This window comes from Buttiauxella sp. B2 (assembly GCF_006376615.1).
Classification (GTDB): Bacteria; Pseudomonadota; Gammaproteobacteria; order Enterobacterales; family Enterobacteriaceae; genus Buttiauxella.
On sequence record NZ_VEXQ01000022.1, the window covers coordinates 1 to 57671 of the forward strand.

Sequence of the window (57671 nt, forward strand, 5' to 3'; positions counted from 1 at the left end):
CTCCTTGTCGAAAATCGGGCTGATGCTGTCGTTGGCATGCTCTGTGTCGCGACTCAGGTCCGCCACATCCTGTTGCTGGTTTTCCTTGTTACGGATGGTGATAGCGCCATCAGCCACTGCTGCCTGCGTGGTGCCTTCCTCATGACCTTTATTTCCCCCACCGGCTACCAGAGCGTTAGTCATATTGCTGGCAAACTGCCCGCCGATATTCCCCCCACTGTTAAAGGAACCCCCGGCGTGTTCGGTCTTAAAGTCTGCTTCGTTATGCAGGTCGCCAAAGCCCAGCGTACCGGTATCCAGACTGTTTTTGTCCGCCGTTGCCGTTGAGGCAATGACCGCCCCGTCGAGCTGGGTGTGGTTGCCCACCGTGATGTCAAAACCGCCATTCCCGGCATACAGCCCGGTCTGTTCCGCCACCGAGTCGAAGCGGCTCTTCATCTTGTCCTGGTTCGCGCTGATGTAACCCGAACCGGTCATGGAGCCGAAGGTGAAGCTGCCACCCGCCGCCACGCTGGTCTGCTTGCTGTCGTAGTCGTTGTTATCCTGCTGGCTGTTCATCAGCAGGTCACGGCCCACGTTAGCAATAATCTTATTGCCGTTGACCTGCGCGCCATCCAGGACGGTGTCGCGCCCACTGTTGATGGTGACGGTGTTGCCGCTGTCAATGGTGGTCTCGGTCCAGTCGGTGCCGTTGCCTTTCTCTTTACCGTGGGCAGAGTTACCGTTGGCAAACACGCTGATGCCCCAGCCACCACTGCCGACACCAATCCCGACACCCACGCCGCCGCCGCTGCTGCTGTTCTTTCCGCTGATTTGCTGCGTATTGCCGGCACCGCTCAGCAGAATATCGTTCTGCGCGCTCAGCAGGGTGTCGCCCCCGGCTTTCAGCTGGCTTCCGGCGATGGCGATATCGCCGCTGTGCTCGCCTTTATTTTTGCCCGTCGCGATAACAGAGAGGTTGTTCCCGGCGTTCAGCGTGCTGCCCGTCACGGTATCGCTCTGTGCGTGCTGCTCAGATTTGGAATGTTGGGTGGTCAGAGACGCACTGATCCCGATGGTGTCGGTGCTGGGATTATCAGTGTTGCCACTATTGGCAGTATCTGTTGCATTTGCCTGCGCGGCCTGGATACCTGACAATGCCGATTTGGTTGCCTGCAGCGCTGAAAGACGATCGTCGCTCTCTTCGTGAGCATCCTGTGCGGAACTCACAGCGTTGTTGATAGCACTGCCCACCGTACCGGAGAGCGCCAGCGTCAGGCCGCTTTTTTTCTGCTCAAAAGTTTCATCACGGCTGCGCTTGTCATGGCCCGGGTCGATGAGGACGCTGTCGCCGATAACCGCCAGGTCTTTGCCTGCAATCAGGTCGGCACCGCCGATGTGCGCCTGGTTTCCGGCTGAAATCACCACGCTACCACCTGTCGAACCCACGGTACTGAAGCTCTGGCTCTGGGTGGTACCTGCTTCACGCAGGTTGTGTGTAGTTTTACTGCTGCCAACAGTGATACCGATACCGCCGGTACCCATCAGGCCGCTTTTCTTCTCTTCTTTAAAGCGCCAGCTGGAATCGGTGTCGGTTGCCGCAACAATATCCACATTGTTACCCGCACTCAGGTTCACCGCATCGTCCGCCACCACAGACGAGCCTTTCACCAGCAGATTATTTCCCGCCTGCACCTGCACATTATTACCGCTCAACAGCGTACCCGCTTCACGCGTCGCACTGTCTTCTTCGACAGTGTGGGTGGTCTTTTTGCTGAGGAAACCCTTTTTGGTTTTCGTCTCTTCCTTGTAGTGATAGTCACTTTCCGTCGCGGTGCTGAGGGTAATGTCGCGCCCTGCACCAACGCCGATATCGCCGCTTGCCGTCACCTGCGCGGCTTCGCTGTTTACATCGCGTCCGGCAACTATCCGGGTATTGCCGCCACTGGCGATTTCGGTGCTGCCCTGGCGGACCGATTCGTTGATTTCGACCTTTTTCTTCGCACGGTAGCTGCTGCCGTCAGTGGTTTCTTCGGCCAGCAGGTTGACATCGCGCCCCGCCTGCATCGCCACGTCACCTTCTGCCGCAATGCCCGCCGCCTGGCTGTTGATGTCCTGCCCGGCCACCAGTGCCAGGTTGCCGCCTGCGGTTATTGTGCTGCGTGCATTGTCGGTGCGGTGGGTTTCGCTTTTCCCTTTCGCCGAAGACTCGCGGGTTTGCACCGCGTTCAGATTCAGGTTATTGCCCGCAATCAGCTGCGCGTTTTCCCCGGCGTTCACCTGGCTTGCTTCGACGGTTAAATCGTTGCCCGCCTGCATACCAATGTTGCCGCCTGCAGATATCGTACTGCCGTTGTACGTCACCGAACTGCTGCTGGTCGCGTCTTTGCCCCGGAAGCCAGACTGGTTATAACTATTGGTGACCTTATTCGCAGTGACTGCAATATCGCCCCAGGCCTGCATGAGCAGGCTGCCACCAGCGGAAATATTCGCGCCAGTGATATTGATATCCTGCCCCGCGTTCAGGCTAAGTGAATCCAGCGAGGTGATGGATGCAACATTACCAGGCTGCGTGCCAGCAATATCCACACGGCCACGTTTGCCTCCCGGGTTCAGGCTCCAGTTATCGACAAGCGTAATGTTGTTGATGCTGCCGTAAAGGCTTTCAAGCGCCACCGTTTTGCCCGAAATCGTCGAGCCGACATTGTTGATATTGCCCAGCGCACTCAGCTGCAGGTCACCGCCCGCCTGCATCAACCCGGCGTTCAGGTTGCTGATGCTGTTAGCACTATCGATATGAAGAACATTTTGTGCCGTGATGGTGCTGCCGCTGTTAGTGATGCTGCCACCCGCAAGCTGCACGTTTTTGCCGGAGATAACGCTGCCGCTATTTACCGTCACGTCTTTTGGCGACAGGTAAACTTTCGGGATCATCACCGTCTGGCCGTTCACTGTGGCGGCTTCCCACCACAGAATGCTTTGATCAAGCGCGGCGATCTGACCTGCGGTGAGTGCAATACCGAACGCTAATCCTAGCGACTGCTGTTGGGTTGCCGCGTTATCCATCAGGTACCGCATCTGTTCCAGATCTGACCCAATGCCGTTGATATAACGATTACCGGTCTGGTTGAGCACGTAATTACTGACATAGCGCGTATCAAACGCTGCATCACCCAGGAAGCGATAGTCATATTCCGGGTGCAGGTTCAACCTGTCCAGGAAGTACGACGAGCCAAGGAATGTATTCTGGTCGGTGTACGTGACGTTGGTTTCACGCGGGGCGCTACCGGGCCTGATACCCGTTAGAGTGTAGAGATCGCCGAACAGGCTTTGATCGAGCTCGCCCAGCCCGTTGAGTTTTGGGTTTGTAGTGATGAGGTACGGGCTGTTCGGGTCGGTGGATGTAACGAAATAGCCGTTCTGCCCGGTTGGTAGCGGGTATGCGCTGGTATCGACACCGTTCGGCTGATACTGATTGAGGCTGCTGCCCTGTGCGGTGGTGTTATTCAGTGCTGTGGCATTGCCAAGGCTGGCGTTACCCTGGCCGTTGCCGCCGTAGGTATTCAGGCCGGAGGTTGGCGAGCCAGAAGTATCCAACCCGCTGCCGCCGTTAATTTGCTGCAACGCGTTCTGGAGCTGGTCGTTCCACTGCGGGGAGTTAATGGCGACAATGTCGTTGCCCGCAAGGTTCTGTTTTTGCAGCGCATCGCCGATGGTCTGATTGCTCAGGGTGTTGAGGGTTGGGGCGTTGATCGTCGGGCTGGTGCCGCCGGTATATGCCGTGGTAGTGGTGTTGCTGATATCACTGGTGAAGGTGGCTGTGACGTTGCCGCCAGCCTGAATAACGGCGCGGTAGGCTTCGCCGTTTACCGTATCAGTAATAGACCCAGCCAGTTTGAAGTGAAGCGTATTATCCGTGCTGCTGACATAGGAATAAATAAGATAATCTGTTGCCGCAGACTGTATCCATGACTGGTTTGACAGCTCGCCACCTGTCAGCGTCATGTTGCCGTTAGATAAGATATGACTAGCATTATTGGTTATTGAACCCGCACTAGCATTCAGATCCTTGCCCGCACTAATCCGTGCAGCATCACCCGATGCAGTCACAGCCACAGAAGACTGGTTGTACGCAAATTTTTGTTCCGTATTCCCTGCAGTGGGTTCATACCAGCTACGGGCAGGGATGGTCCTACAATGCGTGTTGACACCTCCTGTACAAATCGTATCTTCAGGAATCTCATACCTGATATAAGAGCCTGCCGGAAAAACATTCACGTGCACATCTATTGTCGCATTCCCCAGACCTAGTATTGTCGATGCTTTAGCATCTGAGGCTGTGGAAACTTCCAACCCGTCCCGCTCATTCAATAAATGCCCGGTCTTAATCGTCATATCGCCGCGCTGTGTCTCGATGCTGCCAGACGTATTCACGACTTCGGCGTTGGCATTTCCTGCTGTATCACGCTGCATCCACAGATTATTGCCCGCCAGGATATCACCACGGTTGTTTCTGATGCTGTTGGCTAACAAGGCCATATTATTCCCGGCGTACAGCAAGGCCGTGTTGATAATGCTCCCGACCGCATTTAGCGTCAGGCTGCCCACCGTACCGGTAAAGCCATCTACGGTGATATCGCTGCGGCTATTGAGCGCAACGTCACCGCCCGCCTGCAAGTTGCCTGCGGTATTCATGGCGATACGGCTGCCGGAAAGCGTGCTGCTGCCGTTACCGGTGGTGATTTGTGCGTTGTTGATCAACTCACCACCCGCCGTCAGGTTTACCGCTTGGCCCTGCATCACACTCTGGTTGGTGATAGCGCCGCCACTGATAACATTCAGAGTGTTTCCCGCTGCCAGCACGTTTTTGCCGGCGAAGGCGTTGGTCAGGTTCAGGGTCAAATCACCCAGCGCCACCACCTGGCCGAGTTGATCGAAACCGCTGCTGGTGAGCAGTAAATTGCCACCGCTGAACAACTTTCCAGCGATCTTGAGATTGACCTGGTCGGCGGTGACATTCAGGTTGGAGGTGCCCAGCACCGTGCCTTCGTTGGTCAATTGCTGGTAGTTCACCGCAAGGCTTGTGCCCTGCGCGGTGCCGTTGTTAGTCAGGTTGTTACCGGTGAACGTGCCCTGCAGTTCTGCCAGTAACGTACCGTTGTTCACGGCCGTTGCCGCATTAAGCGTAACCCCGTTGGCCTGTAACCAGCCGTTGTTGATGAGCAATGCGGTGTTAAATGTTAGATAGCCTCCGGCAACGGTTTTGCCCTCATTGCGGGCGGATGTTGCTGCATCGATGCGCGCCGTGGTGCCACCCTGAATAAGCCCATAGTTGAACAGATCTGGCGTGGTGATGTTCAGGGTTTGCTGGCTGAGGATACTGCCCGTTGTGTTATTGGTAAGCTGCCCCGTCAGGTTCAGTGCCAGCGCGGTCGCGCCCTGTAAGCGCCCACTGTTGCCCAGCTGGCCGGTATTAACCACCAAATCACCTGCCTGAATACGCCCCAGGTTTGCTACCGAGGCTGCGTCGAGCGTGAGTCTCCCGGCGGTAAGCAGGGTTTTATCCTGCTGCTGGGTAAAGGCACCGGTCAAAGAGACAGTTAGCTCGTCCACGCCGCTTACGTCACCGTTGTTGTTCAGCGTTCCGCCTTTCAACGTGAGGTCTTTTGCCAGCCACTGCCCGCTGTTGGCAAGGCTCAGCGCCTGGAGTGTGGCGTTGCCATTAGCCGTGATTTTGCTGTTGCTATCAGAGTTCAGTGTGTCGGAAAGCGCCAGCGTCAGTGCATCCGCACTTTGGATCGCACCGTTGTTTTGTAGTTGCTGTGCGTTCAGCAAGATGCCTTGCCCCTGCCAGGTGCCAGTGTTGGTGATGCGCCCACCGTTGACGGTCAGCGTTCCACCGGTCAGCATCTGCCCACCGTTCACCAGTTCCAGCAAAGGTGCCGCCATCAGCAGGCGACTTTCCAGCATCAGAGAATCCAGCCCGACAACCGTACCGGTATTGGTGATTTTATCCCCGTTCAGCACCAGGTTTTTGCCCTGAAGCGCGCTACGATTATCAAGCGTTGTGCCCGCAAGCGCCATGTTGCCTGCACTTAGCAACGCACCGCTATTGGTTAGCGTCTGCGCATGAATTTGCGTCAGTCCCTGGCTTAACAGATCACCCGTGTTGGTCAACTGGCCGGAAACAGACGCATTCACGCTGTCAGCACCCAGTAGTGTGCCGCTGTTTAGCCAGCTATCCGTCGTGACGTTCACCTGCCCGCCCTGCACCGCACCCGCCGTAGTCAGTTGCCCGGCATTCAGTCTTAGCGAACCACCGCTCAGCGCGCGACCGGTGGCGGAGATGTTCAGTACATCGCCCGTCGCACTCAGGTTGCTCATGCCCTGCCACAGCCCGCTGTTATCGAATGTATTCGCCTCAAGCGCCAGGGTATCGGCCATGATTTTGCCGCTGTTGCTGAGATTATCAGCACTGAGGTAAATCGCGCTCTGGCTAGACAGTTGGCCGCCGTTAACTAACTCACCACTTACTCGGCCAGTTAGCCCGTCGATACCATTGATCGTGCCGTTGTTCAGAAGACTCGCTTGCGCAAAATCAACCGTTTTCCCCTGCCATATTCCGGTATTACTGGCATTGGTGCTGTGGATAGCCAACTCGCCGCCGCTCAGGAACAGGCCATCAGCCTGGTTATCTACTACCTGGCTCTCAAGGTTTAACGCGTGATTGCCCTGCGCCGTGCCGCTGTTGGTGATAGTGCTGCTGTTTAGCGTCAGCAAATCTGCCGCCAGTACACCGTTGTTGAGAAGCGTTCCGCTGGTAAAATTGGCTTTCTGGCGCGCCAGTAACTGGCCTTCCTGTTCGTTTTTCAATGCGCCATTTAGCTGGAACAGCAGGTTGTTCGCCAGAATCGTTCCCCGGTTAGAGAACTGCTCGCCGGTCAACGTGAAATCGTCATTTATCTGCAACAACCCCGCGTTATCCAGGCTGCCTGGGGAGAGATTTAGCGCCCCGCCGCTGACGATTTGCCCGTGGCTGAGGTTAGAGATGTTGCGGGAATCCAGCGTCAGCGTAGTGTTGCCCTGTAACCGTCCATCGTTGCTTAACGAGGCCGTTACCAGGCTTAACGCCTGTGCCGCCAGGCTGCCGGAGTTGGTGATATCCGCCGCGTTCAGGGCCAGTTGGTTCTGGCTTAATAGCGCGCCGCTGTTGGTGAACGAGCCGATGATGTGGGCGGTCAGTTCGTCCAGCGCTTGTGTTGTGCCGCTGTTGGACCATTCCCCAGCATTCAGCAGCACGGAATTACCCTGCATTGCACCAAGGTTCCCCAGCGTCTGGCTCGCCAGCACCATCGCCCCACTGGTAAGCAGTTGGCCGTCTTTCTGATTATTCAGGCTGTTGCCAGCAAGCGCCAGGCTCTCGTTGCCCTGAATCAGACCGCTGTTGATTAAATCACCCTTAAAAGTGACGGCTGTCGCCGCCAGCCAGCCACGGTTATCCAGCGTGTCCACCGTCAGCGTCACACCTTGCTGGCCAAGGATTTTTCCCTGATTGGCGAGCTTGCCGTTCACGCGCAGCGTGGCGTTTTGTTCGCTCAGCACATTGCCAGTGTTAATCCATTCGCCGCTGGCAAGGTTGAGCGTTTTGCCCTGCATCAGCCCGCCAGTGTTCAGGTTATCAGCATTCAGCGTCAGCTCTGCGCCACTGAGCATTTGCCCCTGGCTTGCGAAGTTTTTTGCCGTCACCACAAGCGCGCGGTTGCCCTGCATCGTACCGCTGTTGGTGAGGGTGTCGTTGTTGATCGTCAGTTGGTTTGCCGCCAGTTGCCCGGCATTATTCAGCACTTGTCCGTCTATCGTCATCTGCCCGTCGGCCAGCAATAAACCACCACGTTGGTTGATGAGCGTCGTGGTACGACTCTTCAGGCTGGCAGCATTGATTTCGCCGCTGTTGGTCAGGAGATCCCCGCCAAGAAATAGCTCACGGTCGCTGGAAATTAACCCTGCATTGATGAGCGTTGGCAGAGTCAGCGCCAGGTTCCCTTCGCTGTAAAGCGTGCCACCCAAGCGGTTATCGAGCATATCAGCGCTGAGATTTAGTGCCTGGTTCCCCTGAAGCAACCCACTATTGGTGAGCCGGGCGCTGTTAATGGCAAATATTGGGGCAACCAGTATGCCGGAGTTGGTGATATCACTGCCTGTCAGCGTGATAGACGCTGCGTTGCTTTTACCGCTGTGGGTCAGTGAATCGGCTGAAACACTGAGCGCGCCTTTTGCCGCCTGAGTCCCTTCCAGCACGGCCAGCCTCGCCCTGATGGCAAGCTGGTTATCTGTCTGCAACTGTGACTCTGCAGTGGTGGTCAGGCTGTTCGCTTCCAGGCTGAGATTGCCTGACGCATTCATTTCACCGCTCAGGTTGGCCTGCTCCACCTTCAGCGCCATGGCACCGTTGGTGGTGGTCAGCGAAGATGCACCGGTAGTCAATTTATCGCTTTCCAGCGTCAGGTTTTGCTTACCGGACAACGTACCGTTCTGGAGAAGTTCCCCGGCATTCACCGCCAGGGAGCCCTCGCTTAACAAACTGCCGCTGTTGCGCAAAGCCTGGCTGGCTGTGACCTGCGCGTTACCTTTCGCCGCAAGCTGGCCGTCCTGGTTGAACGTCTGCGCATCGACTGTAAGCGCATCGCCGCTCAGCAAACTACCGCCGTTGTTCAGCGAGCGCCCCGTCAGTGTCAGGTTCTTCTGGCTCTGCACCGTGCCGTTGTTTGTCAGGGCATCGATGGATATCTGAGCATCACCGTTCGCTGCAAGCTGGCCGCTATTCGTCAATGTGTTGCCCGTCAACGTCAGATTCTGTCCGGCGGTCAACTGACCTTGCGTATTGCCAGTACCGCTTAGCGTGGCGGTGATATTTTGTGCCGCGTCCCCACGGCTGCTTTGATCCACGGCCAGATCGAGTGTGGCAAGCGTGAGATTTTTAGCGGCAGTAATACTGCTGTTCACCACATTGAGCTTGCCCTGGCTGTTCAGGGTAATATCGCTATCGCTGGCAAGCTGAGCTGCGTTTAAGGAGATATCGCTCTGGCTGGCGACGGACAACGCGCCACCTGCTTTATGCTCGCCATTGAGGGTGATATTTTCCCCTTTAGCCGTGAAACTTCCGCTGGAAAGACTATTTTTAACCGTCAGTTTGCCATTTGCATCAAGCGTAATATCACCCTGCCGCGCGTTCAGGTTACCCAGGTTTACACCCACACCTTTGTCACTGGAAACCAGGTGAATGCGATTGGCGTACATACCGCCAAGTGCGCCTGTATCAACAGCAATAATCGGTGCTGCACCTTCTCCAGCAAGTGGGGTAACGCTACCGTCAGCGCCCACACGATTGGCACCAGCAATCACTTTTAAGTCTTTTGCATGAATACTCGCGTTGATTTCTGTGGCACGGGAAATAATCGACAGTGCGTCCGTTTGGCTGCCATCCAACCCCTGGCCTTCAATGGTGATACTGCCTTTGGTGACGTTGAGCTGTTGCAGATTACCGTTAGCATCAAACACCGGTTTACCGGTGGTCAGCGTTGCATTCGGAGTATTAATAAAACCGCAGCCGTTACAAGTGATGCCGTACGGGTTGGCGACCATCACATTTGCCGCCTTACCCGCCACTTCGGTGTATCCCTGCAACTGTGAGCGATTGGCCCCCGTCACTTCATTGATGATGCCGTGCGCTTCCTGGCCTGCCTTCAGATGTGGGTTGTTCTGAATCAGCCCACCAAGCTGTGTCGGGTTGAGTTGCCCGGTGGCGTTGTTGAGGATAATCCCCTCTTTGCCAACGTTGTAATCCTGGAACTGGTTATGGGAAATCCCCGCCCCGTTTGGCGTGGCGATGTTCACCACGGGCACACCGTTAGCGGCCCGGTCCATCTGCGTGGCATTGTTCGCCGGAGTTGGCGCAGCAAACACCGGGAATACAGGCTGCCCTGCGAGCAAAACACAGATCAGGTAGCTCAGCAGACGTTGAGCAAAATGAACCGGTAGCTGTTGATTTTCCATAATCGTTATCCCTTAAATCACAAATGCAATACGGTAATAAATGCTGACGTGATCAGGTGCCAGCCAGTCTGGATATTTCACGGGTATTCCAACGGTAAACTGGCTGGAGTAATAGCGATTTGCGCTGGATAACCCCACAGCTGCACCCCACAAGGTGCCGGATGCCCAGGGATCTTTGCCATCTTTTTGCAGCCAGCCGCCATCCAGTGCGGCAACACTGCTGACCTGGCCGATAAACGGTAGAGTGAATAGCGTGTAATTGAGTTCGTTGCGCCAGTAACCGCCGTTGTCACCAGACAGGTACCGTTCTTTAAAGCCACGTACTGAGCTGTCACCGCCGATAGTCAGCCTTTCGCTGCCGTAAAGTCTGTCTGGCGACCACTGCCCATAAACGCTGCTTAGCCACCACAAGTCGTTAAGCACCGGGAGCTGGAAGCTGCCGTTGACATTCCATTTTTTGAATTCGGCTTTCGGCATATCTCCGTGCTTGTCGTTGTCATCTTCTGCGCCAAGCCAGGGCACACCATGGCTAAACGTTGGGTTAAGTGTGGCGACACCGCCGAGAATCTTTTGCGTGTGATTCAGGCCAAACAGCAGGCTGGTGAGCTTGCGGCTACTGCTATCGAGCTTTACATCGTTGAGGTAGTTGTTGCTGATTTGGTGAGTAAGGCCGACCGACACCCCGGTTTTAATGTCCCCGTTACGGAATAAGACGCGGGAGGCACTTAAACGATGGGTCACGCTGTCACCCGTTGAGGCCCAGTTAAAACCTGTGTTATTGATAGTACTGAGGTAATCGCTCCAGCTATAGCTGTAGTCAAACAGGTTATAGCCGTAAGGAATGCTCAGCCCTGCCTGAAAATTTTGTGCGTCATGTGAAGATGAAAAATCGCTGCTGCGTCCGCCGCTGACCAGCCATTTATCTGCCAGGCCCAGCAAGTTGTTGCCGGTGAGTGAACCGCTGAGCTGCCCGGTCCCGGTGCTTTTTTGGCCACTGTTATCAAAATTCAGCGAAACGCTGAGTGGGAATTCCGGCGTAGCGGTAAGGTTAACAATCGAGTATCCGGGTTTTTCGCTGGGCAGAATTTCAATCTGCACCGGTTGGCTGCGCACCCGGTTGATTTGCTCCATGCCCTGTTCGATGTCGCGCAGGTTTAGAATGCCGCCTTCAAGCCCTGGAAACGCCATTTTAAGCTGGCGTGGCGATGCACCTTCAAGATGAATTTTTTCCAGCCGACCTTCAAGCACCGAAATATGCAATTCACCGAGAGACAAATCCTGTTCGGTAATAAATGCCCGACTTGTTATATAACCACGCTGAATATACCAATCCGAAATCTCATTGATTAAATGATTGATTCCATCCATGCCAATGCATTGATTTACGTAACTTAGTTCAACTTGTTTTTTCTTTTTTTCAGAAATAAGTGTCGCGCCATTAATATCAATATGGTGAATATCAAAACAAGGACCAGCAGTGTTGGTGGATGCTGATTGCGTGGGTACAACAGGTGCCAGAGTGCGCTGCAGCTCATCGCGTTGCTGTTGATTTTTAAGTAATAAACCCTGCTGCTCTTGGTTAATAATATTGCGATCGGCTGGACTTAAAGGGGCAGCTAAAACCGGAAAGATGGATGCTGAAAGAATAAACACTAGCCCTGAGATATAGGGTGACTTGATAATAGGCATAGAATCCATTCCATAAATGAATATGTCGGCAGTTTGTTATTTACATGCCGACATGTTTTATAATAAAAATTCATACTATGATAAATATCATCATATCCATTGATAATATTCAAGGCGGACATTGTTACTTTAAGAAGTCTGCCTGTTAATTAATGTTTTAGCTGTGATCAATAAACACTTCATCGACCATCGCACTTCCCAGACGCATAGCGGAACAAATACGCGGCATTCCGAGGGAAACCCCCTGGTGTGTCTGAGTGGTAGCAAAGCTCACCGGCTGATGCTCGCTGTCGCAATCGTCGCCAAGCCACGCCAGCGCTTCTTTGCTCTCCAGCATGCCTGGTGTCGAAGGAAAAATTAGCCATTCATAGTAATAATGGCGCGTGCGGGCAGAGGCATTCACATCGTGTGCTAAATGGCTTATCGCAAGCGCTCGAACTTGCTCAACTAACAGTGTTGCCTGGTGCGGCGTTCCGAAGCGCAAGGCATCACCAAACGCGCCCCAGTACAGCTCCTGCAAAGCGACATAGCAACGCCCAGCGGGAGAAAAACTAAAGTAATTCCCGGCCTGCCAGCGGGCAAAAACCTGCTCGCAATGTACGATGCCCAGATGAGCAAGATCGGTACCGCATAATTGTGCTTCCAGTTTTTCGACACGCTGTGCCAGTTGCTGTTGCACCTGGACTAACTGCTGGCGAGTCTCAACTGAGCCATTCATCACCCGCGCAGAAGCCGCCACCATTGCCGATACATTTTCATAAACTCTCGCCATTGCGCGATGTTTTTTCGCCACTCTCTGGCAAAGCTGCCCGAGCATGGCGAGCGACATTTCAGGTGTTTCGAGAAGCACCTCCTCTATCACCCATTTTTGCACCTGGCTGTGGCCGATAAACTCGCCGGTTAGCCGTTGGTAATACGCTTTGCTTTGTTGGCTTCGCCATGACTGACGCGTGACGCCGCTATTTTTTGCAAAATCGACGACAAACTTCTCTGCAACACATTCCAAAGCGCGTGTTTGAGTACCTGGCATTACACTGCTCATTGCTGTTCTACCGTAAAAAGCGTCTGAATATCATCCCGCAGCAGACGGGTGTCCTCATGGATATAGCGCGTCGTTCTTACGCACTGCTGGAGCTGTTGCTGCAAAGCCATTACTGCATCTTCATTTTGCTGGCGTGCCACCAGGCTTTGCTGCAAATTCAGGCGTATCGCTTCCAGCGACCGGGAAAAATCGGCAAAAAAGGCCGTCATTCCCTCGGAGACAGAAATTTCGATTTGGGTGGCCATGTCCTGTGTAAGCTGCAACAGGAAATTAGCAACGTGCTGGCACAGCTTTTGTTGCACGTCGGCCAAGGAAATCACATAGCGGCTTTGCATCACCGTATACCCTTCCCAACCCCATTCATCGCTGTTGAGCCAGCGGGCGACCGTGCCACGCATTCCCGCTGGACGCCGTAGCCGCGAAACGGGAATATCCTGCTCTTCAATAAGCTCATTAAAGGCTTGATTGGCATTGAAATTTAACAAACCAACATGGAACACCGGCAGGCTGATATTGGTGCGGAAACCCGCTTGCGTTAATCCTTGTGCGACGCGGGCCTCAATCGGTTTTAAGGTATTACGCAGCGTATCTGCCAGTTCGACTTCCAGATAACTGAAAAGATGCGTTATCTCTTCTGTCATCTTTTCCTGCGCGGCGGTCAGGATGATTTCGCACGAAGCACGGATCCTGTGCAGCGCAATTTGCGCCGACTGTTCATCGTCAAAATGGAGCATTTCATATCGCGCATCAAAGTCATTGCCACGCTGAGTGCCAAACAACAAAGCCCGGCGAGTGAGTTTTTCAGGCACCGTGCCTTGCTGGAAATAATCCTCAATGTTGGCATGAATCTGCTGTTCGTAGCGGTGGATAAAATCGCTCATCGCATCGACAGCTTGTTTTACATTACTGCGTACCACAGTATTTGCCGTCTGTTGGCTGGAAGCGGTCAGACTCATGTCATCTTCAAGGGCGATGATATTTTGCTGTAATTGATCACTGGCAATACGCAGGCCCTGGCAACGAAAACTCAGGTAATTTTCTGCACCCTGCGTGTAGTTGAGTAACTTCTGGCAGGCAGAACGCAGCGCGTACATCGAGGCATTCGCGTGGGCGGCATGAAGCACGGTTTTGATAGGTGCTTCAAACTGAGAATCTTTCCACAGCAATTCCGCAGCCTGGCGCAACGCCCCGCCATCGGCTAAATCTTCATTTTGCCAACGGCGACCCAGTGCAGCATCTGCAAAATCCTGTACCCAACGTTGTTCACTCGGATCTGGCAACTTACCATGCAATGTCAGTTCATGACGGGCACGATTTGCCAGATATCCCCACATTGATGACACTGGGAAAACGTGGCTCGGGTCGAGCGTTCCTTTCATTAACGTGCCGGAGATCAATGCCTTAATTTGTTCTTCATCGTCACCATTGCGGTCTTTTTGATCGAACTTGTTCACCAGCGCATAGAGCGGAACAGATGCGCCCGTCCCCAATATTGCTTTACGCACGTCTTCATCAGAAACGGACTTCAACTGAGTATAATCCAGCACCGCCAGCACAGCAGAAGCCTGCGCCAGTTGTTCCGTGAGCATTTTTTGCAGATGCGGTTGCCCGGCTTCGTTTGGCCCTGGAGTATCCAATAAAGTTAACTGACCGTGGCCTTCATCTATTCCCGCCAGATGAACAAATTCCACTTCTATCACCGGAACATGTTCAATCGCGGCGTAAGCTTTGAAAGGAAAAGCGACATCCAGTGCTTTTGATAAACGCACCAAATCATTAAGGCTTTTCAGGCAATGAAAAATGGGCTGTGCACCAAGATAATGTTTAGTGAAAGATGTACCGTCGCTAATACGGGTTAATAACGCCGACATATCCCTGTCTATTTCCAGATACTGTGTCAGCGTTTCTCTGTCGGTTTGCTGCAAACGAATTTGCAGCGTATTCATCAGCTTTTCAATCGGTTGAACAAAAGGAAAATGCAATACGGGTTCATGCTGACCTGGCGTGTGGCGAATTAATGTGGGTAATGCCGTCATCGGGCGATTGCGATTGGGCAAGACTTCAGTGCCAATAATGGCGTTGATAGTGGTAGATTTCCCCGCTTTCACTGTGCCCACAATTGCCAGCACCATTTCATGCTGAGTTATTTTGCGTAACTCATTCTGTAGCATCGCCTGCTGTGCCTGAATACCACGCGGGCAAAACTTAGAAGGGAGCTCCGCCCCAGCTTGCGGTTGCCCCAAATAATTAACGTCATGTTGTGTAGTAAAAGAAGTCGTTTTTATTGTGTTCAGATTTTGCAACGCGAGCTGTAACAATCGCTCTGCTTCCTGACTTAACTCAAATATTGCTTGTGTGTGCATAAAAAATCCTTACTTAAATCAAATTATCCGGATTTTTAAAGTCATTATATTTTTATGGTAAAGCAGTACCGGTAATTATAATTACGCGCGGAAATCATTCATTCAAAAATATTATATATGTCGTTTATTTTTTCATAAAAAATCATCTAACCAGATGAGACCAACAATAACGCATTTCAATAAACTAATGCTGAATTTTAATCCCGATTTTGAAAATTGATTTACGATTTAAAATAATACTTTTTTCATATCGCACCTCAGCAACCACAAGGTGTTATGGCAATAATCCCCGCAAAAGTAGGGTTTTAATGTATAATTGCGCCACTTTTGGCTGAAAGCCTTTATTTTTTAGGAGATTATTTATGGCGCTCCCTCATTGCCCGAAATGCAATTCCGAGTACACCTACGAAGACAACAGTATGTTCATCTGCCCGGAATGTGCACATGAATGGAATGATGCCGAACCTGCACAAGACAACGACCAACTGATTGTTAAAGATGCTAACGGTAATCTGCTGGCTGACGGCGATAACGTCACCGTAGTTAAAGACCTGAAGGTTAAAGGCAGCTCTTCAATGCTGAAGATTGGTACTAAAGTCAAAGGTATCCGTTTGGTTGAAGGCGACCATAACATTGATTGTAAAATTGAGGGTTTTGGTCCAATGAAATTGAAGTCTGAGTTTGTGAAAAAGAACTGATCATGTCAGATGTCGCTGTCGCTAATCCGACCTACGAAAGGCCGTTGTTGGAGCATCCACATACATTGCCGTTGTAGGGTGAGTTAGCGACAGCGACACCCACCAGCTTTTCATCCCCCACCGCCTGGCTTGCCCTCTCCTGCACGACTAAACTTCTTCTGTCTGGATCAAACCTGTCATTTGAGAGGAACAACTCATGTCTGTAAGCCCTTACATCTTTTTTGACGGCACCTGTGAAGAAGCTATCGCGTTTTACAAACAAGCCATCGGTGCTGAACTGTTGTTTAAAATGACTTTTGGCGAAATGCCAAAGCAGGAGAACAACTCTACGGAAGGCTGCGCCAGTGGATTTGACTGGCCTGATGATAAAATCATGCACGCCAACGTGCGCATTGGTGATAGCGACGTGATGATGAGCGACGGCAATATGTGCGGCGACAAATTCAAACACGCTGGCTATGCATTGAGTATTACCAGCAAAGACGTTGCCGAAGGCAAACGTTGGTTCGATAACCTCGCCGCAGGTGGCAATATCACCATGCCGTGGAGCGAAACATTCTGGGCCAAAGGCTTTGGAATGCTGAGTGATAAATATGGCATCCCGTGGATGGTTAACGTCGAAAAACCAATGTAATCAAGTTTTAGACCACTACCGTCTGCAATAACAGACGGTAGTGTTCCCACCCCTCAACGCGCAATTGCCCAATTAATGGGGATTGCCCCTTGCCCACGCAAAAAATCTTGTAGCGGATGGGGCGTGTAAGGTCCTGCCTGCCACTCCCCGTTGATGGCCGACTGCTGAAGCAGTGTTGCGCCGCCGCTGAGTCGTTCGATAACCGAATGGTGAACCATCATTGATGACGAAATAGGTGGCGGCAGTTGCCGGGGCATAATTCGCAAATATCGGGTTGGTGGATACCAGTCGCAATGCAGCGGCCCAAGCGGGTCAGCCATAACTTCGCTGGATGCAAGATGAATCCCTAAATCGTCAAGCGCATCGTGCATCCACAAATACGCGCCATTGGATAAACTGCGGTCATCATCAGCACTGTTATATCCCCCGCCCACATCATGATGAATACCTGGGAACATCACCTGCAAAATACGATCACGGCTGTCCCAAAGCACCGGCGCTAAATCGAGACGCTGCTCATCAATTGCCATTGCCTGTAGGCCGTACTTCACCCGTGAATGCAGTTCCGTATTATTGAAGCGGAAAATACTGTGTCTTTTGTCATTGAAATATTTAGGAATACCCATCATCCCAACCGTTTCCCACACCGCCACCGCTTCTATTGAAACCTGTCGGGTAATGCAGGTTGGATCGACGCTGTCGCAGAAAAAACCGGGCAGATCGCGAAGTACATTCCCTAAAGTCGTGGCACTCATATCGGGTGAATGCGCCAGATATTGTGCCCATACAGACGAGGCAAAACGCCACGCTTCTTCTTTATTACGCGAGGTTAAACGCAGCTTTTCACGGCTCAATAATCCCCGGTCGATGATCATCGCCGCCAGTACGCGCGCGGTATAAGCCCCGTGACTAAACCCCACCAGATAGATGCGATCACCCGGTTGCCAGTGGCGGCTAATAAAGGTGTAGCCACGAATTATAGGGACTATTAGCCCTGCACCAAACGTGCCGCCTAGCCGCTTCACCAGACCATTATGCGGATCACCCATTCCATGGATGTATTTGGCAACTTGCACCACGGTACCGCTGCTGTCGGTGAGGATCTTTTCTTGCTCATTGGCTAACAACAAGCTCTGTTGGTCAACAATACCTTTTAAATCAACAAATAACTGATACACATTGCTTGCGGTTGTTTCATCATCCGCTTGTTGTTCTACACCGGGAGCGGTCCATGTGCCATCGGCACAAAAAATAATATTTTTGCTCATCGCTGCCTTCCCAATACCAGAGGGTACCTGTAAGAAAAGGCAAAAACGAAGCGCGGCGCAATACGACAAACAGTTGATTAGTCTGATGACTTCCAGGCTTTTTCTCACTCTTCATCATACCGAAACTTATCTTTAACAAAATCGTCACATTCCATCGGCACCATGAGGCAACTTTTTAAGGAGCCGTGTGATGCAAACAATTATTCGCGTCAACAAACTGAGCAAAACCTTCAACCAGCATCAGGCATTAAATGCTGTTGATTTGGAAGTGAATGAAGGTGAGATGGTCGCTCTGCTGGGGCCGTCTGGTTCAGGCAAATCCACCCTCTTACGCCACCTCAGCGGTTTAATTACCTCAGATAAATCAGCAGATTGTCACGTTGAATTGCTTGGCCGCACCGTTCAAAAAGCAGGTCGTCTGGCAAGTGATATTCGCAAAAGCCGCGCACACACGGGCTACATCTTCCAGCAGTTCAACCTGGTCAATCGTCTGACAGTACTGGAAAACGTACTGATTGGCGCACTGGGTTCCACACCGTTCTGGCGCACCTGTTTTAACTGGTTTACCCACGAACAAAAACAGCGCGCTTTGCAGGCGCTGACTCGCGTCGGCATGACGCAGTTTGCTTATCAGCGTGTTTCCACCCTGTCCGGTGGACAACAGCAACGCGTGGCGATTGCCCGTGCGCTGATGCAGCAAGCCAAAGTGATTTTGGCCGATGAGCCGATTGCCTCACTCGACCCCGAATCCGCCCGCATCGTGATGGAAACGCTGCACGACATTAACCGTCTGGACGGTATCACCGTGGTGGTGACGCTGCATCAGGTGGATTACGCCCTGCGCTATTGCGAACGCATTGTCGCACTGCGCCAGGGTCATGTGTTTTACGACGGAAGCAGCTCAGCGTTCGACAACGAACGCCTGGGGAATCTTTACCGCAGCATTAGTCGCGTTGATGCGGTTGCTGCCTGACACATTTTTCATCTACCTCAAGGAACTGTCATGAGCTACAAAACGGTTGCCGCCCTCGCCTTTACCAGCCTATTAAGCGTAAGCACCCTGTTCAGCCCAGCCTTTGCGGATGAACAAGAAAAGTCGCTCAACTTCGGCATTATCTCTACCGAATCGCAGCAAAACCTGAAACCGCAGTGGGAACCGTTCCTGAAGGATATGGAGAAGAAGCTGGGCGTGAAAGTAAATGCTTTCTTCGCACCGGACTACGCAGGGATTATTCAGGGGATGCGCTTTAACAAAGTCGATATCGCCTGGTACGGCAACCTTTCAGCCATGGAAGCGGTGGATCGCGCTAACGGACAGGTGTTTGCACAAACCGTCGCAGCAGATGGATCCCCAGGTTACTGGAGCGTGCTGATCGTTAACAAAGACAGCCCAATCAACAACCTGAATGACATGCTGGCAAAACGTAAAGATCTGACTTTTGGCAACGGTGACCCGAACTCAACCTCTGGCTACCTCGTCCCGGGATATTACGTTTTCGCCAAGAACAACGCTGCACCAAGCGACTTTAAACGTTCTGTGAATGCCAACCACGAAACCAACGCGCTGGCAGTCGCTAACAAGCAAGTGGATGTGGCGACCAACAACACTGAAAACCTCGACCGCCTGAAGTTAACCGCACCTGAGAAATTCAAAAATCTGAAAGTCATCTGGAAATCCCCGTTGATCCCAGGTGATCCGATCGTGTGGCGTAAAAACCTCTCCGAAGCCACCAAAGACAAAATCTATGACTTCTTCATGACTTACGGCAAAACGCCGGAAGAAGCTCAGGTGTTGAAAGGCCTGACATGGGCCCCGTTCCGTCCATCCAGCGACCTGCAACTGGTGCCGATTCGCCAGCTCGCCCTGTTTAAACAAATGCAAGGCGTGAAAGACAACAAAGGTCTGGCGGAACCTGAGAAAGCCACCAAAGTTACCGCGCTGCAAAACCAGCTTAGTGACCTGGATCGTTTGACTGCCGCGCTTTCTGCGATGAGCAGCGTGAATAAAGCAGTTCAGTGATTTGATTCCCCTCACCTTCGCCCTTTCAGGGACAGGGTGAGGGGGAAAAAACATTAACGGAGCATCACATGCAACAAACGATACACGTCGCCGCACCAAAACGTAGCTGGTTCTCACTATTGAGCTGGGCGATTTTGATAGCGGTTCTCGTTGCCTCCTGGCAAGGCGCGGAAATGGCCCCGCTCACCTTGATTAAAGATTCTGGCAACATGGTCACCTTCGCCGCCGACTTCTTCCCACCTGATTTCAGCCAGTGGCAGCAATATCTGGGCGAAATGGGCGTCACACTGCAAATCGCCGTCTGGGGCACCGCTCTTTCCATCGTTCTTTCCATTCCGTGTGGCCTGATGTGCGCCGACAACCTGGTGCCATGGTGGGTTTACCAACCCATGCGCCGCCTGATGGACGCCTGCCGCGCCATCAACGAAATGGTGTTTGCGATGTTATTCGTAGTCGCCGTCGGCCTTGGCCCATTTGCAGGTGTGCTGGCACTGTTTATTCACACCACCGGCGTGCTCTCCAAACTGCTGTCAGAAGCGGTAGAAGCCATCGAACCTGGCCCGGTAGAAGGTGTTCGTGCCACCGGCGCTAACAAACTTGAAGAAATTATCTACGGCGTGCTGCCACAAGTTATGCCGCTACTTATCTCGTACTCGCTCTATCGCTTTGAGTCTAACGTCCGTTCAGCAACGGTGGTTGGCATGGTGGGGGCAGGCGGGATTGGCGTAACGCTTTGGGAAGCCATTCGTGGATTCCAGTTCCAGCAAACCTGTGCACTGATGATTGTCATCATCATCACCGTCAGCCTGCTGGATTTCATGTCACAACGACTGCGTAAGCACTTTATCTAACGAGGCTTTGTTGACGATGCACTTATCCAGACATCCGACCAGCTACCCAACACGTTATCAGGAAATCGCCGCCCTGCTCGAACTGGAGCTGCGCAAAAACTATCGCAGCGGTGATTATCTGCCAGCCGAAAGCCAGCTGGCGGCGCGTTACGAAGTAAACCGTCACACACTGCGCCGCGCCATCGACCAGTTAGTTGAAAAAGGTTGGGTACAGCGTCGCCAGGGAATCGGTGTTTTGGTGCTGATGCGCCCGTTCGACTATCCGCTGAATGCCCAGGCACGTTTTAGCCAGAACCTGCTCGACCAGGGCAGCCACCCTACCAGCGAGCGCTTACTCGCAGTGCTGCGCCCAGCCTCAAGCGATGTCGCTGATGCACTCGGTGTCAGTGAGGGCGATAACATTATTCATCTGCGCACACTGCGCCGCGTCAACGGGATCGCGGTGTGCATTATCAACCACTACTTTGCCGACCTTTCCTGGTGGCCCGCGCTGCAACAGTTTACTAGCGGCTCACTACACGACGTCATTCAGGCACAGCTCGGCATCAGCCTTAAACGCACCCAAACACGCATCAGCGCACGCCGCGCTCAGGCCAAAGAAAGCCGCCTGCTGGAAATTCCAAACATGGCTCCGCTGCTTTGCGTGCGCACTCTCAACCACCGTGAAGGCCACGCGTCACCTGCGGAATACTCCGTCAGCCTGACACGCGCCGACATGATTGAATTCACCATGGAGCACTAAATGGACGCACCGCAAATTGACATCGCACAGCGCCAGCAGTGGATGGCCGTGCTCGCCCACAGCCTGCCACAAGAACTGGCAGCACTTTGGATAGAACAAAAACTGCACCCTGAATATCAGGTTATCCGCCCGGCAGAAACCGGCCTGGTACAGATTCAGGCGCGGATGGGCGCAACCGGACAACGTTTTTTTGCCGGTGACACCACGCTGACCCGCTCGGTCGTGCAACTCGCCAACGGCACTTACGGCTACAGCTACATACAAGGGCGCGACAAAGCCCACGCCGAGCGCTGTGCCGTGATCGATGCACTGATGCAGGAACATATTCAATTCCAGACGCTGCAAGAAACTGTCATTGCGCCACTGGCCGCCAACCGGGAACAGCGTCTTGCTGCCCGCCGCACACAAATTAACAGCAGCCGAGTCGACTTCTTTACTCTGGTTCGCGGAGATAACGCATGACCCTGATGACCGCTTTTAACCTGCCCGTGCAAGATGCCCAACAAAGCTTCCGTCGCCTGCTCAAAGCGATGAGCGAGCCGGGCGTGATTGTCGCATTGCATTCGCTGCAACATGGCTGGAAACCGCTAAATGTTGCTTCTACCAGCGTACTGCTGACGCTTGCCGATAACGACACACCAGTCTGGATTAGCGATGCATTGAGTAACGATGTGACACTGCAAAACGTCCGTTTTCATACCAATGCTCCTGTTTCCCTGACACCTGAACAAGCGCAGTTTGCCGTAGCCGACAGCGCGATTTCGGCCGAACAACTCAACGCACTGGCGCAGGGAACCGATGTGGCACCAGATACCAGCGCCACGCTGATTTTGCAGGTCAGCAGCCTGAGCGGTGGCCGCATGCTGCGTTTAACCGGCGCAGGGATTCGTGAAGAACGCATGATTGCCCCGCAACTCCCTGACTGCGTCATTCACGAACTGACCGAACGTCCGCACCCGTTCCCACTGGGCATCGATTTAATCCTCACCTGTGGCGAACGCATGCTGGCAATTCCTCGCACCACTCATGTGGAGGTGTGCTGATGTACGTAGCCGTCAAAGGGGGCGAGAAGGCGATTGCCGCCGCCCACGCACTTCAGGAACATAGCCGCCGTGGTGACCAAAATTTATCGGAACTGAGTGTCGCTCAAATCGAGCAGCAGCTCGGGCTAGCGGTAGACCGCGTGATGACCGAAGGTGGTATTGCTGACCGTGAACTGGCAGCTCTTGCCATCAAACAAGCCAGCGGTGACATGGTTGAAGCCATCTTTCTGCTGCGCGCTTACCGCACCACGCTGCCACGTCTGGCGGTGAGCGAGCCGCTGAACACCGCCGATATGCGCATAGAACGTCGCATTTCAGCGGTTTATAAAGATGTGCCTGGCGGCCAACTGCTTGGCCCGACTTACGACTACACCCACCGTCTGCTGGATTTCACTTTGCTGGCAAACGGCGAAGCACCTGCCCTTAAAAACGCAGACGATAACGCCGAAGCCTCGCCGCATGTTTTCAGCCTGCTGGCACAACAAGGGTTGGCGAAAACCGAAGAAGATAACGGTGAGAAACCCGATGACATTACGCGCCAGCCACCGGTTTACCCATGCTCCCGTTCGTCACGCCTGCAACAACTGGTGCGCGGTGACGAAGGCTATTTGCTGGCGCTCGCCTACTCCACTCAGCGCGGTTATGGGCGCAATCACCCGTTCGCCGGTGAGATTCGCAGCGGCTATGTAGATCTGGAAATCACCCCTGAAGAGTTGGGATTTCCAGTGAATATCGGCGAACTACTGATAACCGAGTGTGAAATGGTCAACGGTTTTGTCGCGCCAATTGATGAAGAGCCGCACTTTACCCGTGGCTACGGGTTGGTGTTCGGCATGAGTGAGCGCAAAGCGATGGCCATGGCGCTGGTTGACCGCGCCCTGCAAGCCCCTGACTACGATGAAACCGTGGCAGGCCCGGCGCAGGACGAAGAATTCGTGCTGGCACACGCCGATAACGTCGAAGCCGCCGGATTTGTCTCACACCTGAAACTGCCGCACTACGTCGATTTCCAGGCCGAACTGGAATTGCTCAAACGTCTGCAAAAGGAACGTCATCGTGACTAAGGCACTCTCCGGCTATAACTTTGCTTATCTGGATGAACAAACCAAACGCACACTACGCCGCGCTATCCTCAAAGCGGTCGCCATTCCGGGTTATCAGGTGCCGTTTGGCGGACGTGAAATGCCGATGCCTTATGGCTGGGGAACCGGCGGTATTCAAATTACCGCCAGCGTTATTGGTGAACACGACGTGCTGAAGGTGATTGACCAGGGTGCCGATGACACGACAAACGCCGTGTCGATTCGCAACTTCTTCAAGCGCGTCACCAACGTCGCCACCACCGAATCAACTGCCGACGCGACACTGATTCAAACACGCCACCGCATTCCGGAAACACCGCTGGTTGAAGATCAAATTCTGATTTATCAGGTGCCCATCCCTGAGCCGCTGCGCTTTATCGAACCACGTGAAACCGAAACCCGCACCATGCACGCGCTTGAAGAATATGGCGTGATGCAGGTAAAACTGTACGAAGACATCGCCCGTTTCGGCCATATCGCCACCACTTACGCCTATCCGGTGAAGGTGAACGAGCGCTACGTGATGGACCCGTCGCCCATCCCGAAATTTGATAACCCGAAAATGGACATGATGCCCGCACTGCAACTGTTCGGTGCCGGACGCGAAAAACGCATCTACGCGGTGCCGCCGTTTACTCGCGTGGAAAGCCTCGATTTTGACGACCATCCGTTCACCGTTCAGGAATGGGATGAGCCATGCGCGATTTGTGGATCTCACCACAGTTACCTGGATGAAGTGGTGCTCGACGATGCGGGCAGCCGCATGTTCGTCTGCTCCGATACCGATTTTTGCCGCCAGAACAGCGAGGCTGCGCACTCATGACCCGACCGTTACTTTCCGTCAATAACCTGACGCACCTTTATGCACCCGGAAAAGGTTTCAGCGATGTCTCTTTCGAACTGTACCCAGGGGAAGTGCTGGGCATTGTTGGCGAATCTGGCTCTGGCAAAACTACGCTACTGAAATCTATTTCCGCACGCCTCGCCCCGCAAAACGGCGAAGTGGTTTACCTGGATTCGTCACTGTATGGCATGAGCGAAGGCGAACGCCGCCGCCTGCTGCGCACCGAATGGGGCGTGGTTCATCAACATGCGATGGACGGCCTGCGCCGCCACGTTTCCGCAGGTGGCAACATCGGCGAACGTTTAATGGCAACAGGTGAACGCCATTACGGCGATATTCGTGCCACCGCAGAACGTTGGTTAGAAGAAGTGGAAATTCCGGCTTCGCGCATCGACGACTTGCCGACGACCTTTTCTGGCGGGATGCAGCAGCGCCTGCAAATCGCCCGCAACCTGGTGACGCACCCGAAACTGGTGTTTATGGATGAGCCAACCGGCGGTCTGGATGTTTCAGTGCAGGCGCGTTTACTTGATTTACTGCGCGGCCTTGTGCGCGAACTGAACCTCGCGGTGGTGATTGTCACTCACGATTTGGGTGTGGCGCGTTTGCTGGCAGACCGTCTGCTGGTGATGAAACAAGGGCAAGTGGTGGAAAGCGGCCTTACGGACCGCGTGCTGGATGACCCACATCATCCGTATACCCAACTACTTGTTTCCTCCGTCCTTCAGAATTAGGTGCACACGATGACCAGATTACGGGTTGAAAACCTGAGCAAAACCTTTGTGTTACACCATCAGCATGGCATCCGTTTACCGGTACTGGCGAACGCATCTCTTGAGGTGAATGGCGGAGAATGTGTGGTGCTGCACGGCCATTCCGGCAGCGGAAAATCCACTTTGTTACGCTCGCTGTACGCCAACTATTTGCCTGACGAAGGGCATATCTGGGTTAAGCACAACGACCAGTGGCTCGACATTGTGCAGGCACCAGCGCGAGACGTGCTGGCGGTGCGCCGTCAGACCATCGGCTGGGTCAGCCAGTTTTTGCGTGTTATCCCGCGAATTTCTGCCCTTGAAGTGGTGATGCAGCCGCTGCTGGATTTAGGTGTATCGCGTTTCGAGTGCGAAGCCAAAGCAGCAAGATTATTAACCCGCCTCAATGTGCCGGAACGCCTGTGGAACCTGGCGCCGTCAACGTTTTCTGGTGGTGAGCAACAACGCGTAAACATTGCCCGCGGTTTTATCGTTGATTACCCAATTTTGCTGCTTGATGAACCCACGGCGTCACTGGATGCGAAAAACAGCGCCGCCGTAGTGGCATTGATTCAGGAAGCAAAAGCGCGAGGCGCGGCAGTGGTCGGTATTTTCCATGACGAAAGTGTGCGCAATCAGGTAGCAGACAGACTGCACAATATGGCAACCCCTATGGCGACCATGGAGGCCAAAAATGATCATTAATAACGTCAAGCTGGTGCTGGAAAATGAAGTGGTGAGTGGCTCACTGGAAGTGGCCGATGGCGTGATCCGTAATTTTGCCGGCAGCCTTAGCCAGTTACCCCAGGCACAAGATGGCGCAGGCGGTTGGCTGCTGCCAGGGCTTATCGAATTGCATACCGATAACCTGGATAAGTTCTTCACCCCGCGCCCGAAAGTTGACTGGCCTGCACATTCTGCGATGAGCAGCCACGACGCAATGATGGTCGCCAGCGGCATCACCACGGTACTTGATGCAGTAGCGCTGGGCGATGTGCGCGACGGCGGTGACCGGCTGGAAAACCTTGAGAAGATGATCAACGCCGTGATGCACAGCCAGGCACGTGGCGTAAATCGCGCCGAGCACCGCCTGCATCTGCGCTGCGAGCTGCCGCACCACAGCACGCTACCACTATTTCAGCAGCTGATTGAACGCGAGGGTGTGTCATTGGTGTCGCTGATGGACCACTCACCAGGCCAGCGTCAGTTCTCAAATCTGGTCAAATACCGTGAGTATTATCAGGGCAAATATCAGCTTAACGACGCTGACATGGACAGCTACGAAACCGAGCAACTGGCGCTGGCAGAGCGCTGGTCACAGCCGAACCGTCTGGCGATTGCAGCCATCTGCCGCGCACGCAATATCGCACTTGCCAGCCATGACGACGCGACGAAAGCACACGTTGCACAATCCCATGAACTGGGCAGCGTTATCGCCGAATTCCCAACTACGCTTGAAGCAGCACACGCCTCACGCCAGCTCGGAATGAGCGTATTAATGGGCGCACCAAATATCGTGCGAGGCGGCTCGCACTCCGGCAACGTTGCGGCGCATCAACTCGCACAAGTCGGCCTGCTGGATATTCTCTCTTCCGATTATTATCCAGCAAGTATGCTTGATGCCGCGTTCCGCGTAGCACAAGACGAAACCAACAGTTTCACGTTGCCGCAAGCCGTCGCACTGGTAACGCGCAACCCAGCAAAAGCACTGAATCTGGACGATCGTGGCGTGCTGGCAGAAGGTAAACGCGCTGACATGGTACTGGTTCATCAGCATGGTGATCATGTGGGTGTCGGAAATGTCTGGCGCCAGGGGATACGGGTGTTCTGATGAGCAAACTAGTCTGGTTGATGGGGCCATCTGGCTCAGGAAAAGACAGCCTACTGACAGCACTCCGTCAGCAGGAAAATAATCAACTGCTGGTGGCCCATCGTTACATCACCCGCGCCGCTGATGCCGGGTGTGAAAACCATATCGCGCTGAGTGAAAAGGAGTTCACTCAACGCCAGAAGCAAGGGCTGTTTGCGCTATGTTGGCAAGCGCATCACCAAAGTTATGGCGTGGGAATCGAGCTGGATATCTGGCTTGATTCCGGATTCGATGTAGTAGTCAATGGCTCGCGCCAGCATCTTTCGCAGGCGCGGGCGCGTTATGGTGACGCACTGGTGCCTATTTGCCTGCACGTTTCAACGGACGTATTGCGCAAGCGGCTGGAACAACGCGGGCGAGAAACTGCGCCACAAATAGAACAACGCCTGCAACGCGCGGCGCTCTACGCCCCCAATTTGGATAACTGCCTGGTGCTCAATAACGATGGCAGTCTGGCTGAGTCTATCGAAGCGTTTATGCGTTTAGTCGGTATATCAACGCCAGTAGCGTTTCAGCTTTAATGTCGGATGTCGCTACGCTAATCCGACCTACGAAATGCCGTTGTAGTTGTATTTGTATTTGTAGGGTGGATTAGCGCAGCGACATCCACCAGTTAACAAGGAACCACACTATGTCTGTCTCTCTCGAATTTCGCCCCGCCACTCTTGCCGACAGCGATGCCGTTTACGCTTTGATTTGCGAATTAAAGCAGGCTGAGTTTAATCGCCAGGCATTTAACGTGGGATTTACGGCAAACCTCGCAGAACGCAATTTGCATTACCAACTGGCAGTGCTAAGCGGCGAAGTGGTAGGCATGATTGGTTTGCATATGCAGTTCCATCTGCACCATGTGAACTGGGTGGGTGAAATTCAGGAGCTGGTGGTGATGCCACAAGCACGTGGTCACGGGGTGGGCAGCAAGTTACTGGCGTGGGCCGAGGAACAAGCGCGGTTGGCAGGAGCTGAACTCACAGAACTTTCAACCAGTGCCAAACGCCTTGATGCTCACCGTTTTTACCAGCGCGAAGGGTATCAACACACCCATTTTCGCTTTACCAAAGCCGTGGAGATACCCCATGAGCCTGACACTAACGCTTAGCGGTACGGGTGGTGCACAACTGGTGCCCGCTTTTGGTTGTCATTGTGCCGCGTGTGAGCGTGCTAGCAATAATTCGCAATTTCGCCGCAAACCCTGTAGCGCAGTGGTGAAGTTTAATCAGGCCGTGACGCTCCTGGATGCAGGCATTCCGGATTTGATGGACCACTGGCAGCCTGGTGAATTTCAGCAGTTTTTGCTGACCCATTACCATATGGACCACGTTCAGGGTTTGTTCTCGCTACGTTGGGGAGTGGGGGAAAAAATTCCGGTTTACGGCCCTGCAGACGAACAAGGCTGCGACGATCTGTTTAAACACCCTGGTATTCTGGATTTTAGCCACACGCTGGAAGCGTTTGTCGGGTTTACGTTACAAGCGCTGCGCATAACCCCTCTACCGCTCAACCATTCGAAACTGACTCTCGGTTATTTGTTTGAAACACCGCACAGCCGCGTGGCATGGCTCAGTGATACCGCTGGCCTGCCGGAAAAAACGCTGAAGTTTCTGGCGAATAATAAACCGCAGGTGATTGTGATTGATTGCAGCCACGAACCGCGAGCACAAACGCCGAAAAACCATTGTGACTTAAACACAGTTATCGCTCTGAATGAGTACATTGGAAGCCCACGGGTAATACTCACCCATATTGGTCATCAGTTTGATTGCTGGCTGATGGAAAACCCGTTACCGAAGGGCTTTGAAGCAGGATTTGATGGGATGGTTATTCAGGTGGATTAGCGGTTTTACGCCGGATGTCGAATGTCGCTTCGCTAATACGACCTACGCAGATACGTAGGGGGGATTAGCGAAGCGACATCCACCGTTAACATACCACACCAAAAACAACCGCTTCGTAGCCTGCTCAAAAACAGGAATACCGCACGCAATTCTTATCGAAAATCATCATCCAGACGGCGTTCGTCTTCTTCGAGCTGACGGCGCTGGTCGTCTAACTGGCGCTGTTGGTTATCAAGCTGGCGGCGTCTGTCTTCAAGCTGCCGATGCTGGTCTTCGTATTGACGACGCTGGTCATCATTGTTGCGCTGGCTTTCATCATCCCAACGGCTGTCATCGCTGTCGTTGCGGCTATCACTCGGCTTGTAGGCATCGTTAATCGCCTGAGAAATAGAGCCAACAATGGCGTTATCAAACAATCCATCCATCACATCGGCATGAGCCACTGTGGTCATGGTCAGAGTACCGAGCAGCAGCACTATCGAATATCGGTTCATAGGACCGTCTCATCAAAGTTGATAGCGGCACAATAGGAAAAACGCACGTCGCCCAATAGCGGAGAAATCCCAAATGTCCTCTATAGACTCCGCGCTGAACCGCAACTTCAGTAACTTTTCGCGCAGCTTCTACGCAATAGTTGTGCGTAAAGATAAATGCTGTTCGCTGGTTTTATAGCGTCTCATTGATGTTGATTCAGCAGACCGGAATGGGGAAAGACGGGTAAAGTTAGCCCCTCTTTGCAGAGGGGCTAAGTCCTTGCTACAGGATGTTCAATGAGGTGCATATCAATAGATGAGGCGGCTAAGTTGCATTCCTAAACCCACCCACTTCCTCCTGGGATACTGGAAGGGGTCTTTCTATTAATGTCTGCTTCTGCACTCTGAGTCAATTGTTTGCAGATGACCTTTTCAATGATTTTCAAACCTGATTACAAATGCCGGGCATAGCGTAAAGCCTGGGCTAATTTTTGCTGATTAAACGGTTTACGCAACAGCTCGACTTGCGGTAATTGCTGCCCGCTGCGACGCAAATCCTGGCCACTTATCAACAAGCAAGTGAGGTGTGGATAATGCTCTTGTGCATGCTGCACGACATCCGCGCCATTCATCGTACCTGGCAGCATTAAGTCACTGATTAAAATTTGAATATCGGGGACATCTTTCAGTAATTGTAACGCTTGCTGGCTGTCACTGGTTTCCAGCGTCAAATAGCCAAGCTGATGTAATTGTTCGCACAATGTCTGACGGACATCGTGTTCATCTTCCAGCACCAGAACCAGTTGATCTTCATCGCGATTTACCGCCAGCGGTTCCGGTAATGTTTCACTCGCGGCCTGTGCGGGCGCACGCGGCAGCTGCAAACGCACCAATGTTCCCTGCCCTGGCGCACTTTCAATTTGTACCCGGCCACCAGACTGGCGCACAAAACCATAAACCATCGACAACCCAAGTCCACTACCGCTTCCAGTCTGCTTAGTGGTAAAGAACGGTTCAAACACCTGCGCTTTAATTTCTTCTGACATCCCATGACCACTGTCGATAACCTCCAGTGCCACCATATCCTGCTTGCGCCCACCAGAGCGCACCACACGCTGATTCCAGGTACGGATTTTGATGGTGCCGCTTTGCCCTTCCATCGCATCGCGGGCATTCATAACCAAATTGATAATCGCATTCTCAAGTTGATTCACATCTATCCACGCGGGCCACGCCGGATGCTGCGCTTCTATCTCAAGCGTTAACGCCGCGGGCAGTGAGTGGCGAATCAGCGGGTCGAGGTTTTCTAACAGGTTTTCCATCGAAACGGCGTGGGGATGCAGTGACTGTTTACGTGAAAATGCCAGTAATCGCTGGGTGAGTTGTGCGCCACGTTCGGCGGCTTTTAACGCGCGTTGAATGCGCGTGGCATCCGTCGAATCCACCGAGGTGAGTTCAAGGCTGCCGATAATCACCGCCAGCAGGTTATTAAAATCATGCGCCAAGCCACCGGTTAACTGCCCGACGGCTTTCATTTTTTGGCTATGGACCAGCGCTTCTTCAAGCGCTTTGCGCTCGCTACGGTCCAGCACCACGTTGACCATTCCGCGCCCCGGCACCGGGCTGAAACGCAGCTCAATAGTGCGATTATCTGACAGCCGTAGTTCCTGTGGTTTTGGTAACGGGCGCGAGAGATTTTCGAGGATATGTTCCTGAAGCGGCGTTACTTGTTTGAGCAAGCTCATGTAATGCTGGCCACGCTGAAGATGCTCCGCAGCCAACCCCAGTAGTAGCGGATATTGTGGGTTCCACACCACCAAAACACCGTCGTTATCAAACAGTGCAAAACCATCACGCATAGCGTGGAAGGTTGTTTCTAATTGGGTACTTTTTTCTTTAAGTAATTTCGACGTGTGTTCCAGCGATGCTGTATTGCGGGCAAAAACGTTAAATGCCCGCGCCAGTTCGCCCAGTTCATCGCGCCGCTGCAATGCAGGCACGCTGACATCGCGCTCGCCACGCGCCAGGCGTGTCATGGCATGAGAAATCGCCGTCAAATTCGAGCCCAGATTGCGGTAAATATACCAACCGGCAAAACCGGTGATCACCAACGCCAGCGCAGCAAACAACCCAATAAAGGCAATCATTGATTGCAGCTCTTTATGGCGTTGTTCGGTGCGATTTAACGACTCCTGCGTCACTTTTTGCACGTACTGGTTGATGTCTTCGTTCAAAAACGCCACCAGTGCTTTGATGTGATACATATACCAGGAAATCCCTAAATCGCTATTTTCCAACGCCTGCGAAAGTGGCAGCAATTGCTGCAAATGAGTGGTTAACTCCTGCAATATCCCCTCTACCAATGGTGTATCGGCGTGAGCGGGAAGTTGCGTCATAACGTCGGTAAGCTGGACTACCGTGGCTTTCGGTGACGGCGTTTGAATGGCAATCAGGATTAGCCGGTCCATCTCGGTTAACAGCCGGGGTTCTGGAATAGCCAACCCGTCGCGAGCATTAATATCCTGAATATGATGCAGATAACTTTGGTTTTGATACAACGCACTGAGCAGCGCGTTACGTTCCAGATGGCGACGATGACCGAGCTCCAGCATACGTGTGACGCTACTTTCCAGTTCGTTGCTGCGGTCGGTAATTCGCTTTACAAGCTGCACTTCGTGGCTGGCAAGCGGCGCAGTGGCCAGATGATTCAGCGAACGTTGTAATGCCTGTTGTGTTTGCTGCAAACGTTGCGCTTCACTCTGGTATTCCAGCGCACCAACTACCTGCGTCAGACGCACTGCCGCCGTTGCCACATTCGCGGTATCTCGCGCAAGCTCCATGCTGCCGGACATATCACTAAACGTTTGCCCCTGAACCTGCTCCTGCAAGCGGCTGGCGTGATTGAACCCCCACACCGCTACACCACAGACCAACAACGTCACCGCCACCACCAGCAGATTAAAGGACAGCAGGCGCCCACGGGCGCTGAAGAAGAAAGGTGTACGGGGTTGCGGCATGTTTTGGATCCGGTGAGCGTGACTTAATCCAGTTAAGCAGCCAATACGCCCGCCCGTATCAATCCGTCACGGTAATGTGATCAGAGTTAACTATTCATCAATATGACAAATATGAACGGCTTCTGACATTTTGCATTTACCTACGCGTGTTTGACTGGCAGCAATCGTCCCTTTGTTCATAAAAAGTTATCCGCAGGAGTCGCGCCATGAGTAGCGTTCCCATTCTGGAGATGCGCAATATTGCCAAGTCATTCGGCAAGTTTTATGCGTTGAAAGGTGTCGACTTGACGGTGTTTCCCGGCGAAATTCACGCATTAATGGGGGAAAACGGCGCGGGTAAAAGCACGCTGATGAAGATTCTGGCTGGTGCCTATACCGCCACCAGCGGCGAAATCCTGATTGAAGGCAAGCCCTACAGTATCAAAGGACCAAAAGATGCACTCAGCGCTGGCATCACACTGATTTACCAGGAGATGCAGCTTGCACCGAACCTGACGGTCGCCGAAAACATTTTTCTGGGCAGCGAACTTTCCCGCGGCGGTTTGGTTAAGCGCAAAGAGATGGTGATGCAGGCGCAGACGGTTATCGACCGTCTGGGTGCACAGTTTAAAGCCAGCGATTTGGTGTCACGTCTGACGATTGCCGAGCAGCAGCAAGTAGAAATCGCCCGCGCACTGCATCGCAACAGCCGCATTTTAGTAATGGATGAACCTACCGCCGCGCTCTCGTCCCGCGAAACTCACCGCTTGTTTGAGCTGATTATGCGGCTGCGCGATGAAGGAATGGCAATTATTTATATCAGTCACCGCATGGCGGAAGTGTATGAATTATCAGACCGCGTTAGCGTGCTGCGCGATGGGCAATACGTCGGCAGCCTGACGCGTGAAAAACTCAACGCCAATGAACTGGTTCGCATGATGGTGGGCCGCCCTTTGAGTGATTTGTTCAATAAAGAACGCGATATTCCACAAGGAACGGTGCGGCTGAACGTCCATCACCTGACAGACGGAGCCAAAGTTCAGCCCGTGAGTTTGCAGGTGAAATCCGGGGAAATCGTCGGGCTTGCTGGGCTAGTCGGGGCTGGTCGTTCCGAATTAGCACAACTTATTTTCGGGGTGCGCAAATCCACCGGGGGCAGCATCGAAATTGACGGCAAAGCCGTCAAAATTCATTCACCGCGTGAAGCGATTAGCCATGGTATTGGTTTTCTGACCGAAAACCGCAAAGAGCAAGGTTTGTTCCTCGAATTAGCCGCGCAAGACAATATCACCATGGCGACGCTGGAGCGCGATGCGCACTACGGCTGGCTTGACCGTAAAAAAGCTCAGACCATTTCTGATGATGCCATCAGCCTGTTGAATATCCGCGTGCCACATGCACAAGTGCGTGCGGGTGGGTTATCAGGAGGCAATCAGCAAAAACTACTGATCTCACGCTGGGTGGCGATCGGCCCGCGAATATTGATCCTTGATGAGCCAACGCGCGGCGTGGACGTCGGCGCGAAAAGTGAGATCTACCGGATCATGAGCCAGATGGCGAAACAGGGCGTGGCGATCCTGATGATCTCAAGCGAATTACCGGAAGTGGTCGGTATGAGCGACCGGGTTTATGTGATGCGCGAAGGCAGTATTGCCGGGGAATTACACGCCGCTGATATCACACAAGAAAATATTATGACACTGGCTACCGGCGTCGAAGAGGCTCACAAAAAGGCGGTTCATCATGGCAATTGATCAACGTAAAGAAACGCCTCTGGCGCCAGGTACACCGCAACAGGTCGCAAAGTCTGCCTCACTGAAAAAAGCGCTGTTTGGCGATTTGATGCAAACCGTCGGGATTTTGCCCATTTTGATCCTGATCGTCGCCGTTTTTGGCTTTATCACGCCAAACTTCTTTACCGAATCTAACCTGCTGAATATCGCCCGTCAGTCGTCGATCAATATCGTGCTCGCCGCAGGCATGACCTTCATTATTTTAACTGGCGGCATCGACCTTTCCGTCGGCTCAATGCTGGGTACCACGGCGGTGACGGCGATGGTCGTTTCGCTGATGCCGGGCTGGGAATCCTTATCGATTCCTGCCGCGTTGATGATGGGCACCGGGCTTGGGTTATTTAACGGCATGCTGGTGGCTTGGGCGGGTCTACCACCGTTTATCGTCACGCTCGGCACGTATACCGCACTGCGCGGTGCGGCGTATTTGCTGGCCGATGGCACCACGGTGATTAACTCCAATATCAATTTTGAATGGATTGGTAACTCGTATCTCGGCCCGATCCCATGGCTGGTGGTGATTGCGCTGGCGGTGATTGTTGTCTGTTGGTTCATTTTGCGGCGCACCACGCTTGGCGTTCATATTTATGCGGTCGGCGGCAATATGCAGGCGGCACGCCTGACAGGCATCAAAGTGTGGATGGTTCTGCTGTTCGTTTACGGCATGAGCGGTTTACTTTCCGGGCTTGGCGGTGTGATGAGCGCTTCGCGTCTTTACAGCGCCAACGGCAACCTTGGAACGGGTTATGAGCTGGATGCCATCGCGGCGGTGATTCTCGGTGGCACCAGCTTTGTCGGCGGCATCGGCACGATTACTGGCACGCTGGTCGGCGCATTGATTATCGCCACCTTAAACAATGGCATGACGCTGATGGGCGTTTCGTATTTCTGGCAATTGGTGATCAAGGGTGCGGTGATCATCATTGCGGTTCTGATCGACAAATACCGTACTCGTCATCATCAAAGTGCATAGCTGTATCCATAACAACAAAACTCTACCCTACGTGAGGAAAACAACATGCGTTTAAAGCTAATCGCCGCTGCACTCCTGATTGCGAGCGCGCCATTTGTTCAGGCAAAAGAACTGAAATCCATCGGTGTGACGGTGGGTGACCTCGCCAACCCCTTCTTCGTACAGATAACCAAAGGTGCCGAACTTGAAGCCCGAAAACTGGCGGGTGATAACGTGAAAGTGACACTGGTTTCCAGCGGTTACGATCTTGGCCAACAAGTGTCGCAAATTGATAACTTTATTGCTGCCAAAGTGGACATGATAATCCTGAACGCGGCGGATTCGAAAGGGATCGGGCCGGCGGTGAAACGGGCGAAAGAAGCCGGGATCGTGGTGGTGGCAGTAGACGTGGCGGCAGAAGGTGCCGATGCGACGATCACCTCGAACAACACCCAGGCGGGTGAAATGGCCTGTAAGTACATTTCGGATCGTCTGAAAGAAAAAGGCAATGTCGTTATCATTAACGGGCCGCCGGTTTCCGCCGTGCAGAACCGTGTTGAAGGCTGCATGACCGAGTTTAAAAAGCACCCGGATATCAAGATCCTTTCTTCTAACCAGAACGCAAAAGGCAGCCGTGAAGGTGGCCTTGAAGTGATGACCTCCCTCCTGGCAGCAAATCCGAAGATCGACGGCGTGTTTGCGATCAACGATCCGACAGCGATCGGTGCCGATCTGGCAGCAAAACAAGCACAACGTAACGAGTTCTTTATTGTCGGCGTGGATGGAAGCCCGGATGCGGAAGAAGCATTGAAACGCGGCGGCAATACGCTGTTTGTGGCGACACCTGCGCAAGACCCGCAAGTGATGGCGGCGAAAGCGGTGGAGATTGGTTATGACATTCTGCAAGGCAAGCCTGCGCCCAAAGAACCCGTGCTGATTCCAGTGACCATGATCGATAAGAACAATATCGGCACGTATAAAGGCTGGACGGTGAAATAACGCGACCGCCAGCAATTGACACAAATGGTGGATGTCGCTGGCGCTAATCCCCCCTACAAAACCCGAGTCTGTAGGTCTGATTAGCGCTAGCGACATCCGACACAAAAACCGTTCAGGTCATAAATATGAAACGTTCCGAAGTGAATCAGATCCTGTCCCAGACTCGCCATTTCTTTATGCAGCACGATATCCACCTGCCCCATTTCGCCTCGTTCGACGTGGCAAAATGGCAGCAGATTGATAAACAAGTTTGGCAGGAAGTGTTCGATCTTAAGCTCGGCTGGGATGTGACGGCGTTTGGTGGTAATGACTTTCTTGCCCAAGGTCTGACGCTTTTCACTCTGCGTAACGGTTCACCCGATGGTTCGCCGTATGCCAAATGTTATGCCGAAAAAATCATGCATGTCCGCGAAGGGCAACTTACCCCGATGCATTTTCACTGGCGCAAACGCGAGGACATTATCAATCGCGGCGGCGGTAATTTGATTGTGGAACTGTGGAATTCCGATCAGTACGAGCAGACAGAAGAAAGTGACGTCACAGTCGTTATTGATGGTTGCCGCCAGACACACGCGGCGGGCAGCCAATTGCGCCTCTCACCAGGGGAAAGCATTTGTCTGGTACCCGGCATTTACCACAGTTTCTGGGGCGAGTCTGGTTACGGCGACGTGCTCGTTGGGGAAGTGTCGATGGTCAACGATGACGACCGTGATAACCGCTTCCTCAAACCACTGGAGCGTTTTAACTCCATCATTGAAGACGAGCCTGCACGGCAGTTGCTGTGCAACGAGTATCGCCAACATTTTTAAGCTATTACCAACACCAGAGGGCTCATTATGGCTTTGATATCGCTCGCAGACGGGCTGGCTCACGCGCGTAAAAATGGCTACGCATTAGGGGCGTTTAACGTGCTCGACAGCCATTTTCTGCGTGCCCTTTTCGCTGCCGCAAAGCAGGAAAAATCGCCGTTTATCATCAATATCGCCGAAGTGCATTTTAAATATGTTTCACTGGACTCATTGGTTGAAGCCGTCAAATTCGAAGCGGCGCGCCACGATATTCCAGTGGTACTTAATCTCGACCACGGGTTGCATTTTGATGCGGTGGTTCGCGCTTTACGTCTGGGTTTTAGCTCAGTCATGTTCGATGGTTCTACACTTGAATATGAAGAGAACATCCGCCAGACCCGCGAGGTGGTGAAGATGTGCCACGCAGTGGGTGTATCAGTTGAAGCCGAACTGGGTGCTGTGGGCGGTGACGAAGGCGGTGCGCTATATGGCGAAGCCGACAGCAACAAGTTTACTGACCCGGCAGTCGCGCGCGATTTTGTCGACAGAACCGGTATCGACACGCTGGCAGTCGCCATTGGTAACGCGCATGGCAAATACAAAGGCGAGCCGAAGCTCGATTTCGACAGGCTTGCCGCCATCGCTAAGCAAACGGGCTTGCCGCTGGTACTGCATGGGGGTTCCGGTATCAGTGACGCAGATTTCAGAAAGGCGATAAGCCTTGGTATCCACAAAATTAATTTCTATACCGGAATGTCGCAGGCCGCACTCGGTGCAATCGAGCAGAGAATGAATCAACGTCATGCCATTTATGACGAGTTCGCCGAGTTGCTGCTGGGTATTGAAGAAGCCATTGCTGATGTCGTCGCCCAGCAAATGCGCATTTTTGGTAGTTCAGGCAAGGCTTAAGGAGAGATTATGACAGAGCGCAGCGGGATTATTGCCGCCGGTAATATGCTGGTCGACCATGTGCACCAAATTGTGCAATGGCCGCAGCGTGGGTGGCTTGCGGAAATCGTCCACAGTGAACGCTCAACAGGTGGAGCACCCCTTAACGTGCTACTGACGCTGGCTAAAATGCATGTCGGCCTGCCTCTTCAGGCGGTGGGTTTAGTGGGGGACGACCACGATGGCGACTATATTATGGCGATGCTCGATCAGTATCATGTAAATCGCCAGCACGTGCACCGCACCACCTTCGCACCAACATCGATGTCGCAGGTAATGACCGACCCCAGTGGGCAGCGTACTTTTTTCCACTCGCCGGGGGCTAATCGTCTGCTCGATTTACCGGCCTTCGACCGCCTTGAATCTTCATTCAAAATCTTCCATCTCGGCTACTTGCTGCTACTCGACAGTCTGGATATGGAAGACGCGGAATACGGCACGCGCAGCGCCAGATTGCTGGCACAGATGTCGCAACAAGGCTACGAAACTTCGCTTGATTTAGTCTCGCGTCAGGGTGACCCGCGCTATCGCCCGATGGTGCTCCCTGCTCTGTGCTGGCTGGATTATCTGGTGATTAATGAATTGGAAGCCGGTGAATTTAGCGGCCTGGAAATCCGTCATTCTGACGGTTCGCCCCACATTGAACATATCGCCATCGCGGCAAACCAATTGCTGGAAGCGGGTGTGCGGCAAAGAGTCGTTATACATTGCCCGGAAGGTGCATGGGGTGTAGAACCAGGAAGCGAAGGCGTGTGGGTGTCGTCGTTTATGCTCACTCAGGAAGAAATTATTGGCAGTGTAGGAGCAGGTGACGCTTTCTGCGCCGGAATATTATATGGCTGCCATGAAAAATGGTCGCTTATCGACAGCCTGAAGTTAGCCCATGCCTGTGCTCGCGCCAATCTTTTATGCGCCAATGCTATCGATGGCGCGAAGACACTGACGGAATTACAGAGTTTTATTAATGAGCAACCACCCGTTATGAATAGATAGCGTAATCGCCCAATCTATTTCTAGATGATTTAAGCAGCATTATTTTCAGCATGATTAACATCAGCGGAAAAAACATAGCCTACGCCACGAATCGTACGGATTAATGCCGGTTGATGGGGGTTTAATTCTATTTTGCGGCGCAGGCGCATAATCAGCACATCTATAGTTCTATCGAATACTTCGAGGCTTTCGCTATGGGTCAGTTCCAACAATCTTTCGCGCGACAGGACTTTTCGGGCATTTTGCATTAACGCCAGTAGCAGCCCATATTCGCCTTGGGTGAGATCGACCTGTTCAAATTGAGTGTTAAACAACTGGCAGCGTTCGGTATCCAGCCGCCAGCCGTTGAAATGCAATCCACTGGTTTTGTTTGTGACTGTTTCGACAGCCAACGCGCCGGTGCGCCGCAATACTGCTTTGACACGCGCCACCACCACGCGGGGGTTAAACGGCTTAGCGATGTAATCATCTGCGCCCATTTCCAACCCCACCACCACATCAGATTCGCTACCCAACCCGGTCAGCATCACTACTGGTAAATCTGGCCGCTGCCGCTGAATTTGTTGCAGCACTAGCAGCCCATTAATATCCGGCAGGATCATATCCAGCAGCACCAGTGCAATCTCCGGATGATGGGCGATTGACTGCAATGCATCATTTCCTGTGTGGCAGACCATCACCTCAAAGACATGCTCATTGAGCACATCTCGTAGCACATCGCAAATCGCCAAATCGTCATCCACCAGTAATATTGCAGGCTTCATTGTTGTTCTCCGGGGAGGATGCAAAGGGTCAAAGCTAAGTGTGAGCGATTGTTGGAGGAGTGCCGCGAAAATGACAGATAGCCATGCTGAAAATTCAACCAGTGTCACAAACCCTGCCCTGGTCGACACGTCACTTTTGACGATGAACTGTTTTTCGTCAGAGTTTTGCTGCTTTTATCACCGTAAGATGACTGTTATTCCCATTCTTTTTATGTGGCATAGATAATGCATTAAAGCTGGGAGATGTGATCAGCTGTGTGAGTGTCACACACACTTAAGTACCCTAAATAATTCAGGTTGCAGCCAATGCATCTGCAACTTGAAGTATGACGGGTACATTGACTGGAGCAACACTGATGAAAAAAGTCGTCACGGTTTGCCCCTATTGTGCCTCGGGTTGCAAGATTAACCTCGTGGTCGATAACGGCAAAGTCGTCAAGGCGGAAGCGGCTCAAGGTAAAACTAACCAGGGCGATCTTTGCCTGAAGGGTTACTACGGCTGGGATTTTATTAACGATACTAAAATCCTCACCCCGCGCCTGAAATCACCGATGATTCGTCGCCAGAAAGGCGGCAAACTCGAAAATGTTTCCTGGGATGAAGCGCTGAACTACGTCAGCACTCGTCTTAGCGAAATCAAAGCGAAGCACGGCGCAGATGCCATCATGACCACCGGCTCCTCCCGTGGTACAGGCAACGAAACCAACTATGTAATGCAAAAATTTGCGCGCGCCGTTATTGGTACGAATAACGTCGATTGCTGCGCACGCGTCTGACACGGCCCATCGGTTGCAGGTCTGCACCAATCGGTCGGTAACGGCGCTATGAGTAACTCAATCGTCGAGATTGAAGATACCGATTTAGTATTTGTGTTCGGGTACAACCCGGCAGATTCACACCCTATCGTTGCTAACCGCGTGATTCGCGCGAAGCAAAAAGGGGCGCAAATCATTGTTGTCGATCCGCGTAAAATTGAAACCGCGCGTATCGCCGATATGCATTTGCAGTTAAAAAATGGCTCTAACATTGCCCTGCTGAATGCACTTGGGCATGTGATTATCGAAGAAAACCTGTACGACCAGTCGTTCGTGGCTTCCCGTACCGAAGGTTTCGACGAGTATCGCAAAATAGTTGCGGGCTACACGCCTGAATCTGTGGAAGAAATTACCGGCGTAACGGCAGCAGAAATTCGCGCTGCAGCGCGTATGTACGCGAAGGCGAAAACTGCCACGATTCTGTGGGGCATGGGCGTGACCCAGTTCTATCAGGGTGTGGAAACGGTTCGCTCGCTGACAAGCCTTGCTCTGATGACAGGTAATCTGGGTAAACCTAACGTTGGTGTTAACCCGGTTCGTGGTCAGAACAACGTGCAGGGTGCTTGCGATATGGGCGCACTGCCGGACACCTATCCGGGCTATCAGTATGTGAAAGACGCAAAAAGTCGCGAGAAGTTCGCGAAAGCCTGGGGCGTCGACTCTTTACCTGCACACACCGGCTATCGCATCAGCGAGTTGCCACACCGTGTGGCGCATGGCGAAGTGTACGCCGCCTACATCATGGGTGAAGATCCGCTGCAAACTGATGCGGAGCTTTCAGCCGTGCGTAAGGCGTTCGAAGAGCTCGAGCTGGTGATTGTGCAAGACATCTTCATGACCAAAACCGCAGCTGCTGCCGATGTGATTTTGCCATCGACCTCCTGGGGTGAACATGAAGGGGTTTATACCGCCGCTGACCGTGGGTTCCAGCGCTTCTTTAAAGCCGTGGAACCGAAGTGGGACTTAAAAACGGACTGGCAGATTATCAGTGAAATCGCCACCCGTATGGGTTATCCGATGAGCTACAACAACACCCAGGAAATTTGGGATGAGTTGCGCAATCTGTGCCCTGATTTCTACGGTGCCACTTACGAGAAAATGGGTGAGCTGGGTTATATCCAGTGGCCTTGCCGCGATGTAGCAGAAAGCGACCAGGGAACCTCGTTCCTGTATGACGGTAAGTTTGACCGTGAAAATGGTTTGGGTGAGTTCTTTACCTGTGACTGGGCACCACCAATCGATCGCATCACCGAAGAGTACCCAATGGTGCTTTCAACGGTGCGTGAAGTGGGCCACTACTCTTGCCGTTCAATGACCGGTAACTGTGCAGCGCTGGCAGCCCTTGCCGATGAACCAGGTTATGCGCAAATCCATATCGACGATGCCGCCCGTTTGGGTATCGAAGATGAAGCGCTGGTGTGGGTCAATTCACGCAAAGGTCGTGTTATCACGCGTGCGAATGTGAGCGAACGCCCTAATAAAGGTGCCGTTTACATGACTTACCAGTGGTGGATTGGTGCTTGTAACGAGCTGGTGACTGAAAACCTCAGTCCGATTACCAAAACACCGGAGTACAAATACTGCGCCGTGCGCGTCGAGCCGATTGCCGATCAGCGAGCCGCCGAACAGTATGTGATTGATGAGTACAGTAAGCTAAAAGCCAGCCTGCGCGAGAGCGCGGCGGGTTAATACAGAAAGAGCTGCCAGGCTGGCAGCTCTTTTTTTCACCGCAGCCATGTTGTTGTTATAAATATTATTTATTAATTACCTTCCTTGATAATCCTCATCGCTAATTATCTCTGTGTCGTTGTGTTATTGATTAGATTTTCAACAATTTAATTAATGCGTGATCTGTCGCCCAAAAAGTAAACAAAGCGCCCAAAGCCCCTACAATTAACGTTTGCGTGACATATTATTAACATCCTACAAGGAGAAAAAAAGCCATGAGCCAAGTACATAAACACGCCATTCCCGCAAACATTGCGGACAATTGCCTGATAAACCCGGAGCAGTACCAATCCATGTACCAACATTCGGTACATGACCCTGATGCATTTTGGGGTGAACAAGGGAAAATCCTTGATTGGATCAAGCCCTATCAAAAGGTGAAAAACACCTCTTTCGCGCCAGGAAATGTCTCTATCAAATGGTATGAAGACGGCACGCTGAATTTGGCCGCCAACTGCCTGGACAGACACCTGAAAGAAAGAGGCGATCAAACTGCCATCATCTGGGAGGGTGATGACGCAACACAGAGTAAAACGATTACTTACCGCGAACTGCATCGTGAAGTATGCCGTTTTGCCAATACACTGGTAGAACTGGGCATAAAGAAAGGCGATGTAGTGGCGATTTACATGCCTATGGTGCCGGAAGCCGCTGTTGCGATGCTGGCGTGTGCGCGCATTGGTGCTGTGCATTCCGTGATTTTTGGTGGCTTCTCACCAGAAGCGGTCGCCGGGCGTATTATTGATTCCAGCTCTCGTCTGGTCATCACCGCCGACGAAGGCGTGCGCGCCGGGCGTTCCATTCCGCTGAAGAAAAACGTCGATGATGCGCTGAAAAATCCTAACGTTAAAACCGTTGAACACGTTGTTGTACTTAAACGTACCGGCGGAAATATTGAGTGGCATCAGGGCCGTGACCTGTGGTGGAACGAACTGGTTGAGAAAGCCAGTGCGCACCACCAGCCTGTGGAAGTGAATGCCGAAGATCCCCTATTTATTCTTTATACCTCAGGCTCAACCGGCAAGCCAAAGGGCGTATTGCACACCACCGGCGGTTATCTGGTGTATGCCGCAACCACCTTCAAATATGTGTTTGATTACCATCCAGGCGACGTTTACTGGTGTACCGCTGACGTGGGTTGGGTGACGGGTCACAGCTATTTGCTTTATGGCCCACTGGCGTGCGGTGCCATCACGCTGATGTTTGAAGGCGTACCAAACTGGCCTGCACCAAATCGTATGGCGCAGGTGGTTGATAAACACAAAGTTAATATTCTCTACACCGCGCCAACGGCGATTCGTGCGCTGATGGCCGAGGGCGACAAAGCGATTGAAAAGACCGACCGCTCATCGCTGCGTATCCTCGGTTCTGTGGGTGAACCTATCAACCCGGAAGCATGGGAATGGTACTGGAAGAAAATCGGTAACGAAAAATGCCCGGTTGTTGATACCTGGTGGCAGACCGAAACCGGCGGTTTCATGATTACCCCAATTCCAGGTGCGACCGAGCTGAAAGCCGGTTCTGCCACACACCCATTCTTTGGCGTTCAGCCCGCACTGGTGGATAACGAAGGTAACCCGCAGCAAGGGGCAGCCGAAGGCAATCTGGTGATCACCGATTCATGGCCGGGCCAGGCTCGCACACTGTTTGGTGACCACGAGCGCTTCGAGCAAACCTATTTCTCGACCTTCAAAAATATGTACTTCAGTGGTGACGGCGCGCGTCGCGACGAAGACGGTTATTACTGGATTACCGGGCGCGTGGACGACGTACTGAACGTTTCCGGGCACCGTCTGGGCACCGCAGAAATCGAGTCAGCGCTGGTGTCGCATCCGAAAGTCGCCGAAGCGGCAGTGGTCGGCATTCCGCATAACATTAAAGGCCAGGCGATTTATGCGTACGTCACGCTAAATCATGGCGAAGAACCGACACCAGAGCTGTATACCGAAGTACGCAATTGGGTGCGTAAAGAGATTGGCCCACTTGCCACGCCGGATATTCTGCACTGGACTGATTCACTACCAAAAACGCGTTCCGGCAAAATTATGCGTCGTATTTTGCGCAAAATCGCCGCCGGCGATACCAGCAACTTAGGTGATACTTCAACGCTTGCCGATCCGGGTGTTGTTGAGAAACTGCTGGAAGAAAAACAAGCTATTACCATGCCTTCGTAACATCTCTGCCCCTCTCCTTCAAAGAGAGGGGAAAACACAATAAAAAAACCTCAACCCACCCCAAATCCCCAATGGATTTTGTGTTGCAGGAAGGCGGCAAATGAGCAAATCCCAGGAGCTTACACTTGTAAGTGACTGGGGTGCGCGAGTGTAGCCAACACCCCTGCGGCGCAAAAGACGAAGGGAATTTCTCTGGAGACTCTGTGATGAATGATTCCAACATTTATCAGCGGATAGAAGACAGTGCGCATTTCAGGGAGCTCGTCGCTAAACGGCAACGGTTTGCCACCATATTATCCATCATCATGCTCGTCATTTACGTCAGCTTTATTTTGCTGATTGCGTTCGCACCCGGCTGGCTGGGCACGCCTTTACACCCAGGCACCACGGTGACACGCGGCATTCCAATTGGCGTTGGCGTAATTTTGATTTCCTTCTTCCTGACTGCTGTCTATGTCTGGCGGGCGAACGGCGAATTTGACCGTCTGAATAACGAAGTGGTACGCGAGGTGAAGGTATCATGAAACGTTTACTCGGCGTCATCGCCGCACCGCTCTTAAGCCTGCCTGCATCCGCGTTTGCCGCTGATGCAATTACGGGGGCTGTTCAACGCCAGCCAACCAACTGGCAGGCGATTATTATGTTCGTGATTTTCGTCGCCTTTACATTGGGTATCACGTATTGGGCGTCGAAAAGAACCCGTACTCGTAGCGATTACTACACTGCGGGCGGCAATATCACCGGTTTCCAGAATGGCCTGGCTATTGCGGGCGACTATATGTCCGCCGCGTCATTCCTCGGTATTTCTGCACTGGTGTTCACTTCCGGCTACGACGGCCTGATTTACTCGCTGGGCTTTTTGGTCGGCTGGCCAATTATCCTGTTCCTGATTGCTGAACGTCTGCGAAATCTCGGCAAATATACCTTTGCTGACGTGGCATCTTATCGCCTGAAACAAGGGCCAATCCGTATTCTGTCAGCCTGCGGTTCTTTGGTGGTGGTCGCACTCTACCTGATTGCCCAGATGGTAGGTGCGGGTAAACTTATCCAGTTGCTGTTCGGCCTGAACTACCACGTTGCGGTAGTGCTGGTTGGCGTGCTGATGGTGATGTACGTATTGTTCGGCGGCATGCTGGCGACCACATGGGTACAAATCATCAAAGCCGTGTTGCTGTTGTTCGGTGCAAGTTTCATGGCCTTTATGGTGATGAAACATGTCGGCTTTAGCTTCAATAATTTGTTTGCCGAAGCGATAGCTGTGCATCCGAAAGGTGTGGCGATTATGAGCCCTGGCGGCCTGGTGAAAGACCCGATATCAGCACTTTCGCTGGGATTAGGTTTGATGTTTGGTACCGCAGGCTTGCCACATATTCTGATGCGTTTCTTCACCGTCAGCGACGCCCGCGAAGCACGTAAAAGCGTGCTGTATGCGACCGGCTTCATGGGTTATTTCTACATCCTGACCTTTATCATCGGCTTTGGCGCCATCATGTTGGTGGGTGCAAACCCAGCCTTTAAAGATGCCGCTGGCGCGTTGATTGGCGGCAATAATATGGCGGCGATTCACCTCGCGGATGCTGTGGGTGGCAGCCTGTTCCTGGGCTTCATCTCCGCGGTTGCCTTTGCAACGATTCTGGCGGTGGTTGCGGGCCTGACACTGGCAGGAGCTTCTGCGGTTTCGCATGACCTCTATGCCAACGTGTTCCGCAAAGGTGCGTCAGAACGTGATGAATTACGCGTGTCGAAAATCACCGTACTGGTGTTAGGCGTAGTGGCTATCTTGTTGGGGATTTTGTTCGAAAATCAGAATATTGCCTTCATGGTTGGCCTGGCGTTCTCTATCGCAGCAAGCTGTAACTTCCCAATTATTCTGCTGTCGATGTACTGGTCGAAACTGACCACGCGTGGCGCGATGATTGGCGGTTGGCTTGGCCTTTTGACGGCGGTGATCCTGATGATCCTCGGCCCTACAGTTTGGGTGCAGGTTCTGGGACACGCAACGGCAATCTTCCCGTACGAATACCCGGCGCTGTTCTCGATTCTGGTAGCGTTTGTCGGTATCTGGGTGTTCTCTGCAACCGATAACAGCCCGGAAGGTAATCTCGAACGTGAGAAATTCCGTGCTCAGTTCATCCGTTCCCAAACCGGGATTGGCATTGAACAAGGCCGTGCACATTAATGAGTTTTACCCTTCTCCCGGCTCGCCTGAGCCGGGAGTTTCCCCTTCAATCAACCTCGATTTTTTCTGATCTACATGCCGCCCTTCACAATTCCTCGCTCACCAGGCGGTGACTATTTGCCACCCACCGCAGTATGTTCAAAACATCAGCCAGCCGACCAAGGGTGCCACCAGCACCATTAAAATGCCGGAGAACATCATCACCAGGCTTGCGACCACGCCCTCCTGCGGGCCAAGCTCGTAAGAACGCGCAGCGCCTGCACCGTGGGAAGCCGCGCCAAACCCGGCACCTTTCGCCATTCCTTCACGGATCGCGAGGCGTAAAAACAGCACATCACCCACCGCCATCCCGAATACACCGGTCACCACCACAAATAAAGCCACCAGCTCCGGTTGCCCACCGAGCGGTTTTGCCGCCGCCAGCGCAAATGGCGTGGTGATTGAGCGCACCGCCAGGCTACGCTGAATTTCATCCGATAACGTAAAAAGCCGCGCCAGCCAGACAGAACTGGTTACAGCAACCACCGTTGCGGTGATAACCCCAGCGGAAAGCGACAACCAGTGGCGTTTAATCACGTTGAGATTGTCATAAACCGGCACCGCAAACGCGATGGTGGCCGGGCCAAGCAACCACAGTAGCCAGTGGGTTTCACCCATGTAATTTTGATAAGAGATATGGCCCAAAACTAACATCGCTACCAGCAATAACGGAGTGAGTAGCAGCGGCATAAGCGGTAATTTACGAAAGCGGCGATACAGTCTTTTATTGGCAAAATAGAGCCCAAGCGTGATAACCAGACACAATAGACTTAACTGAAAATTACTCACCCTGAGCCTGCCTGCGGGCAATACGCGCCAGCTCATAACGGTACACTTTATCCACTACCAGCACCGTTGAACCCAGCACCAGCACAGTGCTAATGGCAATGACCAGGAAAATACGCCAGCCATCGACCATCAGTAATTCGGCGTAATTCACTACCGCCACAACAGCGGGAACAAAGAACAGTAACATTTCTGCCAGCAACCAGCGCGAACCTGCTCGTATCCATTTTAATGGCACCACGCGGCAAACAATCATCAACAACATCAGTAGCATGCCCACCAAATTTGCCGGAAGCGGCAAATGCCAGAGGTCAACTAACCATTGTGCAAACAGAAAAATAACGACGTACAGAGCAACTTGTACCGGAACCTGAATACGGCTAATCAAAACAGGCGTAAAACCACGTAACGCCAGAGCCATGAGAGTGGCACTCCAAAAAAATGTGAGGTGGCGATTATAGTTAGCTCACTGGATTGGTTGAAATGAATTAAAATCATCAGAGGTATAGTCAACAGGAATAGTTATGGACATCAGGACACTGCGTTATTTTGTTGAGGTGGTTCGCCAGCAAAGTTTTACCCGCGCTGCCCAGAAGATGTTTGTCACTCAGCCAACCATCAGCAAGATGCTGCGCAACCTCGAAGATGAGCTGGGTTGTACGCTGCTCATCCGTGATGGTCGCAAATTGTTGCTGACGGATACCGGTGAAGTTGTTTATCAGCGAGGATTGGCTATTTTGGCGGAATTTCGCCAACTAGAAGCCGAACTTGGCGACATTAACCATCTGAATAAAGGTGTACTGCGCCTCGGCATTCCACCGATGGTCGGCATGATGATGGCAGGTCCCATAAGTCTCTACCGCCAACGCTACCCTGCCGTTGAGCTGAAGATTTCTGAATTTGGCGGGTTAACGGTGCAACAAGCGGTGCTCAATGGCGAGCTGGATTTAGCCATGACGGCACTTCCCGTAGACGACGAGCATACTTTTTCGACTCTGCCGTTACTCCACAATCCGCTATGCGTCCTGGTACCGCGTTCCGGCCCATGGACGTCACGCGAAAGCATCGACCCCATTGAGCTCGCCGCCCATCCTTTACTTATCTACAACGAAGACTTCGCATTAAGCCGCCAGCTCATTCAACTGTTTCACGAGCATGGATTTACGCCGCGTATTGCGGTGCGTAGTGGGCAATGGGATTTCCTGGCGGCCATGGTGCAGGCAGGAGTTGGGCTTGCGATTCTGCCAGAGACTATTTGTCAGAAGCTGGATAAAAACACGCTGATGTGGCTGCCATTAAATAGCGATTTAACATGGCAGTTGGCAATGATTTGGCGGGAAGGGGTTTATATTTCGCGCAGTGCGCAAGCGTGGATTGCGTGCTGTAAGGAGTTTTGGCCGGAGCATCCGTAGAATGCCTCAATCCCAGTAAAAAATGTCGGATGTCGCTACGCTAATCCGACCTACGAAATACAGTTGTAGGGGGGGATTAGCGCAGCGACATCCACCACATTTGTACCCGCTACTGTTGCTCTATCAGCAGCGTTTCGAGCAAATCCAGATCGTGCAGTAGCTTCATCAGCGTCTCGTTGCTGATTTTTTTCGTGGCTCGCAAATGGTATAGCTCGGCGCGTTCTGAACGAAGTGCTGCCAGGCGGAAGCGGCGCTCAAGGTTATCTTCAAGCTCGCTGCTTTCTACATCGTTGCGCCCGTCGGCCCTGCGGCGCAAATTACCGATAACACGCGAACTCACCTCTTTTAGCAGTTGATCGTCAATGTTCTCATTAACGTCAGAATGCAGGCGTTCTTCCATTTTCTGAATCGCGACAATAGCCACTTCTGCGGTTGCAGCGCGGGCGATGCGATCTTCTTTATGCGCCATTAATTTGTCGGGAACTTCCACGTTATGCAGCAAAATCGGCAGCATTATGACCCCGGCAAACAGCGAGAATAGAATCACGCCAGCCGAAAGGAAGATAAGCTCATAACGCGCCGGGAATGGCGTTCCGTCACCTAATAGCAGTGGAATAGAAAGTACACCAGCAAGCGTGATTGCCCCGCGAACCCCGGCAAATGACGCAATCGCCAGTTCACGTGTGGAGTAAGAACCGAACTCCAGCGGACGTTTTTTCATAAAACGTAGACTGATGCGTTTCATTGTCCACAGCCACAAGAAACGAACCCCAATCAGGGCGAAATAGATAAGTCCGATATCAAGGAACAGTATCCACAATTCCACGTTCGGATCGGCGTTTGCCGCCGCAACCGAGGTGGTCAAAATACCCGGTAATTGCAGTCCTAACAGCAAGAACACCATGCCGTTGAACACAAATTCGAGCATCGCCCAAACGCTGTTTGCACGCAGCCGCATCGCCAACGGAGCGCTGCGTAACACACCGGAACGCGTGATGGTCATCCCCGCAGCAACCGCGGCCAGAATACCGGAAACACCGATATGTTCAGCAATCAGATAAGAAGCGAACGGCAGCAGTAACAGCAGCAGAATTTGCGTTGCAGGTTCGTCACCGCTCCAGCGGCTCATCAGGCGCAGCGATTTACCGTATAACCAACTAACGGCGATACCTGCCAGCAGGCCGCCAATTGCGACTTTGAAGAACTCAACAGTTGCGCCACCAACGGTAAACACCATGGTGCCGACGGCTACCGCGACTGCCATTTTCAGCGACACCAGACCGGAGGCATCGTTCATCAACGCTTCGCCCTGCAAAATCCCCATGATTTTCTTAGGAATGCGCCCTTCCCCGACAATACCGGAAAGCGCCACGGCATCCGTTGGCGAGAGCACTGCCGCAAGCGCAAATGCAGGAATGAGCGGGATACCCGGCACCAGATAGTAAATCAGGAAGCCAATACCCACGACGGTAACCAGCACCAATACAAGCGCCAGCCCGATGATTTCTCGCCCGTGGTGGAGAAATTCATTCGTCGGTGTTTTCCAACCATCAGCAAACAGCAGCGGCGGAATAAACAACACCAGGAACAGTTCAGGGTTGAAATCAACATGCAAACCGAAGTGTGGCCAGGCGAGCAGTGCGCCTATCGCAATTTGCATTAACGGAAGCGGGATCTGGAATGGCAGCATGCGCGTTGCCACACCAGAAAGCGAAACCACAAAAGTCATGATGAGAATAGTGAAGAAAATTTCCATGCTTTCCTTAGTCGCGGTATTTCGTGAAACCCTTTTCGTAGGATCTTATTTTACCTAATAGTAAAACAATTTTTTATACCGGAAGGAAACAGGAAAAGACTTGAAAGGAGGAAAAGGAGTGGGAAGGAAAACTGTTTACTCTAAATAATTCAAGTTGCAGGTAGGCGGCAAGGGAACGAATCCCCAGGAGCTTACATAAGTAAGTGACTGGGGTTCGCAAGTGCAGCCAACACCCCTGCAGCTTGAAGTATGACGAGTAAAATTAAATAGCCCAGCCGCCTGCGTAGAATGCTACCAATGCGATAGCGATAACTACGGTGCCGATGTTCAGCTTACGCCACTCACCAGACACCACGCGGCCAATCACCAGCGAAGCAAAACCAATCATAATGCCGGTAACGATGTTGCAGGTCAGCACGATGAATACCGCAGTAATCAAGCCAGCCATTGCATCAACGAAATCAGCGAAGTCGATTTTTGCCACGTTGCTCAGCATCAGCAAACCTACGTACATCAGCGCCGGAGCGGTAGCGTATGCAGGAACCAGATAAGAGAGCGGGGAAAGGAACAGAATCAGCAGGAACAACACACCTACGGTGATAGCTGTCAGGCCGGTTTTACCACCAGCAGCAGTACCTGCCGCAGATTCGATATATACCGCAGCTGGAGCCGCCCCCACCAAACCTGAGAACACAGAACTCAGGGAGTCGGTAGTCAGCGCTTTACCACCATCAATGATTTGACCGTCTTTATCCAGCAGATTTGCCTGGCCCGCAACAGCACGGATAGTGCCGGTTGCATCGAACACCGCAGTCATAACCAGAGCCAGAACGCTTGGTAGAACCACTGGATTCAACGCACCCATAATATCCAGGCTGCCAATCAGGGAATTACCCGCTTCGTCTTTCAAAGACGGCATAGCGAAGATGCCAGAGAAATGTACCGTTGGGTCGAAGATTAGGCCAAAGATTGAAATACCGATGATAGTCAGCAGAATGCCGCCCGGTACTTTCAGTTTCTCCAGACCAATAATCACCGCGAGGCCAATCAGCGACATGATTACCGGGAAGCTGGCGAAATGTCCGAGTGCTACTGGCAAGCCATCAAGTGGGTTCTTGATAACCAGGCCGACACCGTTTGCGGCAATCAGCAGCAGGAACAGGCCGATACCGATACCGGTACCGTGCGCAACGCCCATCGGCAAGTTACGCAAAATCCAGCTACGAATACCGGTTGCAGAGATGATGGTGAACAGCACGCCCATCAGGAACACAGCGCCTAATGCAACCGGAACGCTGATGTGTTGACCCAGCACCAGGCTAAATGCGGTGAACGCAGTCAAAGAAATGGCGCAACCAATTGCCAACGGCAGGTTCGCCCACAGGCCCATAACAAGAGAACCAACACCGGCTACCAGGCAAGTCGCCACAAAGACCGCCGCAGGTGGGAAACCTGCTTTACCGAGCATGCCCGGTACAACGATCACGGAGTACACCATCGCGAGGAAGGTGGTTAAACCCGCCACTACTTCCTGACGAACGGTACTGCCACGTGCAGATATTTTGAACCAGGCGTCAAGACCGCCGGTTGCACGCGGAGAATGATTAGACATAGTGAAAAATCCCCTGAGATTTTTATGATTACGTTGGTATACGTGGTGGACAACCCACTGCCAATTAAACGTCAGATCCCTGTGCTGCGTTTGTGACAAAAAAGGGCGTCACAAAAAAAGCAAACGTTTAACTCCGCGTATACAAACTGGGCGTGAAAATTAAGGCAAACGATTATCCGGCCTTATTACATCGGTTTTCAACCGAACTTTGCCGCTTTTTGCCGAAAAAAGCGTTAGCGGGTGAAATTATCGCCACCTCATGCGCAAACGTTATCGTCGATGCGCAATTTAGCAACAAAGATGCAAGATACCGGTAATGATTTTATCTGGCTCATAGGATTTTTCGATGTATCAACCGCCGGGAATTTCGAAGGGTCCGCCCTGTTGGATTGTTCGTTGCCAGGCCGGGCGCAGTTGTACTTTTTTAAACCAATTCTGGAGATTCGGTAAATCATTAATACCACCGCGAGCAAGCAAAGCGACGACAGGGAAACTCATCTGGATGTCCGCCGCACTGAATGATTGCCCGGCAAACCACGGATTTTTTTGTAGCGAATCTTCGAGGTAACGCGCATGAGTCAAAATCTGCTTATTCAGATAGGCTTTTTGTACACCCTGCCCCAGTAAATTCCCTACCGGGCGTAGCAACCACGGAACCGGTTCTTTTCCCAGGCTGCCAAACACCAGTTTCATCATTAATAACGGCATCAGCGATCCTTCGGCGTAATGCAGCCAAAAGCGATAACGCAGCTTTTCCTCATTGGAAATAGGTTTAAAGCGACTTTCGGGATCATAGGTTTCTTGCAGGTATTCAATAATCGCCCCCGATTCTGCGAGGATATTGCCATTATCTTCCACCACTGGTGACTTCCCCAACGGATGCACGGCTTTTAGCGACTCTGGTGCCAGCATGGTTGATTCACGTTGATAGCGAACAATCTGGTACGGTACCTGGAGTTCTTCAAGCATCCATAAAATGCGCTGTGAGCGGGAGTTATTGAGATGATGAACGATAAGCATGAGTTAACCTTCTGTTTAGCAAGATGAGTTAACTATAGGCATATGTGGGAAGAGTGAAGTATTAGAATTGTTCAAAAAACATGCAAAATAGCCTTGAAACCTGGCAGAGTCGATCTACAATTAAATTGTCAGTGCAATCCGGAACCTCCTGAGAACGTGTGATTGAGGGACGCTGATGTCGGGGGAAACCCTCCTTGCGAAAAGCGGGATAGATCGAAAGACAAAGACCGGGAATAAACTAAAGCGCCGATGTTGGGCGCTTTAGTTTTGCATCTAATTCCATTTTTAATCTTCTAAAAGACGCGCCCCCGTCCCCTCTTGACCTAACTTATCGCCAGGATTTCGCAACGGACAGTCAGCACCAGACAAACAGCCACAACCAATACAGCCATCTAATTCATCTCGCAACGCCGTTAATGTATGAATGCGCCGTTCCAGTTCTTCACGCCATTGAGACGACATTTTTTTCCAGTCGTTTTTATTTATTTTGTGCCCATCAGGCAGCACTCCAAACTCTTCGCCAATGGTCGCCAGCGGAATACCGATGCGCTGCGCGATTTTAATGATGGCGACATTTCGCAGCACATCACGCGTGTAACGTCGTTGATTCCCGCTATTACGTACGCTTCTAATTAACCCTTTGCTTTCATAAAAGTGCAACGCAGAAACAGCCACACCACTTCGACTGGCGACTTCTCCCGGACTCAGTAAAGATTTAAAGCGTGGTGATTTCTTTTCCATAATGCTCTTTACCTCAAGTTAACTTGAGGAATTATACTCGCTGCCAACAGAACCTGCTAATCAACAACCAGGCTTGAGGATGGCTTATGGCACATCAGGATATTATTCACACATTGACTGAATGGATTGACGATCACATTGATCAGCCGTTGAACATTGACGTTGTGGCAAAAAAATCAGGATATTCAAAATGGTATCTTCAACGGATGTTCCGTACCGTACAGCGCCAGACATTGGGTGAATACATTCGACAGCGCCGTCTGTTGATGGCTGCCAAAGAACTACGCGACACACAGCGGCCAATTTTTGATATTGCGATGGACTACGGTTACGTTTCCCAGCAAACCTTTTCACGCGTTTTCCGTCGTGAATTTGACCGGACTCCGACTGATTACCGCCATCACGCCTAAGGGTATTTGCAAAAGAATTACTGCCTGAAAACTCGATAAATTGGGTCAGAAAATGCGTCGCAGAACTGGCGATTAAAAGAACAAATGTGATATAGTTCACAAATCCTGTGAGACAGGATTTTTCTTACATTTCTGCACCCCACTCATTCCCCTGACGGTCCCTGAGCTGTATTTGTCGCGCCTTGTGTCGCGCATAACCGTTGAGCGTGATGAGTTATGCAATCGAGGAACAGTTTTCATGGCGGCAATCACTACCAGCGTTTTGCTCATGCGCTGGCCTTTAGTCAGTGCGGTTTTGATGTTTTTAGCCAGCACGTTGAATATTCAATTTCGCAAATCCGACTACGCGTTTTTAGCGGTCGTTAGCAGTGGTCTGGGTATCACTGCATCTTTGTGGTTTGCGATGGGTTTATTAGGGCTGACTTTGGCTGATTTCCCAGTAATCTGGGCATCGTTCAAGGACATCATGCTTGAAATCATGAGCCATACCCCGCCTGAATGGCCGATGGTGTTGACCTGATTTAGTGAGATTAGAAAATGTAAAGGGCCTCTGTGTAATACAAGGCCTTTTTTGTTTTTGTTGATTACCGCCTCCCTTCCTGCGCGTTCACCGTGCTTTGCCTGAATACCAACTCAGCTTTAGCTCGGCTGCCCGGCGGTTCATCATTATTAGCGATTTTTTCCAGCATTAACTGACAGGCTTCTTGTGCAAGTCGCTTCTCGTTTTGCCGCATCGACCAAATATTGTTGGCGAGGAAGCTCAACATAATATTGTCATCAAAAGTGCCAATATTAATTTCGTGGGGAATGTAGCCATACCGCTCACGCAGAACACCCAACGCACCCTGTAAAATCGGCAGTGATGAGGCAATAAAGCGTTGCGGCCAGGTACGATGGGTGTCGATGTAGTCCGCCATCAATTTCTCCCCGTCGCTCAACTGGTTATGCCCGGCGCTGCTGATGCAATCGGGTGTAAGTTCAATCCCGTGCTGCTCCATCGCCGCACGATATCCTGTTAAACGGTCAACAATAGAGGGTGATTCAGGATCACCGACAAAGAATTGAATCGGTGCCTGGGTGTGGTTCAGCATCGCATCCGTCAGCCGATAGCCGCTATCTACGTTGTCAGTCACCACGCAACATGTGCCTTCTACACCAAAATCCCGATCCAGAAACACGAGCGGTTTCAGACAATTTTTCAGGTAATGAGCCTGGCTTACCGCATTCGTCGACACCACAAAAATCCCATCGACGTTGCGATTTTCCAGCGATTTCACCAGCAAATTTTCATAGGCCGTGTCGTTATTGGTGCAGCTAATCATCAGCTGATAACCCTGTTCACGGCAGCGAGCTTCCAGTACTTCGGCCAGTGCGGAAAAGAAAGGGTTCGACAAGCGCGGGATGACCAGACCGAAGGTATCCGTTTTATTAAGCTTTAAGCTGCGCGCAGCAAGATTGATGGTATAGCTATGTTTTTTAACGTAGCTATTGATTCTTTCCTGGGTCTTTTCGCTGATGCGATATTTCTGCGCATTGCCATTCAAAACGGCACGAACCGTTGTGATAGAGACGCCAAGATCCATGGCGATTTGCTCAATTGTCTTTGCCAATCTGACTCTTCCTTAGCTGGTTTGTTTACGCCATAAGGCTTTTAAACGTGGACCAAAAATCGGTAACAGCAGCGTCAGTATCGCGATACCTAAAAATACCGCACAAACCGGACGCGTCAGAAATATCATCGGGTCTCCTTCAGAAATAACCAGCGCGCGGCGGAAATTCGACTCGGCCATCGGCCCAAGAATAATACCGATAACGATAGGCGACATCGAAAAATCCAGTTTGATGAGGATGTAAGCCGCAAGACCTGCGCCCATCATGACAAACACATCGGTCATGTCGTGGTTAACGGAATAAGCGCCGACGGAACACAGAACAAAAATAATCGGCACCAGCACGCGGCGCGGCACGCTCATTACTTTGGCGAACAAACGCATTCCCATGAAGCCCATAATGCCCATGAAGATATTGGCAGCAAACAGCCCAATGAAAATGGAGTTAACTTCAACTGGATGGTCGGTGAATAACTGCGGCCCGAGTGCTAATCCCTGCACCATAAATGCGCCCATGATAATTGCCGTCGCGCCATCGCCTGGAATACCGAGCGTCATTAGCGGCACCATTGCGCCACCAGCAACGGAGTTCGCGCCCGCCTCCGGAGCGGAAACGCCTTCAGGTGAACCGTGACCAAACTCCTCCGGGTGCTTAGACCAACGTTTTGCTTCGTTATAGGCAATGAACGAGGCAATATCGCCACCAGTTCCAGGAATTGCGCCAATACCAGTCCCAATGATCGATGAACGAATATAAGTCGGCATTACGCGTTTAATGTCAGACCAGGTTGGCAGTATGCGATCAATTTTACTTTTAGTTTGGCGCACAATACCCGCCAGGCGTTCGCGATGGTCTTCCTCGAGACTTAATAAACCTTGAGAGAAAGCAAACAAACCAACCAGCACCGGAATAAATGAAATTCCGCCCATCAAATAAATGGAATCAAAGGTAAAGCGCATGCCGCTGGTCATTGGGTCAAGACCAATGGTGGCAATAAATAAGCCGAGTACACCGCCCATTAATCCTTTAATAATCGATTGTGACGAAACGCTGGTAATAATACTGATGCCGAATATCGCGAGTGCAAAATATTCTGCTGATGAAAATCCGGTCGCGACTTTGGCAAGTAACGGGGCAATTAATACCAGCGCGATGGTGCTGAACACGCCGCCAAACATAGAAGCCAATGTTGATAGCCCTAATGCGCGGCCTGCTTCGCCCTTCTTCGCCATTGGGTAGCCATCAAGCACGGTGGCAGCCGATGCTGGTGTACCCGGGGTACTTATCAAAATTGCCGTAATTGAACCGCCATAAACTGCGCCACAATATACGCCCAGCAACATAAGAATACCGGTCATTCCCTGGAAGGAATAAGTTAGCGGTAGCAGCAAAGCGATACCCATATTCACCGTTAAACCGGGAAGCGCACCGATGATGATCCCCGCCAGAACCCCCAGCAAAATCATGCCAGTCGTTTCTAAGCTGAATACGATCATCAGGGCATCAAGAATTTCGTTCATCATGACCTCTTATTACCTATTCGGAGAAAATCGATGCAGGCAACGGTGAATTAAAGACAACCTCAAATGAGACATAAATGCACAGGACAATCAGGGCAGTAGTAACCGCTAAAAATAGCGGTCGGCGTTCACCCATTACCCACATAATGGTGGGAATTAAAATGAGCGACGAAGCAATAAACCCGGCATAACAAAGTGCAACCGCGTAAATGACCATCAACACGGTGACGCCGTAGGCTTTGCGAACTGGAAATGAACTGAGATCGGCTTTCTCGTTATTGGCAGCAGCATTAGCGCGTTGTAAATAAACGCTAATCAACTGGATAACACCTAAACCAATAAACAACCAGGCCAGGCAATAAGGCCAGAAGCGCTCACCTAATATTCCGTTTTCATC

The 57671-nt window shown here is 52.1% G+C and carries 46 protein-coding genes (1 of these 46 running past the window's edge); 29 read left to right on the plus strand and 17 right to left on the minus strand.

The genetic code is table 11. The features are described 5' to 3' along the window. The 4 genes from FH968_RS19240 to FH968_RS19255 form a co-directional block, all read right to left on the minus strand. Positions 1 to 10032 (minus strand): hemagglutinin repeat-containing protein (locus FH968_RS19240; RefSeq protein WP_139882358.1); only part of this gene is annotated, 10032 nt, incomplete at its 3' end. Positions 10033 to 10044: 12 nt separating this feature from the next. Further along, positions 10045 to 11730, minus strand: coding sequence for a ShlB/FhaC/HecB family hemolysin secretion/activation protein (locus FH968_RS19245; protein WP_139882359.1), 1686 nt, complete (start codon positions 11728 to 11730; stop codon positions 10045 to 10047). Positions 11731 to 11878: 148 nt separating this feature from the next. Next, positions 11879 to 12751: a YjcZ-like family protein gene (locus FH968_RS19250; RefSeq protein ID WP_223271345.1), complete on the minus strand. Its 873-nt coding sequence runs from the start codon at positions 12749 to 12751 to the stop codon at positions 11879 to 11881. A gap of 8 nt (positions 12752 to 12759) precedes the next feature. Further along, a complete protein-coding gene (locus tag FH968_RS19255; RefSeq protein ID WP_139882361.1) occupies positions 12760 to 15126 on the minus strand; it encodes a dynamin family protein in 2367 nt (788 codons plus the stop codon). Between the two features lie 362 nt (positions 15127 to 15488). Here FH968_RS19255 and FH968_RS19260 point away from each other — a divergent pair, with 362 nt between their 5' ends. Together FH968_RS19260 and yjdN are read left to right on the plus strand one after the other, a co-directional pair. Further along, positions 15489 to 15824, plus strand: a complete 336-nt coding sequence (locus FH968_RS19260) for a zinc ribbon domain-containing protein YjdM (RefSeq protein WP_139882362.1) — start codon at positions 15489 to 15491, stop codon at positions 15822 to 15824. Between the two features lie 196 nt (positions 15825 to 16020). Beyond that, on the plus strand, positions 16021 to 16458 hold the full coding sequence (yjdN, locus tag FH968_RS19265; protein ID WP_139882363.1) for a VOC family metalloprotein YjdN: 438 nt from the start codon (positions 16021 to 16023) through the stop codon (positions 16456 to 16458). Positions 16459 to 16511: 53 nt separating this feature from the next. Here the strand turns inward: yjdN and FH968_RS19270 are convergent, their stop codons facing one another. Continuing rightward, positions 16512 to 17726: a DUF2235 domain-containing protein gene (locus FH968_RS19270; RefSeq protein WP_139882364.1), complete on the minus strand. Its 1215-nt coding sequence runs from the start codon at positions 17724 to 17726 to the stop codon at positions 16512 to 16514. Positions 17727 to 17916: 190 nt separating this feature from the next. Here FH968_RS19270 and phnC point away from each other — a divergent pair, with 190 nt between their 5' ends. From phnC to phnP, 14 genes are all read left to right on the plus strand, one after another. Next, a complete protein-coding gene (phnC, locus tag FH968_RS19275; protein WP_139882365.1) occupies positions 17917 to 18699 on the plus strand; it encodes a phosphonate ABC transporter ATP-binding protein in 783 nt (260 codons plus the stop codon). Between the two features lie 30 nt (positions 18700 to 18729). Then, the gene (phnD, locus tag FH968_RS19280) at positions 18730 to 19746 is read left to right on the plus strand and encodes a phosphonate ABC transporter substrate-binding protein (protein ID WP_139882366.1); all 1017 of its coding nucleotides are present in this window, start codon (positions 18730 to 18732) and stop codon (positions 19744 to 19746) included. Between the two features lie 68 nt (positions 19747 to 19814). Further along, positions 19815 to 20597 carry a phosphonate ABC transporter, permease protein PhnE gene (gene phnE, locus FH968_RS19285; RefSeq protein ID WP_139882367.1) on the plus strand — a complete coding sequence of 261 codons (783 nt, stop codon included), beginning with the start codon at positions 19815 to 19817 and terminating at the stop codon, positions 20595 to 20597. Positions 20598 to 20613: 16 nt separating this feature from the next. Continuing rightward, positions 20614 to 21339, plus strand: coding sequence for a phosphonate metabolism transcriptional regulator PhnF (gene phnF / locus FH968_RS19290; protein ID WP_139882368.1), 726 nt, complete (start codon positions 20614 to 20616; stop codon positions 21337 to 21339). After that, complete coding sequence (phnG, locus tag FH968_RS19295; protein ID WP_139882369.1) at positions 21340 to 21801, plus strand: phosphonate C-P lyase system protein PhnG; 462 nt, start codon at positions 21340 to 21342, stop codon at positions 21799 to 21801. Continuing rightward, positions 21798 to 22382: a phosphonate C-P lyase system protein PhnH gene (gene phnH, locus FH968_RS19300; RefSeq protein WP_139882370.1), complete on the plus strand. Its 585-nt coding sequence runs from the start codon at positions 21798 to 21800 to the stop codon at positions 22380 to 22382. Before phnG ends, phnH begins: the two co-directional genes overlap by 4 nt. Further along, a complete protein-coding gene (locus tag FH968_RS19305) occupies positions 22382 to 23446 on the plus strand; it encodes a carbon-phosphorus lyase complex subunit PhnI (RefSeq protein WP_139882371.1) in 1065 nt (354 codons plus the stop codon). Before phnH ends, FH968_RS19305 begins: the two co-directional genes overlap by 1 nt. Beyond that, complete coding sequence (locus FH968_RS19310) at positions 23439 to 24287, plus strand: alpha-D-ribose 1-methylphosphonate 5-phosphate C-P-lyase PhnJ (protein ID WP_139882372.1); 849 nt, start codon at positions 23439 to 23441, stop codon at positions 24285 to 24287. The genes FH968_RS19305 and FH968_RS19310 overlap by 8 nt, the downstream gene beginning before the upstream one ends. Then, positions 24284 to 25042, plus strand: a complete 759-nt coding sequence (phnK, locus tag FH968_RS19315) for a phosphonate C-P lyase system protein PhnK (protein ID WP_139882373.1) — start codon at positions 24284 to 24286, stop codon at positions 25040 to 25042. The genes FH968_RS19310 and phnK overlap by 4 nt, the downstream gene beginning before the upstream one ends. 9 nt (positions 25043 to 25051) lie before the next feature. After that, positions 25052 to 25765: a phosphonate C-P lyase system protein PhnL gene (gene phnL, locus FH968_RS19320; protein WP_139882374.1), complete on the plus strand. Its 714-nt coding sequence runs from the start codon at positions 25052 to 25054 to the stop codon at positions 25763 to 25765. Further along, positions 25755 to 26891: an alpha-D-ribose 1-methylphosphonate 5-triphosphate diphosphatase gene (gene phnM / locus FH968_RS19325; RefSeq protein WP_139882375.1), complete on the plus strand. Its 1137-nt coding sequence runs from the start codon at positions 25755 to 25757 to the stop codon at positions 26889 to 26891. The genes phnL and phnM overlap by 11 nt, the downstream gene beginning before the upstream one ends. Further along, positions 26888 to 27451 (plus strand): ribose 1,5-bisphosphokinase, encoded by a 564-nt coding sequence (gene phnN / locus FH968_RS19330; RefSeq protein ID WP_223271348.1) that lies wholly within the window; start codon positions 26888 to 26890, stop codon positions 27449 to 27451. Before phnM ends, phnN begins: the two co-directional genes overlap by 4 nt. Positions 27452 to 27561: 110 nt before the next feature. After that, positions 27562 to 28029, plus strand: coding sequence for an aminoalkylphosphonate N-acetyltransferase (gene phnO, locus FH968_RS19335; RefSeq protein WP_139882377.1), 468 nt, complete (start codon positions 27562 to 27564; stop codon positions 28027 to 28029). Further along, positions 28007 to 28765 carry a phosphonate metabolism protein PhnP gene (phnP, locus tag FH968_RS19340; RefSeq protein WP_139882378.1) on the plus strand — a complete coding sequence of 253 codons (759 nt, stop codon included), beginning with the start codon at positions 28007 to 28009 and terminating at the stop codon, positions 28763 to 28765. The genes phnO and phnP overlap by 23 nt, the downstream gene beginning before the upstream one ends. 152 nt (positions 28766 to 28917) lie before the next feature. Here phnP and yjdP read toward each other — a convergent pair whose 3' ends face one another. Beyond that, on the minus strand, positions 28918 to 29259 hold the full coding sequence (gene yjdP / locus FH968_RS19345) for a DDRRRQL repeat protein YjdP (protein WP_139882379.1): 342 nt from the start codon (positions 29257 to 29259) through the stop codon (positions 28918 to 28920). A gap of 431 nt (positions 29260 to 29690) precedes the next feature. Continuing rightward, on the minus strand, positions 29691 to 32255 hold the full coding sequence (locus tag FH968_RS19350) for an ATP-binding protein (RefSeq protein ID WP_139882380.1): 2565 nt from the start codon (positions 32253 to 32255) through the stop codon (positions 29691 to 29693). A gap of 206 nt (positions 32256 to 32461) precedes the next feature. Here FH968_RS19350 and FH968_RS19355 point away from each other — a divergent pair, with 206 nt between their 5' ends. From FH968_RS19355 to FH968_RS19380, 6 genes are all read left to right on the plus strand, one after another. Next, positions 32462 to 33988, plus strand: coding sequence for a sugar ABC transporter ATP-binding protein (locus FH968_RS19355; RefSeq protein ID WP_139882381.1), 1527 nt, complete (start codon positions 32462 to 32464; stop codon positions 33986 to 33988). Next, complete coding sequence (locus tag FH968_RS19360) at positions 33978 to 35000, plus strand: ribose ABC transporter permease (RefSeq protein ID WP_139882382.1); 1023 nt, start codon at positions 33978 to 33980, stop codon at positions 34998 to 35000. The genes FH968_RS19355 and FH968_RS19360 overlap by 11 nt, the downstream gene beginning before the upstream one ends. Positions 35001 to 35045: 45 nt before the next feature. Further along, positions 35046 to 35978: an ABC transporter substrate-binding protein gene (locus tag FH968_RS19365; RefSeq protein ID WP_139882383.1), complete on the plus strand. Its 933-nt coding sequence runs from the start codon at positions 35046 to 35048 to the stop codon at positions 35976 to 35978. A gap of 125 nt (positions 35979 to 36103) precedes the next feature. Then, entirely contained in the window at positions 36104 to 36787 is a 684-nt protein-coding gene (locus FH968_RS19370; protein ID WP_139882384.1) for a D-lyxose/D-mannose family sugar isomerase, read from the plus strand. Positions 36788 to 36814: 27 nt separating this feature from the next. Further along, the gene (locus tag FH968_RS19375; protein ID WP_139882385.1) at positions 36815 to 37675 is read left to right on the plus strand and encodes a ketose 1,6-bisphosphate aldolase; all 861 of its coding nucleotides are present in this window, start codon (positions 36815 to 36817) and stop codon (positions 37673 to 37675) included. Between the two features lie 9 nt (positions 37676 to 37684). Then, entirely contained in the window at positions 37685 to 38707 is a 1023-nt protein-coding gene (locus tag FH968_RS19380; protein ID WP_139882386.1) for a carbohydrate kinase family protein, read from the plus strand. 29 nt (positions 38708 to 38736) lie between these two features. Here FH968_RS19380 and FH968_RS19385 read toward each other — a convergent pair whose 3' ends face one another. Continuing rightward, positions 38737 to 39471 carry a response regulator transcription factor gene (locus FH968_RS19385; protein ID WP_139882387.1) on the minus strand — a complete coding sequence of 245 codons (735 nt, stop codon included), beginning with the start codon at positions 39469 to 39471 and terminating at the stop codon, positions 38737 to 38739. 356 nt (positions 39472 to 39827) lie between these two features. Between FH968_RS19385 and fdhF the strand changes: the two genes are divergently transcribed. From fdhF to actP, 4 genes are all read left to right on the plus strand, one after another. After that, the gene (fdhF, locus tag FH968_RS19390; protein ID WP_139882388.1) at positions 39828 to 41975 is read left to right on the plus strand and encodes a formate dehydrogenase subunit alpha; all 2148 of its coding nucleotides are present in this window, start codon (positions 39828 to 39830) and stop codon (positions 41973 to 41975) included. A 254-nt stretch (positions 41976 to 42229) separates the two neighbouring features. Then, on the plus strand, positions 42230 to 44188 hold the full coding sequence (gene acs / locus FH968_RS19395) for an acetate--CoA ligase (protein ID WP_139882389.1): 1959 nt from the start codon (positions 42230 to 42232) through the stop codon (positions 44186 to 44188). A 206-nt stretch (positions 44189 to 44394) separates the two neighbouring features. Next, complete coding sequence (locus FH968_RS19400; protein ID WP_139882390.1) at positions 44395 to 44712, plus strand: DUF485 domain-containing protein; 318 nt, start codon at positions 44395 to 44397, stop codon at positions 44710 to 44712. After that, positions 44709 to 46367, plus strand: coding sequence for a cation/acetate symporter ActP (gene actP, locus FH968_RS19405; RefSeq protein ID WP_139882391.1), 1659 nt, complete (start codon positions 44709 to 44711; stop codon positions 46365 to 46367). The genes FH968_RS19400 and actP overlap by 4 nt, the downstream gene beginning before the upstream one ends. A gap of 138 nt (positions 46368 to 46505) precedes the next feature. On the opposite strand, the gene FH968_RS19410 is transcribed toward actP, so the two are convergent. Together FH968_RS19410 and FH968_RS19415 are read right to left on the minus strand one after the other, a co-directional pair. Continuing rightward, positions 46506 to 47195, minus strand: coding sequence for an LrgB family protein (locus FH968_RS19410; protein ID WP_139882392.1), 690 nt, complete (start codon positions 47193 to 47195; stop codon positions 46506 to 46508). Beyond that, positions 47188 to 47613 carry a CidA/LrgA family protein gene (locus FH968_RS19415; protein ID WP_139882393.1) on the minus strand — a complete coding sequence of 142 codons (426 nt, stop codon included), beginning with the start codon at positions 47611 to 47613 and terminating at the stop codon, positions 47188 to 47190. The genes FH968_RS19410 and FH968_RS19415 overlap by 8 nt, the downstream gene beginning before the upstream one ends. A 103-nt stretch (positions 47614 to 47716) precedes the next feature. Between FH968_RS19415 and FH968_RS19420 the strand changes: the two genes are divergently transcribed. Beyond that, positions 47717 to 48604, plus strand: a complete 888-nt coding sequence (locus tag FH968_RS19420) for a LysR family transcriptional regulator (protein ID WP_139882394.1) — start codon at positions 47717 to 47719, stop codon at positions 48602 to 48604. A gap of 109 nt (positions 48605 to 48713) precedes the next feature. Here FH968_RS19420 and FH968_RS19425 read toward each other — a convergent pair whose 3' ends face one another. The 4 genes from FH968_RS19425 to soxR form a co-directional block, all read right to left on the minus strand. Then, the gene (locus FH968_RS19425; RefSeq protein WP_139882395.1) at positions 48714 to 50360 is read right to left on the minus strand and encodes a Na+/H+ antiporter; all 1647 of its coding nucleotides are present in this window, start codon (positions 50358 to 50360) and stop codon (positions 48714 to 48716) included. A 262-nt stretch (positions 50361 to 50622) separates the two neighbouring features. Further along, on the minus strand, positions 50623 to 51972 hold the full coding sequence (gene ghxP / locus FH968_RS19430) for a guanine/hypoxanthine transporter GhxP (protein ID WP_139882396.1): 1350 nt from the start codon (positions 51970 to 51972) through the stop codon (positions 50623 to 50625). Between the two features lie 351 nt (positions 51973 to 52323). Then, positions 52324 to 52992 (minus strand): glutathione S-transferase family protein, encoded by a 669-nt coding sequence (locus FH968_RS19435; protein ID WP_139882397.1) that lies wholly within the window; start codon positions 52990 to 52992, stop codon positions 52324 to 52326. Between the two features lie 285 nt (positions 52993 to 53277). Then, positions 53278 to 53733: a redox-sensitive transcriptional activator SoxR gene (gene soxR / locus FH968_RS19440; protein ID WP_139882398.1), complete on the minus strand. Its 456-nt coding sequence runs from the start codon at positions 53731 to 53733 to the stop codon at positions 53278 to 53280. An 86-nt stretch (positions 53734 to 53819) separates the two neighbouring features. Between soxR and soxS the strand changes: the two genes are divergently transcribed. Then, a complete protein-coding gene (gene soxS / locus FH968_RS19445) occupies positions 53820 to 54143 on the plus strand; it encodes a superoxide response transcriptional regulator SoxS (protein WP_139882399.1) in 324 nt (107 codons plus the stop codon). Between the two features lie 238 nt (positions 54144 to 54381). Continuing rightward, positions 54382 to 54663: a YjcB family protein gene (locus FH968_RS19450; RefSeq protein WP_139882400.1), complete on the plus strand. Its 282-nt coding sequence runs from the start codon at positions 54382 to 54384 to the stop codon at positions 54661 to 54663. Positions 54664 to 54727: 64 nt separating this feature from the next. Here the strand turns inward: FH968_RS19450 and FH968_RS19455 are convergent, their stop codons facing one another. The 3 genes in view from FH968_RS19455 to FH968_RS19465 are tightly spaced (at most 13 nt apart) and all read right to left on the minus strand, a layout consistent with a single transcriptional unit that may run on beyond the window. Then, a complete protein-coding gene (locus FH968_RS19455) occupies positions 54728 to 55753 on the minus strand; it encodes a LacI family DNA-binding transcriptional regulator (protein WP_139882401.1) in 1026 nt (341 codons plus the stop codon). 12 nt (positions 55754 to 55765) lie between these two features. After that, entirely contained in the window at positions 55766 to 57277 is a 1512-nt protein-coding gene (locus FH968_RS19460; RefSeq protein WP_223271346.1) for a tripartite tricarboxylate transporter permease, read from the minus strand. 13 nt (positions 57278 to 57290) lie between these two features. Beyond that, positions 57291 to 57671 carry the 3' portion of a tripartite tricarboxylate transporter TctB family protein gene (locus FH968_RS19465; RefSeq protein WP_139882402.1) on the minus strand. 87 nt of this gene lie beyond the right edge of the window, so the window shows 381 of its 468 coding nt (coding positions 88–468); its start codon lies off the right edge, out of view; the stop codon is at positions 57291 to 57293.

Coding starts and splice junctions, on each gene's coding strand:
- FH968_RS19245 (WP_139882359.1), bottom strand. CDS start 11,730: ATGGATTCTATGCCTATTATCAAGTCACCCTATATCTCAGGGCTAGTG.
- FH968_RS19250 (WP_223271345.1), bottom strand. CDS start 12,751: ATGCCAGGTACTCAAACACGCGCTTTGGAATGTGTTGCAGAGAAGTTT.
- FH968_RS19255 (WP_139882361.1), bottom strand. CDS start 15,126: ATGCACACACAAGCAATATTTGAGTTAAGTCAGGAAGCAGAGCGATTG.
- FH968_RS19260 (WP_139882362.1), top strand. CDS start 15,489: ATGGCGCTCCCTCATTGCCCGAAATGCAATTCCGAGTACACCTACGAA.
- yjdN (WP_139882363.1), top strand. CDS start 16,021: ATGTCTGTAAGCCCTTACATCTTTTTTGACGGCACCTGTGAAGAAGCT.
- FH968_RS19270 (WP_139882364.1), bottom strand. CDS start 17,726: ATGAGCAAAAATATTATTTTTTGTGCCGATGGCACATGGACCGCTCCC.
- phnC (WP_139882365.1), top strand. CDS start 17,917: ATGCAAACAATTATTCGCGTCAACAAACTGAGCAAAACCTTCAACCAG.
- phnD (WP_139882366.1), top strand. CDS start 18,730: ATGAGCTACAAAACGGTTGCCGCCCTCGCCTTTACCAGCCTATTAAGC.
- phnE (WP_139882367.1), top strand. CDS start 19,815: ATGCAACAAACGATACACGTCGCCGCACCAAAACGTAGCTGGTTCTCA.
- phnF (WP_139882368.1), top strand. CDS start 20,614: ATGCACTTATCCAGACATCCGACCAGCTACCCAACACGTTATCAGGAA.
- phnG (WP_139882369.1), top strand. CDS start 21,340: ATGGACGCACCGCAAATTGACATCGCACAGCGCCAGCAGTGGATGGCC.
- phnH (WP_139882370.1), top strand. CDS start 21,798: ATGACCCTGATGACCGCTTTTAACCTGCCCGTGCAAGATGCCCAACAA.
- FH968_RS19305 (WP_139882371.1), top strand. CDS start 22,382: ATGTACGTAGCCGTCAAAGGGGGCGAGAAGGCGATTGCCGCCGCCCAC.
- phnK (WP_139882373.1), top strand. CDS start 24,284: ATGACCCGACCGTTACTTTCCGTCAATAACCTGACGCACCTTTATGCA.
- phnL (WP_139882374.1), top strand. CDS start 25,052: ATGACCAGATTACGGGTTGAAAACCTGAGCAAAACCTTTGTGTTACAC.
- phnM (WP_139882375.1), top strand. CDS start 25,755: ATGATCATTAATAACGTCAAGCTGGTGCTGGAAAATGAAGTGGTGAGT.
- phnO (WP_139882377.1), top strand. CDS start 27,562: ATGTCTGTCTCTCTCGAATTTCGCCCCGCCACTCTTGCCGACAGCGAT.
- phnP (WP_139882378.1), top strand. CDS start 28,007: ATGAGCCTGACACTAACGCTTAGCGGTACGGGTGGTGCACAACTGGTG.
- yjdP (WP_139882379.1), bottom strand. CDS start 29,259: ATGAACCGATATTCGATAGTGCTGCTGCTCGGTACTCTGACCATGACC.
- FH968_RS19350 (WP_139882380.1), bottom strand. CDS start 32,255: ATGCCGCAACCCCGTACACCTTTCTTCTTCAGCGCCCGTGGGCGCCTG.
- FH968_RS19355 (WP_139882381.1), top strand. CDS start 32,462: ATGAGTAGCGTTCCCATTCTGGAGATGCGCAATATTGCCAAGTCATTC.
- FH968_RS19360 (WP_139882382.1), top strand. CDS start 33,978: ATGGCAATTGATCAACGTAAAGAAACGCCTCTGGCGCCAGGTACACCG.
- FH968_RS19365 (WP_139882383.1), top strand. CDS start 35,046: ATGCGTTTAAAGCTAATCGCCGCTGCACTCCTGATTGCGAGCGCGCCA.
- FH968_RS19370 (WP_139882384.1), top strand. CDS start 36,104: ATGAAACGTTCCGAAGTGAATCAGATCCTGTCCCAGACTCGCCATTTC.
- FH968_RS19375 (WP_139882385.1), top strand. CDS start 36,815: ATGGCTTTGATATCGCTCGCAGACGGGCTGGCTCACGCGCGTAAAAAT.
- FH968_RS19380 (WP_139882386.1), top strand. CDS start 37,685: ATGACAGAGCGCAGCGGGATTATTGCCGCCGGTAATATGCTGGTCGAC.
- FH968_RS19385 (WP_139882387.1), bottom strand. CDS start 39,471: ATGAAGCCTGCAATATTACTGGTGGATGACGATTTGGCGATTTGCGAT.
- acs (WP_139882389.1), top strand. CDS start 42,230: ATGAGCCAAGTACATAAACACGCCATTCCCGCAAACATTGCGGACAAT.
- FH968_RS19400 (WP_139882390.1), top strand. CDS start 44,395: ATGAATGATTCCAACATTTATCAGCGGATAGAAGACAGTGCGCATTTC.
- actP (WP_139882391.1), top strand. CDS start 44,709: ATGAAACGTTTACTCGGCGTCATCGCCGCACCGCTCTTAAGCCTGCCT.
- FH968_RS19415 (WP_139882393.1), bottom strand. CDS start 47,613: ATGGCTCTGGCGTTACGTGGTTTTACGCCTGTTTTGATTAGCCGTATT.
- FH968_RS19420 (WP_139882394.1), top strand. CDS start 47,717: ATGGACATCAGGACACTGCGTTATTTTGTTGAGGTGGTTCGCCAGCAA.
- FH968_RS19425 (WP_139882395.1), bottom strand. CDS start 50,360: ATGGAAATTTTCTTCACTATTCTCATCATGACTTTTGTGGTTTCGCTT.
- ghxP (WP_139882396.1), bottom strand. CDS start 51,972: ATGTCTAATCATTCTCCGCGTGCAACCGGCGGTCTTGACGCCTGGTTC.
- FH968_RS19435 (WP_139882397.1), bottom strand. CDS start 52,992: ATGCTTATCGTTCATCATCTCAATAACTCCCGCTCACAGCGCATTTTA.
- soxR (WP_139882398.1), bottom strand. CDS start 53,733: ATGGAAAAGAAATCACCACGCTTTAAATCTTTACTGAGTCCGGGAGAA.
- soxS (WP_139882399.1), top strand. CDS start 53,820: ATGGCACATCAGGATATTATTCACACATTGACTGAATGGATTGACGAT.
- FH968_RS19450 (WP_139882400.1), top strand. CDS start 54,382: ATGGCGGCAATCACTACCAGCGTTTTGCTCATGCGCTGGCCTTTAGTC.
- FH968_RS19460 (WP_223271346.1), bottom strand. CDS start 57,277: ATGATGAACGAAATTCTTGATGCCCTGATGATCGTATTCAGCTTAGAA.